Source organism: Metabacillus litoralis (assembly GCF_020524045.1).
Taxonomy (GTDB): domain Bacteria; phylum Bacillota; class Bacilli; order Bacillales; family Bacillaceae; genus Metabacillus; species Metabacillus litoralis_C.
The window spans coordinates 1-57,671 of sequence record NZ_JAIVKL010000014.1 but is presented as its reverse complement, the minus strand read 5'-3'; the positions used below and the strand labels follow the sequence as shown (position 1 = coordinate 57,671).

At 34.6% G+C, this 57,671-nt stretch carries 50 protein-coding genes (1 of these 50 running past the window's edge); 28 read left to right on the top strand and 22 right to left on the bottom strand.

Annotated elements, in window-relative coordinates; genetic code table 11:
• The 4 genes in view from pseC to pseI are tightly spaced (at most 16 nt apart) and all read left to right on the top strand, a layout consistent with a single transcriptional unit that may run on beyond the window.
• A protein-coding gene (pseC, locus tag LC076_RS17975; protein WP_226670469.1) for a UDP-4-amino-4,6-dideoxy-N-acetyl-beta-L-altrosamine transaminase crosses the window boundary here: on the top strand, positions 1-900 show its 3' portion. 273 nt of this gene lie to the left of the window's left edge; only the last 900 of its 1,173 coding nucleotides appear in the window; its start codon lies beyond the left edge, outside the window; the stop codon is at positions 898-900.
• 9 nt (positions 901-909) lie between these two features.
• Positions 910-1,644: a glycosyltransferase family protein gene (locus LC076_RS17970; protein ID WP_226670468.1), complete on the top strand. Its 735-nt coding sequence runs from the start codon at positions 910-912 to the stop codon at positions 1,642-1,644.
• Between the two features lie 16 nt (positions 1,645-1,660).
• Positions 1,661-3,112, top strand: a complete 1,452-nt coding sequence (gene pseG / locus LC076_RS17965; RefSeq protein ID WP_226670467.1) for a UDP-2,4-diacetamido-2,4,6-trideoxy-beta-L-altropyranose hydrolase — start codon at positions 1,661-1,663, stop codon at positions 3,110-3,112.
• Positions 3,113-3,128: 16 nt separating this feature from the next.
• Complete coding sequence (pseI, locus tag LC076_RS17960; protein WP_226670466.1) at positions 3,129-4,163, top strand: pseudaminic acid synthase; 1,035 nt, start codon at positions 3,129-3,131, stop codon at positions 4,161-4,163.
• 339 nt (positions 4,164-4,502) lie between these two features.
• Here pseI and LC076_RS17955 read toward each other — a convergent pair whose 3' ends face one another.
• The 3 genes from LC076_RS17955 to LC076_RS17945 form a co-directional block, all read right to left on the bottom strand.
• A complete protein-coding gene (locus LC076_RS17955) occupies positions 4,503-6,323 on the bottom strand; it encodes a diguanylate cyclase (RefSeq protein ID WP_226670465.1) in 1,821 nt (606 codons plus the stop codon).
• 150 nt (positions 6,324-6,473) lie between these two features.
• The gene (locus tag LC076_RS17950) at positions 6,474-7,052 is read right to left on the bottom strand and encodes a DUF5317 domain-containing protein (RefSeq protein ID WP_226670464.1); all 579 of its coding nucleotides are present in this window, start codon (positions 7,050-7,052) and stop codon (positions 6,474-6,476) included.
• A 332-nt stretch (positions 7,053-7,384) separates the two neighbouring features.
• A complete protein-coding gene (locus LC076_RS17945; protein ID WP_226670463.1) occupies positions 7,385-7,897 on the bottom strand; it encodes a sigma-70 family RNA polymerase sigma factor in 513 nt (170 codons plus the stop codon).
• A 408-nt stretch (positions 7,898-8,305) separates the two neighbouring features.
• Between LC076_RS17945 and LC076_RS17940 the strand changes: the two genes are divergently transcribed.
• From LC076_RS17940 to LC076_RS17900, 9 genes are all read left to right on the top strand, one after another.
• Positions 8,306-8,608: a WXG100 family type VII secretion target gene (locus LC076_RS17940; protein WP_264191597.1), complete on the top strand. Its 303-nt coding sequence runs from the start codon at positions 8,306-8,308 to the stop codon at positions 8,606-8,608.
• A gap of 59 nt (positions 8,609-8,667) precedes the next feature.
• Positions 8,668-8,811 (top strand): hypothetical protein, encoded by a 144-nt coding sequence (locus tag LC076_RS17935; RefSeq protein ID WP_226670461.1) that lies wholly within the window; start codon positions 8,668-8,670, stop codon positions 8,809-8,811.
• A 53-nt stretch (positions 8,812-8,864) separates the two neighbouring features.
• Positions 8,865-10,112: a glycine zipper domain-containing protein gene (locus LC076_RS17930; RefSeq protein ID WP_226670460.1), complete on the top strand. Its 1,248-nt coding sequence runs from the start codon at positions 8,865-8,867 to the stop codon at positions 10,110-10,112.
• A gap of 9 nt (positions 10,113-10,121) precedes the next feature.
• A complete protein-coding gene (locus LC076_RS17925) occupies positions 10,122-10,928 on the top strand; it encodes a hypothetical protein (protein WP_226670459.1) in 807 nt (268 codons plus the stop codon).
• A gap of 13 nt (positions 10,929-10,941) precedes the next feature.
• Positions 10,942-11,499, top strand: coding sequence for a DUF5381 family protein (locus LC076_RS17920; protein WP_226670458.1), 558 nt, complete (start codon positions 10,942-10,944; stop codon positions 11,497-11,499).
• 252 nt (positions 11,500-11,751) lie between these two features.
• Positions 11,752-12,306 carry a DUF5381 family protein gene (locus LC076_RS17915; RefSeq protein ID WP_226670457.1) on the top strand — a complete coding sequence of 185 codons (555 nt, stop codon included), beginning with the start codon at positions 11,752-11,754 and terminating at the stop codon, positions 12,304-12,306.
• Positions 12,307-12,559: 253 nt separating this feature from the next.
• Positions 12,560-13,117 (top strand): DUF5381 family protein, encoded by a 558-nt coding sequence (locus LC076_RS17910; RefSeq protein WP_226670456.1) that lies wholly within the window; start codon positions 12,560-12,562, stop codon positions 13,115-13,117.
• Positions 13,118-13,288: 171 nt separating this feature from the next.
• Positions 13,289-13,846: a DUF5381 family protein gene (locus tag LC076_RS17905; RefSeq protein WP_226670455.1), complete on the top strand. Its 558-nt coding sequence runs from the start codon at positions 13,289-13,291 to the stop codon at positions 13,844-13,846.
• 190 nt (positions 13,847-14,036) lie between these two features.
• Positions 14,037-14,186 (top strand): hypothetical protein, encoded by a 150-nt coding sequence (locus LC076_RS17900; protein ID WP_226670454.1) that lies wholly within the window; start codon positions 14,037-14,039, stop codon positions 14,184-14,186.
• A 392-nt stretch (positions 14,187-14,578) separates the two neighbouring features.
• Here the strand turns inward: LC076_RS17900 and LC076_RS24220 are convergent, their stop codons facing one another.
• The gene (locus LC076_RS24220; RefSeq protein ID WP_264191596.1) at positions 14,579-14,707 is read right to left on the bottom strand and encodes a hypothetical protein; all 129 of its coding nucleotides are present in this window, start codon (positions 14,705-14,707) and stop codon (positions 14,579-14,581) included.
• Between the two features lie 238 nt (positions 14,708-14,945).
• Between LC076_RS24220 and LC076_RS17895 the strand changes: the two genes are divergently transcribed.
• From LC076_RS17895 to LC076_RS17885, 3 genes are all read left to right on the top strand, one after another.
• Positions 14,946-16,052: a plasmid pRiA4b ORF-3 family protein gene (locus LC076_RS17895; protein ID WP_226670453.1), complete on the top strand. Its 1,107-nt coding sequence runs from the start codon at positions 14,946-14,948 to the stop codon at positions 16,050-16,052.
• Between the two features lie 274 nt (positions 16,053-16,326).
• Positions 16,327-16,620 (top strand): hypothetical protein, encoded by a 294-nt coding sequence (locus tag LC076_RS17890; RefSeq protein WP_226670452.1) that lies wholly within the window; start codon positions 16,327-16,329, stop codon positions 16,618-16,620.
• A gap of 154 nt (positions 16,621-16,774) precedes the next feature.
• Entirely contained in the window at positions 16,775-17,584 is an 810-nt protein-coding gene (locus tag LC076_RS17885) for a helix-turn-helix domain-containing protein (protein WP_226670451.1), read from the top strand.
• 158 nt (positions 17,585-17,742) lie between these two features.
• Here LC076_RS17885 and LC076_RS17880 read toward each other — a convergent pair whose 3' ends face one another.
• Together LC076_RS17880 and LC076_RS17875 are read right to left on the bottom strand one after the other, a co-directional pair.
• Positions 17,743-18,900 (bottom strand): YecA family protein, encoded by a 1,158-nt coding sequence (locus LC076_RS17880; RefSeq protein WP_226670450.1) that lies wholly within the window; start codon positions 18,898-18,900, stop codon positions 17,743-17,745.
• 274 nt (positions 18,901-19,174) lie between these two features.
• Positions 19,175-20,185: a D-cysteine desulfhydrase gene (locus LC076_RS17875; RefSeq protein ID WP_226670449.1), complete on the bottom strand. Its 1,011-nt coding sequence runs from the start codon at positions 20,183-20,185 to the stop codon at positions 19,175-19,177.
• A 151-nt stretch (positions 20,186-20,336) separates the two neighbouring features.
• Between LC076_RS17875 and LC076_RS17870 the strand changes: the two genes are divergently transcribed.
• The 5 genes from LC076_RS17870 (at position 20,337) to LC076_RS17850 (ending at position 30,968) form a co-directional block, all read left to right on the top strand.
• Positions 20,337-21,143, top strand: a complete 807-nt coding sequence (locus tag LC076_RS17870; protein ID WP_226670448.1) for an MORN repeat-containing protein — start codon at positions 20,337-20,339, stop codon at positions 21,141-21,143.
• Between the two features lie 326 nt (positions 21,144-21,469).
• The gene (locus LC076_RS17865) at positions 21,470-22,315 is read left to right on the top strand and encodes an SGNH/GDSL hydrolase family protein (RefSeq protein WP_226670447.1); all 846 of its coding nucleotides are present in this window, start codon (positions 21,470-21,472) and stop codon (positions 22,313-22,315) included.
• Positions 22,316-22,934: 619 nt separating this feature from the next.
• The gene (locus LC076_RS17860) at positions 22,935-28,472 is read left to right on the top strand and encodes a tandem-95 repeat protein (RefSeq protein ID WP_226670446.1); all 5,538 of its coding nucleotides are present in this window, start codon (positions 22,935-22,937) and stop codon (positions 28,470-28,472) included.
• A 43-nt stretch (positions 28,473-28,515) separates the two neighbouring features.
• Positions 28,516-30,333, top strand: coding sequence for a cohesin domain-containing protein (locus tag LC076_RS17855; protein ID WP_226670445.1), 1,818 nt, complete (start codon positions 28,516-28,518; stop codon positions 30,331-30,333).
• An 83-nt stretch (positions 30,334-30,416) separates the two neighbouring features.
• Positions 30,417-30,968, top strand: a complete 552-nt coding sequence (locus LC076_RS17850; protein WP_226670444.1) for a sortase — start codon at positions 30,417-30,419, stop codon at positions 30,966-30,968.
• Between the two features lie 97 nt (positions 30,969-31,065).
• Here LC076_RS17850 and LC076_RS17845 read toward each other — a convergent pair whose 3' ends face one another.
• The 3 genes from LC076_RS17845 to LC076_RS17835 form a co-directional block, all read right to left on the bottom strand.
• On the bottom strand, positions 31,066-31,206 hold the full coding sequence (locus tag LC076_RS17845) for a YvrJ family protein (RefSeq protein WP_226670443.1): 141 nt from the start codon (positions 31,204-31,206) through the stop codon (positions 31,066-31,068).
• Between the two features lie 88 nt (positions 31,207-31,294).
• On the bottom strand, positions 31,295-31,513 hold the full coding sequence (locus LC076_RS17840) for a DUF2922 domain-containing protein (RefSeq protein ID WP_226670442.1): 219 nt from the start codon (positions 31,511-31,513) through the stop codon (positions 31,295-31,297).
• Between the two features lie 48 nt (positions 31,514-31,561).
• Positions 31,562-31,780 carry a DUF1659 domain-containing protein gene (locus LC076_RS17835; RefSeq protein ID WP_226670441.1) on the bottom strand — a complete coding sequence of 73 codons (219 nt, stop codon included), beginning with the start codon at positions 31,778-31,780 and terminating at the stop codon, positions 31,562-31,564.
• Between the two features lie 230 nt (positions 31,781-32,010).
• Here LC076_RS17835 and LC076_RS17830 point away from each other — a divergent pair, with 230 nt between their 5' ends.
• Both LC076_RS17830 and LC076_RS17825 read left to right on the top strand, forming a co-directional pair.
• The gene (locus LC076_RS17830; protein ID WP_226670440.1) at positions 32,011-32,775 is read left to right on the top strand and encodes a tyrosine-protein phosphatase; all 765 of its coding nucleotides are present in this window, start codon (positions 32,011-32,013) and stop codon (positions 32,773-32,775) included.
• A 364-nt stretch (positions 32,776-33,139) separates the two neighbouring features.
• Positions 33,140-38,830 carry a 5'-nucleotidase C-terminal domain-containing protein gene (locus LC076_RS17825; RefSeq protein ID WP_226670439.1) on the top strand — a complete coding sequence of 1,897 codons (5,691 nt, stop codon included), beginning with the start codon at positions 33,140-33,142 and terminating at the stop codon, positions 38,828-38,830.
• Between the two features lie 131 nt (positions 38,831-38,961).
• Here LC076_RS17825 and LC076_RS17820 read toward each other — a convergent pair whose 3' ends face one another.
• Positions 38,962-39,666 carry a TIM barrel protein gene (locus tag LC076_RS17820; RefSeq protein ID WP_413466005.1) on the bottom strand — a complete coding sequence of 235 codons (705 nt, stop codon included), beginning with the start codon at positions 39,664-39,666 and terminating at the stop codon, positions 38,962-38,964.
• Positions 39,667-39,971: 305 nt separating this feature from the next.
• Positions 39,972-41,615 (bottom strand): M4 family metallopeptidase, encoded by a 1,644-nt coding sequence (locus LC076_RS17815; protein ID WP_226670438.1) that lies wholly within the window; start codon positions 41,613-41,615, stop codon positions 39,972-39,974.
• A gap of 302 nt (positions 41,616-41,917) precedes the next feature.
• On the opposite strand from LC076_RS17815, the gene LC076_RS17810 reads away from it, so the two are divergent.
• Together LC076_RS17810 and LC076_RS24215 are read left to right on the top strand one after the other, a co-directional pair.
• On the top strand, positions 41,918-42,811 hold the full coding sequence (locus tag LC076_RS17810) for a helix-turn-helix domain-containing protein (protein WP_226670437.1): 894 nt from the start codon (positions 41,918-41,920) through the stop codon (positions 42,809-42,811).
• A 167-nt stretch (positions 42,812-42,978) separates the two neighbouring features.
• Entirely contained in the window at positions 42,979-43,104 is a 126-nt protein-coding gene (locus LC076_RS24215; RefSeq protein WP_264191595.1) for a hypothetical protein, read from the top strand.
• A 295-nt stretch (positions 43,105-43,399) separates the two neighbouring features.
• Here LC076_RS24215 and LC076_RS17805 read toward each other — a convergent pair whose 3' ends face one another.
• The 6 genes from LC076_RS17805 to asnB all read right to left on the bottom strand — a co-directional run bounded on the left by LC076_RS17805 (position 43,400) and on the right by asnB (position 49,642).
• Entirely contained in the window at positions 43,400-44,953 is a 1,554-nt protein-coding gene (locus LC076_RS17805; protein WP_226670436.1) for a polyamine aminopropyltransferase, read from the bottom strand.
• A gap of 234 nt (positions 44,954-45,187) precedes the next feature.
• Positions 45,188-45,583: a DUF350 domain-containing protein gene (locus tag LC076_RS17800; protein ID WP_226670435.1), complete on the bottom strand. Its 396-nt coding sequence runs from the start codon at positions 45,581-45,583 to the stop codon at positions 45,188-45,190.
• A 19-nt stretch (positions 45,584-45,602) separates the two neighbouring features.
• Positions 45,603-46,214, bottom strand: coding sequence for a DUF4247 domain-containing protein (locus LC076_RS17795; RefSeq protein ID WP_226670434.1), 612 nt, complete (start codon positions 46,212-46,214; stop codon positions 45,603-45,605).
• Between the two features lie 142 nt (positions 46,215-46,356).
• The gene (locus LC076_RS17790; protein WP_226670433.1) at positions 46,357-47,025 is read right to left on the bottom strand and encodes a PspA/IM30 family protein; all 669 of its coding nucleotides are present in this window, start codon (positions 47,023-47,025) and stop codon (positions 46,357-46,359) included.
• Positions 47,026-47,040: 15 nt separating this feature from the next.
• Positions 47,041-47,550 (bottom strand): DUF4178 domain-containing protein, encoded by a 510-nt coding sequence (locus LC076_RS17785; protein ID WP_226670432.1) that lies wholly within the window; start codon positions 47,548-47,550, stop codon positions 47,041-47,043.
• A 208-nt stretch (positions 47,551-47,758) separates the two neighbouring features.
• Positions 47,759-49,642 (bottom strand): asparagine synthase (glutamine-hydrolyzing), encoded by a 1,884-nt coding sequence (gene asnB, locus LC076_RS17780; protein WP_226670431.1) that lies wholly within the window; start codon positions 49,640-49,642, stop codon positions 47,759-47,761.
• 491 nt (positions 49,643-50,133) lie between these two features.
• On the opposite strand from asnB, the gene LC076_RS17775 reads away from it, so the two are divergent.
• Positions 50,134-50,712 carry a competence protein ComK gene (locus tag LC076_RS17775; protein WP_226670430.1) on the top strand — a complete coding sequence of 193 codons (579 nt, stop codon included), beginning with the start codon at positions 50,134-50,136 and terminating at the stop codon, positions 50,710-50,712.
• A 145-nt stretch (positions 50,713-50,857) separates the two neighbouring features.
• Positions 50,858-51,361, top strand: coding sequence for a ferritin (locus tag LC076_RS17770; protein ID WP_226670429.1), 504 nt, complete (start codon positions 50,858-50,860; stop codon positions 51,359-51,361).
• A gap of 281 nt (positions 51,362-51,642) precedes the next feature.
• On the opposite strand, the gene LC076_RS17765 is transcribed toward LC076_RS17770, so the two are convergent.
• The 5 genes from LC076_RS17765 to LC076_RS17745 form a co-directional block, all read right to left on the bottom strand.
• Positions 51,643-52,377 carry an ABC transporter permease gene (locus tag LC076_RS17765; protein WP_226670428.1) on the bottom strand — a complete coding sequence of 245 codons (735 nt, stop codon included), beginning with the start codon at positions 52,375-52,377 and terminating at the stop codon, positions 51,643-51,645.
• Complete coding sequence (locus LC076_RS17760) at positions 52,378-53,082, bottom strand: ABC transporter permease (RefSeq protein WP_226670427.1); 705 nt, start codon at positions 53,080-53,082, stop codon at positions 52,378-52,380.
• A complete protein-coding gene (locus LC076_RS17755) occupies positions 53,060-53,992 on the bottom strand; it encodes an ABC transporter ATP-binding protein (protein ID WP_226670426.1) in 933 nt (310 codons plus the stop codon). Before LC076_RS17755 ends, LC076_RS17760 begins: the two co-directional genes overlap by 23 nt.
• A gap of 274 nt (positions 53,993-54,266) precedes the next feature.
• Complete coding sequence (locus LC076_RS17750) at positions 54,267-55,649, bottom strand: sensor histidine kinase (protein ID WP_226670425.1); 1,383 nt, start codon at positions 55,647-55,649, stop codon at positions 54,267-54,269.
• Complete coding sequence (locus tag LC076_RS17745) at positions 55,646-56,317, bottom strand: response regulator transcription factor (protein ID WP_226670424.1); 672 nt, start codon at positions 56,315-56,317, stop codon at positions 55,646-55,648. Before LC076_RS17745 ends, LC076_RS17750 begins: the two co-directional genes overlap by 4 nt.
• Positions 56,318-56,688: 371 nt before the next feature.
• Here LC076_RS17745 and LC076_RS17740 point away from each other — a divergent pair, with 371 nt between their 5' ends.
• The gene (locus tag LC076_RS17740; RefSeq protein WP_226670532.1) at positions 56,689-57,279 is read left to right on the top strand and encodes a transposase; all 591 of its coding nucleotides are present in this window, start codon (positions 56,689-56,691) and stop codon (positions 57,277-57,279) included.
• Positions 57,280-57,671 lie beyond the last annotated feature (392 nt).

The window sequence follows — 57,671 nt, the reverse complement described above, 5'->3', positions numbered from 1 at the left end:
AGTTCTAATTGTGTACTTTATCAAGGTGGAAAGCCAGTTTTTGCCGATATAGATCCAAAAACTTATAATATAGATCCAAAAAACGTAGAGGCGTTAATTAACGAGAATACAAAAGCTATCATACCTGTACATTTCACTGGACAACCTGTTGATATAGATGAACTTCATCAACTTGCTAAAAAGCATAATTTGGTTGTCATTGAGGATGCTGCACATGCTATGGGTGCGACCTATAAAGATAATAAAATAGGCTCATTGAGTGATATGACAATGTTTAGTTTTCATCCTGTTAAGCATATTACTTCAGGAGAAGGCGGAATTATAACTACTAATAATGAAGAATACTATCAAAAATTATTACAATTTAGATCCCATGGAATAACAAGAGAATCTGATAAATTGGTTGAAAATCATGGTCCTTGGTATTATGAAATGCAGTTCTTAGGTTTTAATTATCGAATGACTGATATTCAAGCGGCTCTTGGTACTAGCCAATTAAAGAAGCTTGATACGTTTGTTGATCTAAGAAAGAAGTATGTCTCATTATACAATAAGGCTTTTAAAGAGATAGTTGAAATCCAAACTCCATATCAAGACCAAAATGGAGTATCAAGCTGGCATTTATATATTATACGTTTAGATTTAGATAAGCTTTCAGTGAGTAGAAAAGAAGTGTTTGAAGCTTTAGCTAATGAAAACATAGGGGTTAACGTACATTATATTCCAGTTCATCTTCTACCATACTACTCAAAATTAGGCTATCAACGTGGTATTTGTCCTATCGCGGAAAAGCTATATGAGGAAATGATTACATTACCACTTTTTCCAGCTATGACAGAAGAAGATATAATGGATGTAATAGCAGCTGTAAATAAAGTAATTAATAATTATCGAAAGTAGGGTAATTGCATGAAGATTGCAGCTATTATACAAGCAAGAATGGGTTCAACAAGACTTTCAGGTAAAGTAATGAAAGAAATAAAGGGAAGTACAATTCTATCCCATGTAATAGAAAGAGTTAAACAATCAAGTTTAATAGAAGAAATTATTATTGCAACCACAGAACATGAGAGAGATGATGTTATAGAAAAAGAGGCAATTGCTTGTGGTGTGAAGGTATTCAGAGGTAGTGAAGAAGACGTTCTTAGTCGTTATTATTTAGCTGCAAAAGAAAATAATATTGATATTATTGTAAGGATTACTTCTGACTGCCCCGTAATTGATCCGAACGTAATAGATAAAATGGTTAAATATTATTTGCAAGAAAATTATGCACTTTTAACAAATGCTGGATCAGAACTAAGTCAAAGAACATTTCCTCGAGGATTAGATACTGAAATATTTTCTTTTGACGAATTAGAAGATGCATTTAATAATGGACAGGAAAAGTACCATAGAGAACATGTTACTCCATACATTTATGAACATAGTAATAAAATATATTATTATAAAAATGATATTGACTATTCGAATCATCGTTGGACTTTAGATACAGAAGAGGACTTTGAGCTAATAAATGAAATATATAACAGACTTTATAACGGGAAACATGATTTTTATCTTCAAGATATTTTAGAAATATTTAATCAAGAACCGAAACTTTCTACTATCAATGCACATATTGAACAAAAAAAAATTAAATAGAATAAGGATGAAAAATATGAGGGCGTTGATCTTTACAGAAGGTGGTAGTCAAATAGGCTTAGGACATATATCAAGGTGTAGCTCTTTATATGATGAATTGATGGACACGGGAATTGAAGTTGAGTTCATTATTAATAGTAATACAACGCAACTTGAATTAATCCAAAATAAGCATTACAAGATAGTTAACTGGTTATCAAAAGAGTTTTTAGCAGACTATATTAAGCCAGATGACTATTGTATTGTAGACTCTTACTTGGCTAGTGAAGATTTATGTCAAGTTTTTTCAATTCTTGCAAAGAAGACTCTTTTTATTGATGATAATGGAAGGATTGAATATCCAAAAAGTATAGTGGTAAACCCATCCCTTAGTACCGAAGCAGTTAAGTATCCTATAAATGATGCTAACTGCTATTTACTTGGACCCAAATATATCATTTTGAGAAGACCCTTTACGGGAGTTAAAAGAAAGGAAATTAATCAGCAAGTTAAAGAAGTGCTGATAACATTAGGTGGGTCCGATATACACAATCTAACTCCGAGCATCTTAAAACAAGTAGCTTTAAACAACTCAGAGGTTACCTTAAATGTAGTAATAGGAAATGCATTTGAAAATATTGAAGAAATAAAGAGTTTTTCCTCAAAGAATATTAATCTTTATGAGAATGCCACGGCTGAAGAAATGAAAGCCATAATGTTAAAATCTGATTTTGCTATAACGGCTGCAGGGCAAACTATCTATGAATTGTTAGCTACTCAAACACCCTTTATTCCAATAAAGGTAATTGATAATCAGGAGCATAATATTTGTGCTTTAAAAGAACTTTATTTGATTGAGAGAGCTCTTGATTATAGCGATATTTCCTTAAGCGAAAAGTTAATTTTTGAATTTGAGAACTTAATGAAATATAGTACCCGTATAGGGCTGGTAGAAAGTTATAAAGAAGTAATAGATGGGTTAGGAAGTAAACGAATTATTGAAATGCTATTATCAGGAGAGGTAATGGAAAAAGAATACTTCTTAAGAAAAGTGAAAGATGAAGATATCTTTGATGTGTTTCAATTATCTAATGAGGATTATGTGAGAAAGTACTCAATCAATCAAAAAAAAATTAATTGGGAAGATCATAAGGTTTGGTTTCAAAGTATAAAAACTTCTCAAAATAATGTATTTTATGTTGTGACTGATTATTCAGAAAAATTCTTAGGGCAATTGAGATATAAAATAGAGGATGAATCAGGAATCGTTAGTATTAGCTTGGGTAAATCAATAGCAGGAAAAGGATTAAGTAAGAAATTATTAAAAGAGAGCCTTGAGTTAATTCATAAGGAAAGAAATGAATTGAAAAATATTATAGCCTATGTATCAAATGATAATATTGCCTCCAAAAAACTGTTTGAAAAGGTAGGCTTTAGATTACATGAAAACAATAAAGGGTTACTAAAGTATATTTACTCATTTAAATAGAGGTGGAATATAATAAATGCTTATCGATCATTTTGACATAACCAAAAAAGTATTTATAATTGCAGAAATGTCAGCTAACCATGGGCATGATATAAATATTGCGAAAGAAACAATAAAAGCTGCAAAAGATGCAGGAGCAGATGCGATTAAATTGCAGACATATACAGCAGATACGATAACGATTGATTGTAATAATGAGTACTTTCAAGTTAAGCAAGGTACGATTTGGGATGGAAGAACCTTATATGATTTATATAAAGAGGCTTATACTCCATGGGAATGGCATGAGGAGTTAATGGATTATGCGAAAGAACTAGGGTTAATTTGCTTTTCAAGTCCTTTTGATAAAACGGCTGTTGATTTGTTAGAATCTCTAAATGTACCTGCTTACAAGATAGCATCTTTCGAAATAACAGATATTCCTTTAATAGAATATGTTGCTTCAAAGAAGAAACCAATCATTATTTCAACTGGCATCGCAACTATAGGGGAAATAGAAGATGCTGTACAAGCTTGTAGAAATGCAGGTAATGATCAGATCATTCTATTAAAATGTACATCTGCCTATCCTGCAAAAATTGAAGATGCAAACCTACGAACAATGCAAAACCTTAAAGAGACCTTTAATGTGGAAGTGGGCTTATCAGATCATACATTAGGTGCAACAGTACCAGTTGTTTCTGTAGCACTAGGTGCAAAAGTAATTGAGAAACACTTTATTTTAGATAAAAGCATTGGTGGTCCAGATGCTAGCTTTTCACTTGATAAACAGGAATTTAAATTACTTGTTGATTCAGTAAGAGATGCAGAAAAAGCCCTGGGAAAAATAGATTATGAAATGACAGAAAAAAAAGAGAAGAGCAGAGAGTTTTCTCGATCATTATTTGTCGCAAAGGATATTAAAGAAGGAGAAGCCTTTAATAAGGAAAATGTCCGTTCTATCCGTCCTGGTTATGGATTAGCTCCAAAATATAGTAATAATATATATGGTTCGATAGCAAGTCAAGACATTAATAGAGGCACTCCACTGAAGTGGAAGCATATAAAATAGATGTTAGTAATACCGATTGGAAGTAGTGATATTTGTTAAATCCAAAATCAAGAAATCTCCCAGGTCCTTCAAATATCTTTCGAGTCGTGACGAACTATAATTTCGTCAGGGTTGTCTTTTGTTATAGGAGTTGTATCTAGAAATCTATTAGGACCAGATAGTACATGCTTTTATTCCATATCTATGTATAATAGGGAAAAGAAAGTTTATTCATTTAACAATAAAGGACCGTTATATTTCTTAACCGTCCTTTATTGTTTATTTCGTTAACAATGAGTATTTTTTTGTTAAGATCCCAAATTGAGGAGGACTAACAGTCTATCTATATATAACCACATCCTAACTCCGAACCCTATCACCATATTTACATTCCACCATCTTAATAAAAGGCTCAACATAGTTCGAATCAAACTGCTGACCAGAGCATTGGCGTAACTCGCGAATAGCTTCTTTGAAATTTTTCGTTTTTTGATAAGGTCGTTCAGTTGTCATCGCATCAAAAGAGTCAATAATGCATAAAATTCGAGCTAGCTTAGGAATGTGATCTCCTTTTAATCCATAAGGATAGCCTTTTCCGTTGTAATGTTCATGATGAAGTTCAACTAGTGGAAGCAGGTCATCATATTTTTTTGTGGATGCTAGAATTTCTTTGCCATAGATCACGTGTTTTTTCATCATTTCCCATTCATGGGTCTCAAGCTTGGTTTTTTTGTTAATGATGTCACGGGGAATTTCTAGTTTTCCAATGTCATGAATAAGTGCACCTAAAATTAACCGACGCTTTTCTTCCTCAGTCAGTTGTAGAATTTCGCTCATGTCTACAGCATAGTGAAAAACTCGTTTACTATGTTGGTATGTATAAATATCTTTTGAAAGAAAGATTTCTAACTGTTTTTCTAATGAATCTACTTCTTGTTTGTATTGTAAGCTTTCTTGATCAACGAGGCCCTCTTTAAAGATTTGGCAATTGTTTTTTCCTTCTGCTTTTGCGTAATAAAGTGCTCGATCTGCCTTTGCTAAGAGCTCAGAAGAACCATAAGTCCCTGCTTCATATTGGACGATACCCGCTGAAAAAGAGAGACATCCTAATGGTAGGCATTCAGTTCCGTTAAAGGGTGAATCATTATATTCCTTGCGAATTTTGTTAACAAACGACAATGCTTTAGCCTGTGTGGTGTTCGGCATGATTAGCCCAAACTCTTCTCCACCGTACCTAGCAGCTGTATAAGGTAGACCTTTTACTTTTTGTAATAAAAAATCTCCGAAAAATGTAAGTAGTTCATCACCTTTGATATGTCCATTACTATCATTGAATCTTTTAAAATCGTCAAGATCGAGAAGGGCAACACAAAAGGGTTCATCATCATTATTGTTTTTAATGATATCATCTAGCTCCAGCTTAAAATATCCGTGATTATATAAACCGGTCAAAAAGTCTTTTCTTGCTTTAATTTCTTCATGTTTATATAAAGAAATGAGTTTACTAAAAGCAAAGGAAACGGTGATTGACAATGAAATAAATAAAAACATACCGAATATTGGTTCACTTTGCAGAAGAATCAAGAGTACGAGAGATAAGACCAAGGTACATAAGTATCCAGTAAAAGCTTCTTTTAGGCCATCTTCACTAAGCAAGCTTTTTAGGACAGTATTCATAGAAAGTTTTGCTGATAAAAAATAAAAAATCCACATGATCAAAACATTTAGAACGAAATAGACTGTTAAAGAGATAAAATAAGCCCATAATTTTGTGATATCAATATTTCCTATTTCTCCTCCTGTTAAAAGAAAAACATAATAGGCACTGATAATCATAATTGAATAGTTGGCTGTATTAAATAAATGCTTCCACCAAGCAAGATCATAACGAATAAAAAAGTAGGCTAAGCTGCTAAGTAGCAAAACCATTAAAGAAACATTCAAACCGAATAGGAAGATACAGGCTAAAAAAATAGCTGAATCCATTGACAATGAATTTCCTGTAAGAGGGAGGATAATTTTAAAGTGATTTAAGAGAAGAATCGCTCCGATAACAGTATAGATTAGTACCCAATTTGACAGTTCATCTATCTGAAGAGGAACATGGAGAGCAAAGAGTAGTGCACTTACTCCTGCTATAAATGACACATATATATTTTTACTATTGATCAATATAATCACACTCACAACCTATGTATTTCTGGGGAGGAAAGAAATCCCCCCCAATTATTCGATCAATCAAATTTCCAACCTGATGTTAAAGCGATAATAGCTGAACCAAGGATGATAAGATTAAAAATGATATTTTTTGTTTTAGGCTTCATGACATTTTCACCTCCTTAAAGTGGCAGTTTGCGGATACATACTTTCCTCTTTACGTAGCATAATTGATTGAATGGATAAAAACGCACCAATATTCATAATGATGTCACCAATACTAATCACTTGCTCTATTGGATAAGGTGCTCTTAAAGGGATAATATCTCCTAAAAAAGAGAACATGGTGTTGTCTGTCATAAACGCGTGTTTTGCATATAAACCTTCTTTTGCTGTATCAAAATAAGAAGGATCAAGAAGCAAAATCGCTTCATGTGAAACAGGCATTCTTCCCCCGTTTAATAAGATAACAATAAAGTTAAGAAGGACGCCCCAAAAAATCAACCTAAAATGTGCGTGATGACGATTTAACCATAAAAAGACTAAACCAATGATATAGACAGCTACAAATGAGAAGGTACTAATTTCTCCGATCCAAGCAATCTTATTTTGGAAAGAAAAAATGAAAAACTGAAACAAAAGCAGTGCCGGAAAAACCCAGCCCATCTTAAACTGAATATCTCCAAAACCTTTCAAACTACCACCACGAAGAAATCCTATGACTAAAGCTAATAAAATACCGTCATAAACCATTATGTGATCTTCCTCCAACCATCATGCAACAAATATTTACAAAATATCACAATTTTCTGTTTTTATTATAATCTATCAGAGTTTACTAATTCTAGTTAAATTTTACAATTGAGACTTTTGGCATCTCTTGGGTTTTAGGGTAGGTCCTTTGGCACGGTTGTTGTGTCTGTCACTACCCGAAATTTCTTGTTACACAAAATGTTTCATAAATTCCTTATGACGAGTGTATTCTCACTTAATCTGATTACAGGTGCTTAGGAAGGTATATGGGGAAAGGGGAAAGCGCCTTGTCCCATTATTTATAAAGAAATTAATTTACTCATTTTTTTACCTTAAAGCTCTCTTAAATTCTCCCTAAAATCAAGCATTCTTAGCTTGATTAATGCATCTCTACGCCAACTTTTTACAGCCGAAATTGACACTCCTTCATCTTTTGCTATTTCACTAGGTGTATATCCATAAAGGCAATACGCCTTTAACCATTTGCTTTGATTTAAAGTTAATGTAGAGGAAATCTCTTCAAACACAGATTCTGATAGAATAGCTGTAAAATCATCACTGCTTATTTCGCCCTGAGTAAAAAAATCCTCTAACAATTCTTCTTTTTCCTGCTTTATCCGATCACCAGTAAGAGCAGATTTCATCCGGCCTATGATAAAAGAATAAGCATAAGACTTAAATTCTCCTTTTTCTTCATCAAATCGTTCTGAAGCCTCCCATAATGCAATACATCCAATTTGATAAAATTCCTGTTTATTTTTGTAAATAGATAATCTCTTAATAATATGGTAAATCATTGGTTCAAATTGTTGATGCAGTTCTACAAATCTCACATCTTGATACATGTAAGAGTCCTTCTAAGAATGCATTCTTGTGTATTCCGCGGTAAGTTGAGAATAGCAACATATGAATATAGATAAAAATTGCGATATGAAGCAGATGGAATGGAATGGAGACCTTATAACGGGCATATTTCTAAGAATTATTGATCATATTTGAGATGAATTGATGGAGATGTTGATGTTATGATGCTTTTTTAAAAACACTGGTGAAGGGCAGAGCCTTTTAAAAAAGAGTCATTTTACCTATATTCATTTCTCATTTCATTACTGGAGACTTATGGAAGTGAAATGGTAATTATAGTAATATTTACATAGCTGTAAGCCGGTATTGTATTAAATCTTAGCGACAACATCTTGAATGAAATGAAAATGAAGATAAAGAGATAAGTAACTCCCAAATGAGGTGAAATGATGAATTCAGATCAAGTAAGAGCATTGGCCAGAGTGTTTCAGGAATCTTCTGAAACAGTTAAATTTGATGAATTGAAATTAAAGCAAAGCACACATACAAACACGGAGAAATGGACAGGAGAAGCACGGAATAAATTTGATTCCCTTCTTGATGAGGCAGCCGTTTTATTTCAAAGGCATTCAGACAATCTGTACAACATCAGCAAAGAGTTAGAAAGTGCAGCATATGAAGTGGACAGAGTGAGAGAAGAGATTGAAAGACAAAGAGAATTAGAGCGCCTTGCTTGTATGAGGGATGATTAATGAATGAAGTGGTATGCACCTTTATGTCAAGGTTTGCTCTCATTTAAAAGGAGAAAAAAATGAATAGTGATAAATCTAATAACAATAATGTGAACGACAAAAAGCCTGTCAATGAAGGGTGTATCACACCAGGTTGTGTAGATTTTTTTGTACTACCATTACAGATCATTATTTTAGGTCATTACTTTCTAAATAGTATTTAGTAGGTATAAAAGTATTTATAACGTTTTAATTAAATGAAAAAGAGAGTGATAGAATGGGAAATAAAATTTCAGTTGATCCAAACAGGTTAGAGGATTTAGCTAATGAGTTTGTCGTTCATTTAACAAACATTGAAGAGGAATACAAAAGTCTTCATATGGAACTGGTAAATCTAATCAGCAGTGCTCCAGCAGAATATCGTCATTGTTTTTATCAAGTTGGTGATCCATGGGGAACAGGTAATAGATTAACAGACCTTCTAAGTGAAATGGAAATCGACCTCCGAATGACAGCAAATAAATTTGCCGAAGCGGATAACTTAGTCGGCAAACTTTATAAACTGTATGAGAAATATGGAGCTTTAACATCGATGAGTGCTTTAGTAACAAAGCAGTTAACTTTTTATGGACTGGGTTTTACGCAATTTGCAAAAAATGCAGACGGTGCATTTACATATAAACATATGGGCGCTCTTCATCAATTATCAGACACAATTGATAATTCCAAATTTAGGAATATATCGCGAGCCTATTTAAACCCTACTTTTCTTATGAAAAAGTATAGAGATGTTCCATTTGCTGATTTGGTTAACAGAAAAGTGGCTAATTATTTACCGGATGATGTTGTTAAGTTTACTGATAGTTCAAGAAGCTTATTTAGAGGAATGACAAATAACTCAATAGATTCAGCGAAATTTAAATCATTTGTTCAAACTGGAACGAAATTTGCAAAAACAAATGCTGTTAGTGCTGTATTAGTGACTGGGGCAATGGAAGTAGGTGGAATGGGACTTAAAATTTCCGAAAACTATGCTAAATATGGAAATAATCCAGAGGTCTTAAAACGGGAGAATGCAAAAGCTGTGGGGAATGCAGTAAATAAAACAATAGCCGTTTCTGGAGGATCCATTGCTGGTGCAGTAGTAGGCGGTGCTTTAGGCAGTTTAGTAGGTCCAGTTGGTACTGTTGTAGGTGCTGCTGCAGGCTCGTTTGTAGGTGGACTCGTTGGAGAACAAGCGGCAAAACTTACAGCAGGTTTAGCAGAGAAAGCGGCTTTAGCTTTTAAAGAACCTATCCACGATGGACTTGAAATGATTAGAGGTGGTTTGGAAAAAGTAGGAACTGTTGTTGAAGGAGTCAATAAAGGAGTTGATTTTGTAAATAATCAAATTAAGGATACTATTGCTGATCCAATAGGGAAGATAAAAGAACTAGGTAAAGGAGTATCAAAAGCAAAGGAAACTGCTAATTCTCTTTTCGATGGAGCAAAGAATTATCTTGAAGATAAATTATCATTTTTTTAAGGAGGACATATGGATACCATTCAATTTAGTATAGAAGAATTAATTTTTTCATTTTATAGTGAAGGGCTATTTGAACAGGGAATATCTATCAAAGAGGCATATTTCCCCGAACTACAAGATTCAGAGCTAAAACTGATGCTTGAATTTGCTTCACGTTCGCTATTAGCGAAAGATATGATTAAGGAAGTTGAAAATCAGTATAAACTAAAAGATGAATTCGCTGCCTATATTCATACATTAAATTATGCTGAATATACTGTGAAGGCTTCTAAACATCACTTTGATTTAAGTGGTGAAGAAAGTATCTCATTTCATTTTAAAAGTGGAGAGGTTTATTTACATAAAGTATTGTTTGAAAATCAAGTTCATTCGATTTCTAAAATTTCAGAAGAAGAAATCTTATCAGTTATAAATAAGTTTTATAACTTTCAGAATTTACAAATATCAGAAAGTGAAAGTGACGTACTTGTACAGTTGAAAAGTGAAGAATTTGAAGAACTCCTGGAAGATGTAAGTAGAACAGATTCTTTATTAGAATCAATTGTTGAAAAATGGATCACCGAAAAGGGACATTCTAGTAGTATATTTGAGTTTTTAAATGACCTTTCTAACAGAAATGGGAAAATGGATAGCTTGATAAGTTTTAAGTATGATTCTGAAAATAAACCTAACCTAATGGACCTATATTTTATCATTCCCGGAAAGAAGGAATGCTGGATAGCTACAAGGAACAATGACCTTGACCTGAATATCAAAAGAGTAAATGAGTCATCTATTCGAACTCTATTATTTAAAAGCGGTATTCATTCAGCATAAGGAGGTATATCATTTGCTAAAAGTTAAAAGAGAAAATGAATTTATCCATATAAAAGGATCTAGGTTCATGTATGTTTGGATGTTCCTAGCTACTGTTGGTTTCTTGATCGCTTGCTCTGCCTTAATCATAAATGGTTTGAAATTTGATTCAAAGTATTCCTTATTTTATCTAGCTGGAGGTTTGATTTTTACTCCTTTCTATCTCTATCTAACTCTGTGGTCACTTCCAGGTCTCATCCCAGGTAAGACACTGTTAACGATTGTACAGAGTGATAATGGTTCAATAAAATCAAAAAAAGGTACAGTATCTATTACCAATATCCGTAATATCGATTTAGTGAGAAATCCACTGAATTTGATCAACGATATTATCATTGAAACCTTTGATAATAGGAGGGTCAAAATTCGAACATATAATATATTAGATGACTTAGATTATCAGGTAATGGTAGACCAATATATTTATCCTTATATGACTGAAAATACAAGGGAAGTTTGGGATCGTAAGGTGAATTTAGAGTTATTGTTAAAGGAAGTCAGGTATGAACGGCAGGAGCAGAAGATTAATTGACCTTCATTTTGCTTTCGCTAAGTATTGAGGTGAAACTAGATTTTCCTTATGGTTTTTCAAGAGAGATCTGTACGTAAGACACTAATAGTATCCATTCTTTTTGTGCTAATAATTTAAGCATGCTTAATAAGATATTGTTGTTAGAACGCAAAATGCTACTTTCTTGGTGGATTTTTATTAGAGAAATTAATGTTTAATGATCTAAAGAACAATTTATAAACATATTTCTATCGATCTAAGGAGGTTCACCATTTGTTAAATCCAAAGATAGAAAATGATGTTATCAATATAAAAGGTTCTAAATTTATGTATGTGTGGATGCTCCTTGCTACTGTAGGTTTTTTAATTGGTTGTTTGATTTTGATTATAAATGGATTGAAGTTTGACTCTTATTACTCTTTATTTTACCTAGGTGGTGGATTAATCTTCACTCCTTTCTACCTTTACATAACTCTCTGGTCACTACCAGGTTTTATTCCAGGAAAAGTCCTCTTAACAATAATGAGAGGTGAGAATGGGATGATTAGATGGAAGAAAGGTACAGTTTACATTAAGAATATACGTAATATAGCTCTAGTGAGAAACCCATTTAATTTAATTAATGATATTGTTATCGAAACCTTCGATAACAGAGTGATAAAAATTCGTACATACAATCTAATAAATGACCTTGCATACCAAATGATGGTAGATCAATATATTTACCCGTATATGACAGAAAACTCAAGAATGGTATGGGATCGTAAGGTGGATCTGATTAAATTGAAGGAAGTAGCTAGATATGAAAGAGCCGAACAGAAAATGTAAATTTGTGTTACTAAAGAAGACATCTGTCATACAGTTAATTCGCGTGCCTATCATTACGACTCGGTTAATGTCTAATATAGCTTATATTTAAGAAGGCTTCCATTTACTAGATAGAAGATTTAGCTGTGAAAATGGAAGTCTTAACAATGGTTATCCTCTAGGAAAAAACTCAGTATACAATGAGCAACAAATTAAGCTGTATACACTATTACTAACTAACAAATTCTTTCTTCATAAGGAGGAGATATGTCATTTGTTAAACGTAAAAGAAATAGGAGAAACAATTAAAATAAAAGGTTCAAAGTTTATGTACGGATGGATGATCTTATTTTATTTAGGTGGATTGTTAGGCTGTTTATTTTTAATAGTTGAAGGATTTTCATTCGAATCAAACTACTCGTTGATTTATCTTTCTGGAGGAATCATTTTCTTTCCTATTTTTTTATATTTAACTCTTTGGTCTCTTCCGGGTTTTATCCCCGGAAAAACCCTGTTAACAATTGATCAAGGCAAGAAGGGTACGATAAAGTCGAAGAAAGGCAAAGTGTATTTTAAGAATATCCGTAATATTGACTTAGTGAGAAACCCGTTCAATTTGATTAACGATATTATCATTGAAACCTTTGATAATAGAAGGGTCAAAATCCGAACGTATAATCTTATTGATGAACTAGATTATCAGGTAATGGTTGATCAATATATTTATCCTTATATGACAGAAAATTCAAGAAAAGTTTGGGATCGTAAGGTGAATTTAGAGTTATTGTTGAAGGAAGTCAAGTATGAACGGCAGGAGCAGAAACTTAATTAAAGTTCATGTGTTTTTCTTGCTCTTGAGTTTTGTCATAATACAACAGGATTTAGCTTTCCTCCATTAATGATGTCTTTTCTATTCTTGATGTTTAGATTATATTACTACATCTCCAGATCATAATTTTAGGTAATGATACTAGGTTACCATAGCGTTATCAGGAGGTCCTTTATGTTAAATGTTTTTAGCGAGAATGAGAATGTAATCAATATAAAAGGGTCAAAGTTCATGTACGGTTGGATACTGCTAGCTTTGTTTGCAGGAGTGTTTTCTTGTTTGTTTTTGATTTATCATGGTTTAAAATTTGATTCAAGCTATTCATTATTTTATCTTGGGGGAGGTATTATGTGTCTGCCCTTTTTTCTTTATGTATCACTTTGGACTCTACCCGGCCTAATCCCTGGGAAAATTCTACTAACCATATCGCAAGGAAAGAACGGAACGATAAAATCAAAAAAAGGTACAGTTTTTATTACAAATATCCGTAATATTGATCTAGTGAGAAATCCTCTGAACTTGATTAATGAAATTATTATAGAAACCTTCGATAACAGAGTGATAAAAATTCGTACATACAACCTTATTGATGACCTTGCATACCAAATGATGGTCGATCAATATATTTACCCTTATATGACAGAAAATTCAAGGAAGGTATGGGATCGTAAGGTTGATCTGGAACAATTGAAGAGAATAGCTAAATATGAAAGAACTGAGAAGGAAGTTTAGAGGAACTAGGGGCCTGGTTCATCATTAAACTTTTGATAATATTTAAGTAGCTACTGCCAAAGCTCAGTTTTTGTCGATGATTGTTAGGCTGGTAGAATGAGAGGTAATGATAAGATAGAGTTGCAACTTAATATTGTGAGGGTGGTTGGTTGTCAGTCTTCTTTCCGTTCAAGGAAAGGAGGTGATAATCATGGAAATATTTCTTGAGTTACTAAGAGAAGTTCTAAAAGGGATGGTGCGTGAAATAGGTGCTTACTTCTTTCGGAAGAATGTATTAGAACAAAAGAAAACCACCCCGCGCCGTAGGAAGCAAAAGGGTGGTTCTAGGAATACTAAGTAAGATTCTGACAACCACTACCCTGACGGTAAAAGTTGCAAGGAGAAGTGTTAGTCGCACTTCTCTTTTTTCATTATATGTCAATTATAACTGAAAATATTCATTTGGCAAAGGGAAAAGGTAATGGGAAGTCTATCCCTAAACCGCTTAAGGAAATGGCTATAAATGAAAGTTTGAGCAATTTATATATACAGCACTGTCATAATTGGAGTTTATCGAAAAGAGAAATGTATTTTCAACTACAAATAACTCTTTTCCTCTTATGGTAACTAAACAAGAATGTATTGATTGCTACTAAATTAAAACATTTCAAGATGTTTCGTGCTGTCTTAAAATCCCACACTCGCCATTTTAACGATTAGCTATAGCACAATCATGATGCTTTCTTACTTTCGTTATAACATCCCACCAGCCAACTTTTTACGGAGAAACTCTGACTCTGATAAGATAGATGAAAAATCATCATTACTTGTTTTCTCTCTAGTAGAAAATTCTTCTAAAAGCTCCTCTTTTTCTTGCTTCACTCGATTTCCGTAAGAGCAGATTTCATTCAAACAATTATATAAGAATAAGTATAAGACTTAAATTCTCCTTTTTCTTTATCAAATCGTCGTGAGCCTATAATGCAGTACAATCAATTTGATAGAATTCCTGTTGGTGAAAAGTTGATGATGATCATGGCTATATGATATGTTTTGAGAATTAAACGTGAAAAAACATTATGGAAAAGATCGTTGTTCTGTTTCCAAGGAGTGAAAATAAATGCTGATACAATGCACAAAAAAGCTTTTAACCGAATTAAAGGTCAAACCAGCACTAACTTCAGAAGAAAATGCTCTATTTTCTTGGCATGCCAATTTTTTAACGATAAACAGGAGAAAAACACTTGTGCTTATGAATGATAGCAATCGTTATATAATTGTTCTTCATGGACTAAAGGCTGCTCATATAAAAAAAATAGATCAGTTTATTTTACAATCGATTGAAGAAACTTTTCGTGATGAGGGAGTAAAGGACGATGTGATTGAGCAATATATTTCTCAGGCTAAAGAAGTGGCATTCACAACGACAAAAGATCGAACACATGTGGCTAGATTAAATAAAGCATGTGAAGCTGTGGCTGCTTTTGAAAGCGAATTAAATCTAGACAAAATCAATCAGTCTGCTCTTAATAAGTGGGTAAGTCGTTTGATTGTTGGTAACGGGAAGAATGATTATTCTAGTCCAAATGAAGACCTATATGCTGATCTTTCAAATCTGGTAGGTAATCGGATTTTTTCACCAGAAGCACTTATTCTTCATGTGAAATTGATTTTAGAAAATAGACATATTTGGCGTAGAATTGTTGTTCCGAAAAATATTACATTTACAGATCTACATAAAACATTGCAAATTGTTTTTGGTTGGCAAGATTGTCATCTTCATGAGTTCACCATTTATAAAGCTAAGCCAAAAGATATTGATAAAATGAAGCACAATGATGACAATTTGATGCCAGTGACTAAGATAGTGAGTCATGAAGAGGCTTTTGAACTTGAAAGTAGTGTCCCCGTGAAATTTGAAACAGGGGAAAAGCTTGTTGATTATCTTCCAGCTGAAATAGAATACACATATGACTTTGGAGACGTTTGGCAGCATTCAATTGTTGTTGAACAGATGATTGATAACTATGATGTAAATCATCCAACTTGTCTTGCTGGTGAAGGAAATGCACCACCAGAAGATGTTGGTGGGGAACCTGGATATGAAGAATTCCTTAAGATTATTGCTGATCCAACCCATCCTGAATTTAGGTATATAAAACAGTGGGGGATAAGCCAAGGGTATGAGGATTTTGATATGGAGATGATAAATTTCAAACTTAGTTAAGGTGCCTGTCACGCCCCGAGTTTTGTCGAAAAACAAGAAGAACACTCCGCTCGACTAGAAGCAAAAAGTTGTTTCTCAAGAAATTAATTTACTTTCCTATTGGTAAGTTCCAGGGAGAAGTATAAAGCGCACTTCTCTTTTATATTTTCGTATTCTTAACAAATAAAACTAAAAACAAATCTAAGATTGGATACAGTCCCAGTTCTCAAATTAAAAAGTAAAATCTCTTCCTACGTAACCGATATATTATAAGAAGTGGTAACGAGGAAGAAAGATGCTATGGTTATTAAACCCTATAGGAATAGGGATTGTGTTACTAAGTTGGTTTGTTAGTTTTATTCTGTTTCGAAAGCTAACATCTAAAAAAGAAAAAATACTAGCAATGGGAACAATGACACAAAATATGTGCTTTTTAGTAGCATTTGTTTCAGCTTTTTATTTTGTAGGAAACTTAAATGACTTAGAAAAGTTCGGTCATGGACTTGCATTAAGTTTATTTTTAGTTGTCATTGGAACGGTTGTTAAAATAATATGTGAACTTATTGGAAGATTAAAAGTAACAAACTAAATAGGTGCAATGAAAGTCAGTGTACTTTTGCTGGCTTTTTTTTGTTCTATTACAATGTATTTTTAAAAATTAATAAAAAAATACAAAACCAACGCTACCCTTGATCTCATATTTCCCTATATAACCTATGAACAAATATAGGGAGGTACTCGACATGAAAAAAGCCATTACAACAATAGCATCAATTGATACATATAAAACGCTATCAACATTCTCAAGCCTTGAAGATTTAAACCAATCCATTTACAGCCACATCACCCATCATAAAAACAATCTAACAAAAACAATGATCATCATTTTAAAACTATTAGGAAGATACAGTGTAAAATATTTAGGAGTTTCATATTTAACCAAAAATAAAATTGCTGAAATGGTCGGCAAAACTCGTCGAACGATTATACGTGTTTGTGCTGCACTTGAAGATTTAGGGATTATTAAGCAACATGAAATGAAGAGAAACAGTGATCAACAACAAACATCTAACGCGATTGTAATCCAGCCATTTGTAGAAGAAGCAGATGTAGAAACTACATATGTCACACAAGATCAGCCTAAAAATGTCACACCAAAAAACAATTTTTCTTCCTTAAACAATTTAAAAGATCTAAAAACGTATAACAGTCCCGTTCTGATACCATACGAACATTTTCGTGATATGTGTTCTTGCTTTACTACAGAGAAAAAAGAAATTAACCGCCTTTATGGAGTTTATCTTTATCAAATAAAAGATATTAAGGATTATTATAGTGAAAAACAGCTTCTTGACTTAGGCACTGTAGCAATTAAGCTAGCTTACCAAGCGACAAAGAGAAAGAAAATTAATAATCTGTTTGGCTATTACAAAGGTGTATTGGATCAGCTACTAACAAGACTTTCTGTTGAGGAAGGTAGAGAACAATATTGGTCTCTGGAAAGTGATTCTACTATGGTTGAAAACCTAAGGAGTAGGGGATATGCGTTGTGAGGTGCCTGTCACGCCCCGGATTTTCTTGTTTCACAGAATATATATAAGTCCAAATTTGAGTGAATATCAGAAAAAGAGAGAGGCTAATGAACATAAGTATTCATTACCTCCCTTTGTCTATCGTGTGAATGGAAGTTTATAGGGTTAAACTTAACGTCTTAACCACAACACTTCTTAAATTTCCTCCCACTACCACAAGGACATGGGTCATTACGTCCAACTTTCGTAGAATTTGCTATTTTTTGATTGAGTTCTTTCGCTCTTTGTTCCTGGTCTTTTTCTGCATTTACTAATTTTTGTTTCCACTGATTTAACATTGGATGATCAACCTCGTTTATCACACAACAAGCATACAATGACTCTTCGAGATTCAGTAATCCGTCGTTATAACCTTCTTCGATGAAATCTATAATCATCGGAATGGCTCTTGTTGAAAGCTGTGTTAACAAAGCATCAGCTATCATTGTTTTGATTGTCTTATCTTTTACTATTTGAAACTGACGCAATAGTATTTCTTCTGCAAGAGGTAGTTTAATATTTGCTATAATATCTACTGCAGAATAGGATGTATCAACTTGTTGAAGATTCTTTTCTACTTCTTTTAGTACTTCCTCATTACCGATTTTAATTAATGCTGTTGCAACTTCTTCTAGTAAAAAGTCTTCCTCTGTTCTTTCTAATAGGGTTGATAGGGTAGGCACTAGTGATTCTACTTTTTGTTCACCTGCCAGAAACACATTGTAAATTCCGTTAAAGGAAAAATAGTCGTTTTCTATTTCTGCTTCAATTCCAGCTGCAATGTCCCAAAAGTTTTCGGGTTCATACACACCATGTTTTATCAGTTCTTTGAATACTCTCTTTCCAAAACGATATAATTGATTGTTAAATTCGCCTTCGAGTTGGTTCATTATAGTGCCGGCTTCCATAAATAACTGTTCACTATTCATGGATAAAAGAGAAAAATAATGATCTAAAGCACCTTTGTTAATGTATGGTGTTAACTGATCTTTAAATTTAAACAGTAGATCTGTATCACAGCGATCTAACATACTTACGTACCAAATTTTATTTCCATCTTCTTTTTCTAAACGTAGAAGAACCTCTTTTAACATTTTTTCTGTAAAAGGAATTTTACTTGTATAAGGAATAATTTTGTTTACCATAGGAGTTATCGGTAGTTTATCCATAGCTTCAAAAGCAAGAAAAAAGGTATGCTCTGTACCTAAATAACTTTTATCTATGGTTGTTAATGCAAACGAACGTAATACCTTATCATCACTTAAGATATAGGGCTGTACTTTTTCTAAGAATGTCATAGTGGGGAGATTTCCTCTCTCGGTTTATTTGATTTTATTTCGGGCGGTGCCTGTCACCACCCGAATTTTCTTGTTTCACACAATGTTCCACAGCTTGAACCACCAATAGGAAAAGGATAGTTGAGGCAAATAAACAGCTTTAACCCCTTTTCTATAATTCTTTATTTTTTAAAGAGTAGAGTAAATTAAAGGTATATTACTTTAATTAAGTACTTCTTAAAAACATCTCTTTAAATAACATAACTCACCATTCACATAGAAATTTACTTGTACACTAAGCTTCAAAATCTCTAAAAATCTCAGTATTAGCATACAACCCAGGAGCTCCACCAGAGTGGACAAACAAAACGTTTTCTTCCTTTTTAAAATATCCTTTACGTATAAGATCAATAAGTCCTGCTGCAGCTTTACCAGTGTATACCGGATCAAGTAAAAGTCCTTCCGTTTTTGCAAACAATTTGACTGCTTCCACCATTTCAGGCGTAGGGATTGCATAGCCTTCTCCAACATATTCATCAAAACAGGTAACGGCATCAGATGGTATCGGATGTTGAATCCTTATGTGTGCTGAAGTTTCTTTAACTAATTGAAAGACTTTTTCTTCCTGCATGGCCTTTCCTCTGCTTACATTTATTCCTACAACAGGAATATTACTTTGAGTGCTAGCGAATCCAGTAATCAAGCCTGCGTGCATTCCACCACTTCCACTTACACAAACAACGGAATGAATGTTGATTCCTTGTTCAAAGGTTTGTGCTAATACTTCGTTTGCACAAGCAGCATATCCTGTTGCCCCGATAGCTGTTGATCCACCAACAGGAATGATGTAGGGTTTGCGACCATTAGCTTCTACTTCTTGTGCTATTTGTTGCATTTCTTTCATTAAATCTGTTCCATTTGACACAACCTTAATGTTTTCTGCACCTAATATATGATAGAGAAAATAATTTCCGTTACGTTCTGGTTTATCAGAATTTTTGACTAGGTTTTCTTCTAACACAAGAATGCACTTCATTTTCTCTTTAATGGCAGCTGCTAGGGTTAGGCGACAATGGTTTGATTGAATGCCTCCACAAGTAATTAATGTATCTGCACCTTTTGCGAGTGCATCGGCTACAATAAATTCTAATTTTCTTGTTTTATTTCCACCAGCTGCAAGACCAAGTAAATCATCTCGTTTTACATAAATAGATGGTCCACCAAGATACTCAGAAAGATGTTCTAATTTTTCGATAGGTGTAGGTGCTGAAGTATAACGTCGTCTAGGGAATTTTGCTAGATTCAAAGTAAAAACCTCCTTTGTGGTGCCTGTCACGCCCCGGTTTTTGTCGAATTCAAATACTTTTACATATAATTTCCTTTTCCTAGTAGTTATTTTTTATCATTATATGTAAAATTATGTTTATGATAAAAATGGTAATAGGTTAGGAGATAACATGAAGTGTAGTGCTTGCAAACAAACTGATCGTTTAGCTCATACTATTTATTTGGATAAAAACAATAAACTTATGGATGAAAGTGAATTAACTGCTTTTCAAATTCTTCATCCAGAGGATAAAGGTAACACATTTAAAAAGGTCATATTATGTGGCATCTGTTATGAAAAGATCAAGAAAAGTAACAGTAAAGTAAAACTAATTAAGAAACGAACAAATATAATACATACACCTAAAGTAAAAAAATTCAATAATCCCAAAAATTATTATGTTTGTGCTTTTTGTCATACACCGAATGAACCTTTGCGTAATACATGTAAAAACTGTGAACGAGTACTATTTAGCACAGAATATGATACGAAAAGAATCAGTAAATATCAACTTAGTGACAAGAAGACTAGTCGAAGAATCTTAGACTTGTTAGTGGTTCTAAGCGTGATTGCTATAACTGGATTTCTTGTATATAAAGGTGTCCAAGGTCATGTATCAAAGTATACTACTAATGCTTCTTTAGAAGAAGTAGTAAGTAATCAAAGTACACTTGCTTGGAGAGATGGTTCTACTTATACCGGAGACACAAAAAAAGGAAAACCACATGGTAAAGGAACCATGCGTTGGACGGATGGCACAACCTATAAAGGAGATTTCTTAGAGGGAAATATAACCGGTTCAGGAGAGTACACTTGGCAAAATGGAGAAAAATATATTGGCGAATTGAAAGCTGGGAAACCAGATGGTCAAGGAACCATGTACTATCAAGACGGCTCAACCTATACAGGGCAGTGGATCGGTGGGGAGCCGAAGTAGATTTGGTGCCTGTCACCACCCGGATTTTCTTGTTTCACAACAATGTTCCACACAAATCCCAAAACAATTCCATTAATTATCATCAAATATGACCACTTTCAAGTTCATTCGACTTCTTCTTATTAACATTAGGTAAAAGTATGGTGAATGCTAGTATTAGTTATAGTAATTTGTCTAACGATTATGTTAGAAAAGGGTCTTGAAGCACTTTATACTAATTAGTAGACTTCCAACTTTATATCAATAGGAATGAAATATTGATATAGTCGTTAAATTATAGTGGAATCGATTTCAAATAGTGATAGTAAACAGCTGGAGGGGATTTTGTGAAGAGATTGATTTATACGATCGTATTATTGCTGTGTGTTGGCTCAATCATTGCAGGAAATATTCATTGGAATAATAAACTATCAGCTCAAGCTGAAATGTTAAGAGAGCCAGTTAAGGTGGATAACGTGGAAGAAGATAAACATACTGAAGGTAATTTACCAAAAGAGGAGATTGAGAAAGCGGCAGAACCAGAACCAGATAAACAGTCGCATAAGGATCTTTCCACATACATAAAACATCTACCGAAAACGCTACAAGATAAAATAATCGCTTCATCTAAGACAGGTCAACCTTTGCAATTTGTCATTTATGGCTCAGAAAGTTCTCCTGAAGAAAATGGAGCATGGCCAGAGCTTTTCAAAAAGCAACTAGTAGAAACATATGGTGAAGGTATTTTTAACATTACAGTTATATCAGAAGGTGAAAAAACGTCAATTGATGTTAATAGAACAAAATCCTACGAAAAGGTTAGTGAATTAAAACCTGATATCGTTTTATTTGAACCGTTCACAATTAGTGATAATACAGAGAAAATTGCGATGAAAAATCGTTTTGATAGCATAGGGAAAGTGATCGAGAGTTGGAAAGCAGTAAATGAAGAAGTGACAATCTTTTTGCAACCAGGAAACCCGATTTATGGTGCAACGTATTATCCAAAGCAAATTGACGAATTAAGAGTATTTGCTGAGGAACAGAATATTGCATACTTAAATCATTGGGAGAAGTGGCCTGATGCAAAGGATGAAAAACTTAAAAATTATCTTACAGCAGAAAGCTTGCCAAATGATAGTGGTCACAAGGTGTGGATGGAGTATTTGAGTCAATATTTTGTAGGGAAGTAGATCTGGTGCCTGTCACCACCCGAATTTTCTTGTTTCACATAAATGCTTCACAAATCAAAAGGACCTTTAAATAAGGTCCTTTTGATTTTTGACTTTTTTGTATTTTTGAGAATTTTATAAGTTTAGAAGAATGAGTCTTGTTACAGGAGTCTTACTCCAATTGATCAAAGAGTCGACTTTAGTTTTTGGGAATGGGGGAGAATCACTAAGTTATTTGAACCTAAGATTAAGAATGAAGGTAAAAGGTAGGCATGGTGTGTTATATGGGACTTGGACGCTTGACTTGTAAGAAAAGTTAGCAATTAAAAAGAACTTATATTATCTTATTGTCTTTTTACCAAAATAATTAACTTCCTAAATAGATTGTTTCGTTTATCTAATTTTAGTACCTTATTCTATATTAGACAGTTAAATTCTTCCGTTTTATTGTTATTATCATTGTAAAAAATTCATGTAGTATCCTGGTGAAAAATACTTATCTTGTAGACATTATTCCCATGAATTTTCCTTTGAGAAATATATTTTTCTTGACAATGAAAATTGTGACTTTTCCCCTAATTTTTATGCTATATTATCAGAGTTATAGTATATATTTCGTGATTCTTAAGGAGGATTTTCATTGAGTAGTCAAAACAGTCACCACTTTTTATCTTCAAGTAAAAAGAGGTTTTTATTAACAGTAAGTGCTGTTGCTATATTTTCTACAACACTACCTAATGTTAGTTTTGTAAAAGCAGAAGAAATTAATAATCAAAAGGTTATGTTTAGCGAAGATTTAGAATGGATGAAATCAAAAGTAGCTCTTAATAATGATGATATTTCAATAGATTTTACGCAACGTTTTACAACTTCGGTAGATCCTAGCACAATTAAAGTAGAAGTCCTTAATGATCAGAATGTCGTATCTGTTTCGGTTAGTGAACTAAATGTTATTTTAACAGTTAAAGGATTTGGAAATTCACTAATAAAAGTAACTGCTAAGGATGATCAAGGTAATCTTATAACAGATCAATTTGAATTGATTATTAGTAAGATTGGCGATATCAATGGAGATGGCTTGATAACACCTGCAGATGCTCTTTACATCTATCAAGTTACTAGTGGTAAGATAAAATTGAGTACGGAAGAACTCAAACAATTAGACATTAATGGTGATGGAAAAGTAACAAACACCGATGCGAGTTTACTAATGGCTAAGTACGTAGGAAAACCTACAGATTCTACTCCTACAAGTACTAATTATTTTGTAGAATTATCGGAGGTTAACGATGCCCCGATAGCAATAAGTGATAGCTATTCTACTAAGGAAGATCAACCATTAATTGTTGATAGTGCCGAAAATGTATTTAGAAATGATCTTGATATAGAAGACAATACACTTATAGGCATCCAAGTAAGCGAACCTAAAAATGGAAAATTAACCTTCAATAATGATGGAACATTTACATATGTACCTCATGCAGATTTTGTCGGAAAAGATCAATTTTCATACAAAGCAAATGATGGGAAAGTTGATTCAAATGATCAAATTGTAACTATAGATGTATTACCAGTCAATGATATACCTGTTTCTAATGCTGGAACACTTGAAGTAACTGAAGATGAACCAGCAACAGGCACTCTATCAGCAAAAGACATAGATGGTGACGAACTTATTTACAGTATCGTAGCTGATGGAAAAAAAGGAAAAGTAACAATAACAAACACTAAGACTGGTGCTTATAAATATGAGCCAAATCCTAACGCAACAGGCAAAGACAGCTTTACGTTCAAGGTTAATGATGGGAAAGTGGATTCAGGAGTAGCCACAGTAGAAGTTGATATTAAAGCAGTAAACGATGCACCAATAGCGAAGGCAGATCAGTATGAAGTACAGGAAGATACAATTTTAAATGTAGTTGGTCCGACAAGTATTCTAACAAATGATCAAGACTTAGAAAATGACTCTTTAACAGCTGTTAAATTAAGCGAACCTAAAAATGGTAAACTAACCTTCAATAATGATGGCACATTTACATATGTACCTCATGCAGATTTTGTCGGAAAAGATCAATTTTCTTACAAAGCAAATGATGGGAAAGTTGATTCAAATGATCAAATTGTCACTATAAATGTACTTCCAGTCAATGATCTACCTGTTTCTAATGCTGGAACTCTCGAAGTAACTGAAGATGAACCAGCAACAGGCACTCTATCAGCAAAAGATATAGATGGAGACGACCTAACTTACAGTATCGTAGCTGATGCCACAAAAGGAAAATTAACAATATCAAACACTAAAACTGGTGCTTACACATATGAGCCAAATCCTAATGCAACAGGCAAAGACAGCTTTACGTTCAAGGTTAATGATGGAAAAGTGGATTCAGAAGTAGCGACAGTGGAAGTTAATATAAAAGCAGTAAACGATGCACCAACAGCGAAGGCAGATCAGTATGAAGTACAAGAAGATACAGTCTTAAATGTAGTTGCTCCAGCAAGTATTCTAGTAAACGATGAAGATCTAGAAAATGATGCATTACAAGCAATCAAAGTAAGTGATCCAACACACGGCACATTAACGCTAAACGAAGATGGCACATTCATATACACACCAAAAGCAAACTTCCATGGAATCGATCAGTTTACTTATAAAGTAACCGATGGAAAACTAGAATCCAAGGAACAAACGGTCACAATCGACGTAAAACCCGTAAATGATATGCCAACCTCTACAGATGGAACTCTCGAAGTAACTGAAGATGAATCAGCAGCAGGCACTCTATCAGCAAAAGACCTAGATGGAGACGAGCTAACTTACAGTATCGTAGCTGATGCGAAAAAAGGAAAAGTAACAATAACAAACACTAAGACTGGTGCTTACAAATATGAACCGAATGCAAACGCAACAGGCAAAGACAGCTTTACGTTCAAGGTTAATGATGGAAAAGTGGATTCAGAAGTAGCGACAGTGGAAGTTAATATAAAAGCAGTAAACGATGCACCAACAGCGAAGGCAGATCAGTTTGAAGTACAAGAAGATACAGTCTTAAATGTAGTTGGTCCGTCAAGTATTCTAGTAAACGATGAAGATCTAGAAAATGATGCATTAAAAGCAATCAAAGTAAGTGATCCAACTCATGGGACATTAACGTTAAACGAAGATGGCACATTCACTTACACACCAAAAGCAAACTTCCATGGAATCGATCAATTTACTTATAAAGTAACCGATGGAAACCTAGAATCAAAGGAACAAACGGTCACAATTGACGTAAAACCTGTTAATGATAACCCAACTTCTGCAGATGGAACTCTCGAAGTAACTGAAGATGAACCAGCAACAGGCACTCTATCAGCAAAAGATATAGATGGAGACGACCTAACTTACAGTATCGTAGCTGATGCCACAAAAGGAAAATTAACAATATCAAACACTAAAACTGGTGCTTACACATATGAGCCAAATCCTAATGCAACTGGCAAAGACAGCTTTACGTTCAAGGTTAATGATGGAAAAGTGGATTCAGAAGTAGCGACAGTGGAAGTTAATATAAAAGCAGTAAACGATGCACCAACAGCGAAGGCAGATCAGTTTGAAGTACAAGAAGATACAGTCTTAAATGTAGTTGGTCCGGAAAGTATTCTAGTAAACGATGAAGATCTAGAAAATGATGCATTAAAAGCAATCAAAGTAAGTGATCCAACTCATGGGACATTAACGTTAAACGAAGATGGCACATTCACTTACACACCAAAAGCAAACTTCCATGGAATCGATCAATTTACTTATAAAGTAACCGATGGAAACCTAGAATCAAAGGAACAAACGGTCACAATTGAAGTGAAAGCAGTTAATGATAACCCAACTTCTTCAGATGGAACTCTCGAAGTAACTGAAGATGAACCAGCAACTGGCACTCTATCAGCAAAGGATATAGATGGAGATGACTTAACTTACAGTATCGTAGCTGACGCCCAAAAAGGAAAAGTAACAATAACGAACACTAAGACTGGTGCTTACAAATATGAACCGAATGCAAACGCAACAGGCAAAGACAGCTTTACATACAAGGTTAATGATGGAAAAGTGGATTCAGCAATTGCGACAGTGGAAGTTGATATAAAAGCAGTAAACGATGCACCAACAGCGAAGGCAGATCAATATGAAGTACAGGAAGATACAATTTTAAATGTAGTTGGTCCGGAAAGTATTCTAGTAAACGATGAAGATCAGGAAAATGATGCATTAAAAGCAATCAAAGTAAGTGATCCAACTCATGGCACATTAACGCTAAACGAAGATGGCACATTCATATACACACCAAAAGCAAACTTCTATGGAACCGATCAATTTACTTATAAAGTAACCGATGGAAAACTCGAATCCAAGGAACAAACAGTCACAATCGAAGTAAAACCTGTAAATGATATTCCAACTTCTGCAGATGGAACTCTCGAAGTAACTGAAGATGAACCAGCAACAGGCACTCTATCAGCAAAAGACCTAGATGGAGACGAGCTAACTTATATTATTGTAGAAAATGGTCAAAAGGGAAGCGTAACGATTACAGATTCTAAAACGGGTGCTTTTTCATATCAACCTTCTGCAAACCAGACAGGAAAAGACGTTTTCACATATAAAGTAACTGATGGAAACGCGGAGTCAGAGGTTGCTAGAGTGGAATTAACGATTCAAGAAGTTAATGATGTACCTTTAATCTCAACTATATCCGTAAATGGTGAGAAAAAAATTGGTGAGACTCTTACTGGTAGCTATCACTATGAAGATGTAGAAAATGACCTTGAAGGAAGTTCTTTGTATAAGTGGTACAGAGGTTCTAATCAAGATGGTAGTGATAAGGAAGAAATTCAAGGAGCAAATTCTTTAGTATATGTTATTCAAGATGATGATGAAGATAAATATTTATTCTTTGAAGTGACTCCTGTTGCTTTAACTGGAAATCAAACGAATCAAACTTATTCAGTTAGCACTTCAGAGAAAATAGCAGTAAAAGATCGAGTAGCTCCAGTGATAGAAAAAAGTCTTCCAACAAATGGAGCTGTTGATGTATCACCAACAGGAGATTTGATCCTTACATTTAGTGAAAATGTAAAAGCATCTACAGGAAACGTGATAATCCGAAGACTTGATGATGATAGTATTGTTAAGTCCTATCAAACAACAGATAGTAATCAGATTACAATAAACGGAGTGAATGTAACAATTAAACAACCACAGCTTGATAATGGAACAAGCTATTATATTGAGGTAGAACAGAATGCAATAGTAGATGAAGCAGATAATAAGTTTCCTGGATTATATGGTCCAACGGAATGGTCATTTACAACAGAATCTAAAGCTGAATTATTAGCTTTTACACCTATGCCATTTAATGATGAAATGCATCTTTTAGAGGAAGGTGGAGGGTTCATTGAACTCATGTTGTCAGGGGATTCTTTCAAGGAAACTGTGAGTGAGCAAGATTTTATCTTAAATAACGCACCACCAGGTTTCCGAATTGCAGTGGCATATGCTTATGGCGAAATGGGAGGCATACTATTTGAGTACGATGGTACTGATTTTGATATAGATTTCAACCAGCTATCAATAACAGCTAAAGAATCGGCTACTGTAAAAGGAAAATCTGTTACTTCAAATCCGATGACGATTAGATCTCAAATAGAACAACCATCAGGTTTTATCTCAGAATATTTACAAGGACCTGGAAATAATACGGCTGTTGAAATTTTTCCTCCTGTCAATGGAGATTTAACAGGTTATGAGCTAGAGGTTCATAAATGGAATAGTAATCTTGGAAAAAAGGATATCTTAAACGTGCAGCTTTTTAGTATGGGACTTGCAAATGCACCGTTTATTATTGTTGATCGAGCTTTTTATGAATATATGGATGTAACTAGTGCTTGGTACTATAATGATGAAGCTACATTAGTCAGTCCTAATACAGTTATCAATGCCCTTGTCCTAAAACATAATGGAAGAATTGTTGATGTATTAGGTGATCCGAGGATAAGTGGTTCAAATCCAATTTTACCAAATGGAGGAACACTTGTTAGAAACCCAGGACTAACACATGGTTCATATGGTTATGTGAAAAATCAGTGGCAACAGTATCCTGTTGGAACATATCAATACATGGGTAAACATACAAACTAGGTTTTTTAAATAGAAGCTGAATGATAAAAAGGGAGATAACTAGATGAAAACAAAGCTAAAGTTGATAGGGCAAAGCATTCTTGCCCTTCTTATCATCTTAAATATGTTACCGATTCAACCTATTGCTGCTAGTGAACAAACAGATGCAGTTCTTTCAATTGGAAATATAAGTGGCGAGGTTGGACAAGTTGTAGAGGTTCCAGTACATCTGAATACGTCAAAGAAAGATATTGCGGCATATGGGATGGAATTAAATTATGACAAGGAATCCTTAGAGGTTATTGGAGTTAAAGATATATACGGCAGTCTTGCTGACAATTGTTCTAAAAATGATACAGGGTGTTTTTGGTTTGATTTTAGCAATAATAAAGGGCATTTGAGAACAGCATGGGCTGATACATCAGCTGGAGATTACCCTTTAGACCAAAATAAAAAGCTTTTTACGATTCAATTTAAGATAAAAGAAGTGAAAGAATTCGGGGAAAAAGCAATAACTATCCCAACAGAAAATAAAGAAGCTTTATCCTTTACTGATTCATCTAATAGACAGTTAACTGTTAATGTTGAACAAGGAAAGCTTACCATCAATAAATCTAGTAATGCACAGTTAAAAAGTTTATTAATAAGTGATGGATCATTAAAGCCTTCCTTTACAAGTGACGTAACAAAATATTCAACAACAGTTGACCAAACTGTAAAAAATATTTCATTTGTTCCAACAACAGAGTCTGCTAAAGCAACAGTTTCTATTAATGGGAAAACTGTTAAGAATGGAACACTTTCTTCTGCTTATCCTTTATCAGTTGGAGCAAATGAGTTCGAGATATCAATTACAGCAGAAGATGGCTCTACAAAAAAATATAAAAGTATTGTCACAAGAAATAAAGCTAAAAATCCTGAAGATTCAAAGACTGACGTTATTACAGTAGATATTGAATCAAAAGGAAATTCGGTTGTTTCCAAAACACCTATCGAACGGACAACTTATTCAAATGGTGTGATTAAGGATTACATCACTTTTTCAGAAGATGCTGTGAAAGAAACAATTGATAATCTTAAAAAGCAGGATTCTGATACTGCTAAAATTATTGTTCCTGACAATGACGACAATGTTACAGAAATATTCTTTTCTATACCTGTTGAAGGAACGAAACTTTTAGCTAATTCTAATATTAATTTAGAAATTATCGCGAAAAACTTTCAAATAACAGTGCCTACTAGCTCTTTAGAAGATTTAAATGAAGACTTATATTTCCGATTTGTCCCAGTGAAATCCAATGAAGAAAAACAACAGATTCAATCAAGAGCAGAAAATGAAGAAATAATAAGTACATTAATCGATAATAAATCTATGACCATTCTTGGTAGGCCATTAGAGATTCATACAAATATGAAGAGTAAACAAGTTACTATTACTCTACCTTTTGAAAATAGCTTAATAAATTCGCTATTAGAAGAAGATCAATCATTAGACAACCTGTATATCTTTATTGAGCATGATGATGGTACGAAAGAGATTATTAAAGGGAAAAAGACTGCATTTAATGAAAAAGGCTTCACTGGTTATGAATTTCAAATTAATAAATTTAGTACCTTCACACCTATTTATGTTAGTGAAAAAGGAGAAACTACTAATAATGAAGAAGTGGGAGTTGTTGAATCTGATCAACCAGTAAAAGATTCCGAAAATAATAATGAGAAAGTAATTGAAGAATCGGCGTCACCAGTTGAAAAATCAAGTCTAACAAAACTTCCAAAAACAGGTGATGATTCTTACATTGATCTTTATTTGAATATTGCCATTGCAGGAGTAGTGGCCATTTTAGTATTTGTTTGGAGACGTAAACGAAGAGCTGAATAAAAAGTAAGAGCTGTAAATTAGCAGAAAGTAGTCTTTATAAACAAAAGATAGACAAAAGTTACGGTTTTAGGGGAAATAAGCTTATGAAAATTAAAAAGGTTTTCACTCTAATTTTGATCATTATATTGATTATATTAGTCAGTGTAAAAGGTCAACGCTTTTACGAAGAAAGAATGCTAAAAGAAGCTAGAAAACAATTAATGAATGATTATTCTGATGCGTTAGAGGGAAAAGCAATTTCGAACGATTCTCATGCAGCTATGGTGATCGGGGTAATCAAGATTCCTTCAGTTGATCTATCATATACAATTCTTAATAAGGTTAGTGAAGAAAACCTAGATTTATCAATAAGTAAGGTCACAGGACCTGAACTAAACAAGGTGGGTAACTTAGTATTGGCAGGTCATAATAAACGGAATGGCACCTTTTTCGGCAAGCTAAAGAAAGTCAACATTAATGACAATATCATCCTAACCGATAACGATGGAAAAGAAAAAAGCTACACAATAAGAAAAATGTACCGAGTCAAAGATACAGACTTATCACCACTAAATCAAAAAAATGACGCAACAACACTTACACTAATTACATGCACAGAAAAAGAAGATGAAAGATTAATCGTATTTGCAGAGTAGATCTGGTGCCTGTCACCACCCGAATTTTCTTGTTTCACAACAATGTTTCACAAATCAAAAGGACCTTCACAAAAGGTCCTTTTAATCATCATCTACTTCATTTCTTCTCCAATTGAATAGGTAGCATTTGAATCGAATGATTTAACGTATCTAGCTTGCTTTCAATCCTATTAAGTAAAAACAACGTGACGACAATAGGAAATCCCACTTCGCTAATAACTGATAACCATTGCTCCATTTTCTTACACCTCACTTTTCATTAACATTAATCTAATGAAAAGGACTAACATGTTTAAAAATTACATGTTAGTCCTTTTTGTCATATTTTACGCAAGTTCGATATCAGATACATTACGTTCAATCATTCTTGCGCCCTTTTTAGCAACAAATTCTCCACCAGTTGTGATGAAAACATTAGCAGCAAGAATTGCATCCATTGCAGATGTTAGTGTTGCTGAATCAACAGGATCGATAGGTGAATCGATGTTGATTTTCACTGTTTTACCTTCAGCGTTCAAAAATTGAAGTTCTAGAGTTTTAGCCATCCATGACACCTCCTTTCTATTGTTAGTAATAAGTCAATCCAAGAGACGTTACGCCATAATTTGATTTGAGTTGTTACGCTCTACAGCTGATAATGTTTCAGTTTGTAAGCTAACGATCGCTTGAGCTACACTCAATAATTCATCAGCCGTTGCAGCTGTTTTGATGTTGTTGTAGTTTTTGTTTTTTAAAATGATCTTTCCTTTCTCATCAACACCCATATCAAAGACTAATCGTAACTGTGAATCTAGTAATACTTGATTTGCCATGCTTCCTCACCTCCTTTCACACTTTATATACAAAGAAGGTAGTGATAGAGTAGCGTATGTATGAAATTTTTTTGACAGGCACCTGTTTCGACAGGTGCCTGTCACGCCCCGGGTTTTGTCGAATGGGTTAATTTGAATGTAGACTTATAGTGCGGGATATATAATAATAGTAATATTGATGTTTTGTGTGCGAATAACCATGTTTGGTAGAAAGGTAGGGGTTACTTAATATGATTGATATTCATTGCCACATTCTTGATGGAATTGATGATGGTGCGAAAGATATGAATGCTTCTTTAGATATGGTGAAACATGCGGCAAATGAGGGTATTACAAAAATCATTGCCACTCCACACCATAAAAATGGAAAGTATGAAAATACGGCTGCAACTATTAAAGATAAAGTGAATCAGTTGAATCAACTGATTAGTGAACATAATATTCCACTTGAAATTCTACCGGGACAAGAACCACGGATTTATGGTGATCTTTTGGAGGATTATGATAAAGGGGAGATATTAACTCTTAATCAATCAAAATATGTATTTATTGAATTACCTTCAAATCATGTGCCAAGATATACAAAGAAGCTATTATTTGATATTCAATTAGCTGGTCTTTCACCAATTATTGTTCATCCTGAGCGTAATTCTGAGATTATTGAAAATCCTAATATATTATTTAAATTTGTTGAACAAGGTGCAGCAACACAGGTGACGGCTTCAAGTGTCACAGGAGATTTTGGGAAAAAGATTAAAAAGTTTTCACTACAATTAATTGAGTCAAGTCAGGCTCATTTTATAGCATCTGATGCACATAACCTTTCTGGACGAACATTTCGTTTAAGAGAAGCTTATGATGTGATTGGCAAAGAATTCGGCAATGATCTCGTTTATATGTTTCAAGAAAACGCAGAGCTTGTAGTTGAAGGTAGTACGATTTATCGACAACCTCCTCAAGAGATTCAGCGTAAGAAGTTTTTGGGTATTTTTTAACGGGTGTCTGTCACGCCCCGGGTTTTGTCGGATATTGACAGTTTTATAATCTTTACCATAAACAGATAACCAACATTACAACGGTTATCTGTTTTTTTATGTTCTTTTCATTGTCTATGCCTTTGATGGTTGATGAATCTACTTAGATAGTAATGGGAATTTCTAATTCATAGACTTATCTTGAAATCTATAATTAATCAACATATATAAATATTGATCTACCTTACCTCTCAGAATAATTAATAATTCGCTATTTATTTACCAAATTTTACAAAGGTTTACATAGTTTTAATAGTTGATTAACAATCATGAGATATTGTTGTATTTGTATGGAATTTATTAAACATTATCTAGGAGGAGAGTTATGCAGAGAATAGCAATAAGGAAGTATTTTGCTTTTGTTCTAATTTTATCGTTAGTTTTACCGTCATTTTTAACAAGCTTTGCTCCATTAGCGAAAGCAGCTGATAGTTTGTCGGTTGCTGAAGCGTTAGCAGAGCCACAAGGTACGGTTGTAACAATGGAAGGCTATATTGTCGGTGAATCCAATGGACAATATGCTGTGAAGGTAGCAGATAGCGTTGAAGAAACGAACACAACTATTGTCGTTAAACTAGAAACAAGTCAACGTAACGAATTTAGTCCAGTGAATAACCCTGAAGCGCTGCATAAGAAAATTAAAGTAACTGGGAAACGTGATGTGTATTCTAATCAAGAATCCATCGAATATGTTTCTGCAATCTCTTTTGTGAATTCAACACCTCCTACAGATGGCGATCAAGAGCCACAACCTGCAGAAGGAACAATTGCCGATGCTCGCTCAAAAGTGGGGCAAACTGTCACAATAGAAGGAATTGTCACAGCTGATAACTCTAGCATTGGCGGTGGAAAACTATCTACATATATTCAAGATGAAACAGCAGGAATCAATGTTTATGCTTATGATGGATCAGGTTTTCCGACTTTAAAAGAAGGTCAACTCATTAAGATAACAGGTAAAATCGAGGCTTATAAAGGACTTACTGAAATTGTTCCGGCAGCGGATGGTATTGAAGTTCTTTCTGAAGGAAACGAATTACCTCAACCAAAGAAAACTAGTTTATTAGACTTAAATAATAATGAAAAAGCTGAGGCATTAGAAGGTCAGCTTGTTAATGTTGAAGGTTATGTGAAAAGTGTGCCAACTAGCCCAGCTGGTGGCGGCTATAATGTAAGTATTTTAGATAAAGAATTTAATAGTACCACAGTACGTACTATGGAAGGTACAAATGCAATTGAAGCAGTAAAAGAAGGTAAATGGTACAGCTTTACTGCAATTGTTAGCCAATATGATTCATATCAAGTATTACCACGTCGTGCAACTGACATCGAACTACTTAAAGAGCAGCCTGAAGCTCCTAGTGTTGCGGGTGAATATACTTCAACAGTTGCGAGTGTTGTTGATGGAGATACGATTCATCTTTCAACACCTGTATTAGGTACAACAAAGGTTCGATACGTTAATATTGATACACCAGAAACGTACCATGCTCCGAAAAATGCAGAAGATGAAAGTCAGAAATATCATGGTGAAAAAGCAAAGGAATATTTAAATCAGCTTCTTAAAGCTGGTGATGAAGTCATTGTGAAGGTAGGCGAGGAAGCTACAGATACTTACGGTCGATTGCTTGCACAAATTATTGTTAAAGATACTGGTGTTAACACAAACCTTAAAATGGTCGAAGAAGGCTATGCCTCTACCTATTTTATTTGGCCTGTAGGTGATCAAAGTGATTATGAACAGTTCCAAGCAGCTGTAAAAAAAGCGAAACAACAGGAAAAAGGAATTTGGAATCCTGAGAATCCACTTGCTGAACTGCCTTTTGAATTCCGTGCAAGAGAGCAAGGTAAAGGATTATTAAGATATGTTGGTAACTCTGAGACAATGAAATATGTTTCTCCAGAGAACTTTGAAGATGTACCTGTTGAAGCACGTGTTTTCTTTAGTAGTGAAAAAGAAGCTGAAGATAATGGGTATACGGCAGTTACTACTGAAGAGCCAAAGGATCATTTATTGCTGCAATTATTAAGCATTAATGATTTACATGGCAAAATCGATCAAACGTACAGCTTAGATGAAGGTACTTTAGGACGCATGGATTATGTTTCAGCGTACTTAAAGGATCGTGAAAGCGATAACCCGAACACATTAAAAGTTCATGCAGGAGATATTATTGGTGGAAGCTCACCAGTATCAGCCCTTTTACAAGATGAGCCTACAGTAGAAATTATGGAAGAGATCGGTTTTGATGTAGGTGTTGTTGGTAATCATGAATTTGATGAAGGTGTAACAGAATTAAAGCGTATTTTAGAAGGTGGAAATCATCCTAATGGTACAGAAAATTATGATGGTCAAAACTTCCCTCTACTATGTGCAAACTGTGAATACAAAGAAACAGGTGAGCCTTTACTAGATTCATATTTTATTAAAGAGGTAGATGGAGTGAAGGTTGGATTTGTTGGAGCGATTACTCCTACAACTGCTGGAAAGGTTATCCCAGACGGAATTAAAGATATTCGTTTTACAGATTATACAGAAGGTGTAAATAAAGCGGTCGCTGAGCTAAAAGAACAAGGTGTAAAATCAATCGTTGTTCTTGGTCACTTAACAGCAACACAAGATGGTGACACAATTACGGGTGAAGCGGCAACTTTAGCAAATGGTGTTGATGATGAAGTTGATATTATTTTAGCTGGTGATAATCACAAAATCGTCAATGGTTATGTTGATTCAAAATTAATCGTACAAGCTTGGGAATATGGAAAAGCTTTTGCAGATATTGATGTAGAAATTGATCGTACTACAGGAGATATTGTGAAAGAAACAGCTGAAGTGGTTTATGTTGATCAAAGTAAAATTGAGCCAGATCCAGTTGTAGCTGGTATTCTAGCAAAATATGAAAATCGAGTATCAGATATTTTAAATGAAGTGGTTGGACAAGCAGCAACTGAAATGAGTGGTGGATACTCTGCATTTGGTGCAATTGGTGATAATGAGCTTGGAAACTTAATTGCTGATGGTATGCGACATTCAATGGATTCAGATTTTGCACTAATGAATGGTGGCGGAATTCGTGACGGATTGAACGCAGGTCCAATCACATGGAATGAATTATTCAATATTCAGCCATTCAACAATGTATTAACAAAGCTTGAAATTAAAGGTGCAGATTTATATAAGATCATGAAGGCACAGCTTTCAGCTTCTTATGGTCCAGATTATAGTATTTCAGGCTTTAAATACAAATGGACAAAGTCTCCATTAGAAGTAACTGAAATTACAATGCCAGATGGTACAGTAATTAATGAAGAAGAAACGTACACAATTACTGTAAATAATTTTATGGCAACAGCAACTGGAGCGAAGTATCGTCCAATTGGTGAATTAGGGAAAAATCCTATTGTTGGATCAGAAGACTTAGAAGCAACAGTTGATTTTGTTAAGGATTTTGAAGGTCATATTTCATATAATGTAGGACGTATTTTCCAAGAAGATGCTGAAAAAAAAGCAGAACTAATCGATGCACAAATTTTAAGTGTAAATGATTTACACGGTAAAATTGACGTCACATCTAAAGCTGAAATAAATGGCGTGAAAGATACAAAAATTGGTCGTATGGATTATTTAGCTACGTATCTTCGTCAGCATGAAGCAGAAAATCCAGATAACACACTAATCGTTCACCCAGGTGATATGGTTGGAGGAAGCTCTCCTGTTTCTAGCTTGCTACAAGACGAACCAACAGTGGAGATGATGGAATCAATTGGTTTTGATGTAGGGACAGTTGGAAACCACGAATTTGATGAAGGTGTGGCAGAAATGCTTCGCTTAATTCAAGGCGGAGAACATCCTAATGGCACGGAGAACTATGATGGAATTAATTTTCCAATGGTTGCAGCAAATGTTGAATACAAGGACTCAGGTAAACTTGTTCTAGATCCGTATACAATTAAAGAAATTGCTGGAACAAAGGTTGGATTTATTGGTATTGCAACAACTGAAACTCCGAATATGATCATTGCAAAAGGGAATGAAAATGTGCGCTTCACTGATGAATCTGAAGCAATCAATAAGTATGTTCCAGAGCTACAAAAACAAGGAATTGAAGCAATTGTTGTATTAGCACATGTTCCTGGTAATCAAGAAGGAGATACAATTACTGGAGAAATTGCGGATATCGCTACTAAAGCAAATGATGCGGTAGATATGATTTTTGCTGCACATAATCATGTGAAACTGAATGCAGAAGTTGATAACAAACTAATTATTCAAGCATGGGATTATGGTAAAGCATTTGGTGATGTTGATTTTAAAATTGATCCTTTAACAGGAGACATTGTTGAAAAATCAGCTCAAATTGTCGATGTTGTGCAAGATGGTGTAACACCAGATCCTGAGGTAAATAGCATTTTAACGAAATATCTTGATGCTGTTGGACCAAAATTAAATGAAGTCATTGGTGTGGCTGCAACAGAAATAAATGGTGGTTATGCAAAGAAAGGCGAAATTGGTGACAATGCGCTAGGAAACCTAATTGCAGATGGTATGATTCAAGCAATGGATAGTGATTTTGCTCTAATGAATGGTGGAGGAATCCGTGCAGGAGTAGATGCCGGGGAAATCACATGGAGTGAGTTATTCAATGTGCAACCATTTGGTAATACATTAGTGAAGGTAGAAATTACAGGTGCAGAGCTTAAGGAAATTCTAAATGCACAGTTTAGTAAATATGGTCCTGATGTTAGTGTTGGTGGATTTAAATACACTTGGAACAGCTCTCTAGGAGAGTTTGGACAAGTTGTTGATCTCTTCCACTTGGATGGAACAAAAATTGATCACAATGAAACCTTTACTGTAACTGTAAACAATTATATGTATCCACACAGTAGTGATCAATATCGTTTAAATGAATTTGGGGAAAATCCTGTTCAAGGTCCAGATGACCTACAAGCAACAATTGATTATATCAGTAGCTTGGAAAGTCCAATTTCATATAACGCAGAAGGTCGTATTAGTGAAGTGACTGATGGTGGAGAAGATCCAGGCAATGGAGAAGATCCAGGCAATGGAGAAGATCCAGGCAATGGAGAAGACCCAGGTAACGGAGAAGATCCAGGCAACGGAGAAGACCCAGGTAATGGAGAAGATCCAGGCAATGGAGAAGATCCGGGCAATGGAGAAGATCCAGGTAACGGTGAAGATCCAGGTAATGGGGAAGATCCAGGCAACGGAGAAGATCCAGGTAATGGAGAAGACCCAGCAGATGAAAAAGACAAAACAAAAACAACAAAAGCAGTTAAAAAAGGAAACACATTTAGTATTTCGACTGATGTGATAGAAAGTATTGAAAAAGATGGTTCACTTACTATTGAAGTGAATACAAAAGGAATGGCTAAGGTTCAGCTTACTAAAGAGCAAGTGAACATGCTAAAAGCGCAAAATATTTCAGTAACAGTCTCAAAAGTAGATGTACAATTAGTGATTCCAGTGAGAAATCTACCAGATGGTCAAAAAGTTGAGGTCTTGATCACACCGATGAAAGCAAAAGGATCATTAGCAGTTTACGACTTTACTATTTTTGCTGATGGTAAAGAGTATCACCAATTTGAAGAAAATATGATGTTAGTTTTTCATGTGGATTCGAAAAAGGTGAAAAATCCTGACAATGTGAAGGTTTTCTATTATAACGAAGTAAAGAAAACGTGGGAATTAATCGGTGGAACATATAAAGATGGCAAGATAACGGCTAAAACAAAGCACTTTAGCACATATGGAGTGTTTGAGGTAGAAGCTGAAACGAATAAAGATGAGACACGCACAGATACAGACAAAGACTCAGATACAAATACAAATAATCTTCCAACTCCTACTCCTAAGAGTGGAAATAATTTACCAAACACGGCTACAAATGCTTATAATACACTGATTTTAGGTGCATTCTTATTATTTGTTGGCTTTGGTGTTTATGGAGTAAGAAGAAGTAGGAAAATTGGTGCCTGGAAAATTGGTGCCTGACACGACCCGGATTTTGTCGAATAAATTTTGATAAGAACTGTTTACGTAAAACTTCAGAAAAGAGTATTGATAAAAGGAGAAGTGCTAGCAAATAGCACTTCTCCTTTTTCTAATTATGATTACTAGCTACTTTAAATCTCATTATAATATCTCGCGCTATTTATCATCAATTCACAATCTAAGTAATTTGATGCCTGTAAGTCAATTTCAAAGATAAAATCAGCGTCTCCGATAAATGGCTTCACCATGCTCCAATCAATCTTCCCCTTACCAAGTGGTAAGGAATCATGCTCGACTCCATAAGAATCAACAAGGTGAAAATAGTCGGCATAACTATGATATTGCTCCAAATGATTTTTTAAAGCGAGATTATCGCCATTTAGTGCGATAAATGAATGACTAATATCGATATTGAGTGATAAATGTAGAGGCTGGACAATTTCTGATAATAGGTAAGGGTTTTTTGCTGAGAATATTCCTTGTGTTGTATCTTCCCAAAGAAATGTTTTAGAACAAATCGTTAAAATTTCTTTTATTCTTTGTTTTGTTTCAAGTCTTTTATTTTTCTCCTTGATGGAACTGCTTTCTGATTGCATATAATGACAGTGAATGACACATTTAATTTCCTCTTTTTTGCAAATGTCTGCTAGCACCTCGCATGACCAATCATAAAATTTTCGCATGTTAGGATCTCCACTGATAATATCTAAGTATTTGCTCTTGTATTTCATTGGGTGATGAAGATAAACACGAGTTCCTCTTGATTTGATTAATTGGATATATGATGAAATGCGATGTGGCTGATAGAGGTCTTTTTCAACTAAGTGTAGTTCGATTATTTCAGGGTTGTATGATAATCGATCTTGAATTTGCTCACGATTTAAAGCAGCTTTTAGACGAATGTTTTGGATGATGTTTCACTCCTTACATAATTTATCTCCTCTTTTACCATATCATTCATTTTATGTATTCATGACTTGTTTTTCTTTTTCTGGGTTAAGGATGATTAGTTTGTTTTTACTTAAGCTATTTTTCAAAAGGATTTTACTTTGGAATTCATTATATTAAAATAGAAAAAATTCCTCAATATTATATATTAGTCACAAAAAAAGCACCCCTAAAGAGTGCTCTCTCACTATTTTTAATTTACCCCAACATTATCCCATGCGGAACTCACTGCTTTGTAGGCGCTACTTCCACTGCCGTATAAATCTGCAGCAGATTGGAGAAGGGCTGCTCGTGCATAGCTAAAATTACTTGTTGGAGTTAAATAAACAGTCAATGCACGATAGTAGATTTTTTCAGCTTGTGCTTTTCCGATGCTGCTAATTGTATAGTAAGCTGCTTTGTTTGGGATACCGCTGTTAATGTGAACGCCTCCGTTATCAGAGGTTGTGTTGTTATATTGGTTCATATGCTCAGGTTGTCCGAATAAGCTTGGGTTTGAAAGACTGCGCAGCGCATCACCAGATTTGTTAGGTGTATACACATCTTCACCCATTAAATAATCTTGCGGATCAAGGAAATATCCGAAAACATCTGAAAAGGATTCATTTAGTGCACCAGATTGATTTCTGTATTCTAGGCCTGCTGAACGCTCGGTTACAGCATGTGTTAGCTCGTGGGCCACAATATCAAGAGCACCTGATAATGGAGCAAACACACTTCCATCACCATCTCCATACACCATTTGCGAACCATTCCAGAAAGCATTATTATAGTTGCTTCCATAGTGTACAGTTGATCTTATTGTTGCACCATTATTATCAAAGCTGTTGCGATTATGAGTGTTTTTATAATAATCATAAACTTGTCCAGCATAATAATGGGCGTCAACTTCTGCTCCTTGAGATGATGATGTCCACGCATTATTGCTATCAACTGAACGTGAGCCAGGGTAGGTTGAACGATTTTGTGCTGTAAAGGTTTCAATCACTCCATTCATCGGCTTTGTTACATCATATAAATAATACGTACCACCTGATGAATAAGTATTTAATGTTTTACGATCACCTTTAACACCGTATCCTGATCCGGTTGTTGAGGCATCATTCACTGCATTGTAGGAATCAACAATTGAACCATCTTTGGCATCAACGAAGATTTGCCAGTTTGCTCCGTAGGGTTCAATGAATTGTAATTGCACTTTATAGGCTAACGTAAAATCGCCATCTTTTTGGTGAATTACTAAGTCATTTTTGACCTGGTTATGGTCGGATGCTGAGTTTGCTTTTGGAGAAAAATCCTTTGCAGCTTCATTGTGTATATTTGTTTCTTTTTCTGAAAGATTAATCAAGTTCCATGCAAGATCAATAGCTTTTTGCTCTGTAATGACTTGTTTTGTACTTTTTAGTTTAGCTGCTGCTTCTGGATATAACTGACCAGCTGTTGTGATGACTTCATTATTTTTATTCGTATGAACGGTGAAAACTGCTCCTTCTATAGGTACATTCTTTATCACCTGTGAAAAGGTATAATGTGTCATCCCTAATTCATCTGTTTGTTTATCTATTAGTTGAAGTTCTTTTGTGCTATCAATTTTAAATAATTCTTTATTAGCTTTTAAAAATGCTTTCACTTCTTTTTCCGTTTTTACTTTGTTTTTTGATAGTTTGCCAGATAAAAACTTAGGAACTTGTTTATCTTTTTCTAGTAGCTTTTGATCTAGTTGCATGCTTTCCATGAGTTTCTCAGAGGGTGTTAAGGCAAAGGAAGTTGAGGCAGGTAAGATGGTGCTAAGTGCTAATGACGTACCGAGTACAATTGTTACTAGTTTTTTTGACATGTTTCAATCCCCTTTTTACTAGATTTTAGAACTAGCTAATTCTATTAACCACGTGTTACAGCAAGTATAGTAAGATAATAGTTTTTATACAAAGCTGATATAGTAAGCTGTTTGTTGTTTTTAATCGAGTAGAGAGGTATAAAGATCAGTTAACTTGCTAGTTTAGAAAGTTATATAATTTTACGCATAATTTGCTGGTCTTATGACCTAGAGAGTTAGGACTATAGAATACCTAGTTAAGTTCGTGTTATGTTTTTTAAAAGAAGTTGACTTGAATTCTACTAAAAAAGGGGAGCTTGATCATGTATGAAACGATTAAAATAGGACACGTAATCAAGAGCTTGAGAAAGTCTATGGATTTAAGTCAGCAGCAATTAGCAGAAGGAATATGTACACAAGCCCAGATAAGCAAAATTGAAAATTCGAATGAAATTCCTTCTTCATTGATACTATATAAGTTATCTAGAAAGCTTGGCGTTGATATGAATTACTTTTTTGAAATAGCAGAAACACCGCGACTTGATTATGTTCGAGATGTGTATAAGATGATGAGATTTTTTATCAGAGAGCGTGATTATGAATCGGTGTCACATATAGTGAAGCAGGAAAAAAGCAATCCTTTGTTTCAGTCTGTTGAACATAAGCAGTTTTTACGATGGCATGAGGGAATATGTGATTTTTATTTAAGTGGAAATATTCATAGTAGTGTTGAGAAAGTAACAGAAGCGCTGTTCATGACCTATAAAAATGAACGATCGTTGATGAAGGAGCGGGAAATTGAAATAGCCAATAGCTTAGCGATTTTGTACAAGGAACAGGGGAAATATTCTCAAAGTTTAGAGCTTTATACAAAACTATTAAAAAGTATGACATCAATTGATGTGTTGAAAGACGATTCGATTAAACTTCGGATCTATTACGGAATTGGTAAGGCATATACAGATATAGGTGAATATCAAAAATCATTGCATTTTTGTCAAAAAGGTATTAAACATGCAATGAAAATGGAGACGATGTATTTATTAGGTGAGCTATATTTTCAATGTGGCTCAAATTATTATCGCATGGGTGATGAAGAAAATGGATCGTTAAATATTAGAAAATGCTTAACCGTTTTTAAGCTGCAAGGTAAAGATGAAATGATTTCTTTTGTCGAAAGTCTACATGATAAGCTAATACGAAAGCATATTTCTTAGGGTGCAGTATGTCGAAAATATTCCAATAGTTATATAAATTGCTGTGAATGCGAAAAGACAGGTTGTTTACTTTTGGAATTTCGGTTAAACCAGTGCTAAAGCTGAATTCAGAGAAATTGTTATTTTTATATAATAGAAGTACAGTTTAGCAATTGGGAGGGAATTACATGAAGAAAACATTACTTAATGGTTTGTTTGCAATTGTACTTATTGTTTCAACTGTGTCATTTTTACAGCATGCTCCAGTAGAGGTTTCAGCTCCATTTTATGAGGATTTACCTGATCAACATTGATTTGGTGCCTGTCACGCCCCGGGTTTTGTCGAATGACTAGATTATGACATGTTTCTTCTTTGTGCAGAAGTAGAAAACTTAAATTTCATAAAAAAATCACCCTCTCATTTAGAAAGGGTGATTTTTTAATAAGGCTGTTTTCGTAAACTTTGTTGCTTTAACAACTCCAAGTTGGCAGCACTATATAAAGCATAGTGGCATCTTTTCTTCATAGGATAGTACCTATTTTGCCATATCAACAATGTTTCCACTGCATAATTAGGTCAATTAGCAACAATCTTTCAGAAAAGAGCCTTTAATAACTTCTCCAAGCCTTTTCATATTTCTCAATGATCGTTGGACGCATCAATGTGTTTGTTTCAAGCTCAACTTTCTCACCATTTTCATCGATGATCTCAGAATCGATGTCTTTACCGAAGGAAGTTAAGCCGTCGATCAGCTCATTTGTTAAAAACTTCGTTTCTACAGAGATGTCGATTTGATTTAGATTAACATCTTCTCTTTTTGCTAAAATAAATCCCCAATCACCAAAGCTTGGGATATCAACATGAAGATTTTCCGTTTGAAGCTGTGCAGCTTTTACTGTTTGATCGATGGACCAATAGACTTCTGTTGCAAATGTCGGGCTTGTGGCTTGAATCATAATCGACCCACCAGGTGCCAAATGATTACGTAGCAGTTGATAAAACTCTAACGTATATAGTTTATTCAATGATTCATTATTAGGATCGGGTAAATCAACTAAAATGACATCATAAAAGGTTGTTTGCTGTTTTTGTAAAAATAAAAAGGCATCTTCATTTCGTACTTCGACTCGTTCATCTTCAAAGGCTTGTTCATTTAATGTAGTGAGTTCACGATTCGTTTTCGCCAAATCAATAACCGCTGGATCTAAATCTACTAAGGTCATTTTTTTTATGTCTTCATATTTTTGCAGTTCTCTTAATGCTAGTCCATCTCCACCACCAAGAATCAACACCTTTTGATGTGATTGAGCTGAAGCCATTGTAGGGTGTACAAGTGTTTCATGGTAGCGATATTCATCACTTGAGCTAAATTGAAGCTGACCATCAAGGAATAAGCGCAGATCTCCTTGCTCCTTCGTGAGGATAATTTGCTGATAATCTGTTTGATCTGTATAAATAATTGGATCACGATAAAGCTTTTGTTCGAAAGTAAAAGCTGTTTCTTCACCAAAAAGAACACCAGAAAGTAGTAGCAGTAGAATAAAAATTCCAGCAGAAAAATGTAGCTTAAAGCGTTTAAATTCACGTCTGAAATAAACAAGAATCCATAAAGCTATAGCCACATTGATGATCGCGACTAAAAAGGCGGTTTTCACAAGCCCGAATTCTGGTCGTAGTAAATAAACAAATAAAAGACCACCGATCAGTCCTCCAGCATAATCAGAAAAAAGGACTCTAGCTGTACTTTTCTTTAGTGTAACGCCAATATCATTCGCTTTTCTTATTAAAATAGGTAGCTCCACACCAGTGAGGGCACCAACAATCAATGTGACAGAATAGAGGAAAAAGGCATCCATTCCAGAAGAAAGGTAGGCAGTCACACCAAATAGTAAAAATGTTGAGAAACCAGCAATGATGCCAATTAAATATTCAATCCAAACAAATGAAAGAATTAAGTTTTTTGTTACTTTTTCACTGATTGTTGCGCCAATTCCCATTCCTGTAAGAAAAAGAGAAATGGTGAGGGTGTATTGCTTCACACCATCACCAAGTAAATAAGAACCAACCGCACCAAATAAGACTTCAAAGATAATTCCGCATACAGAAACAATTCCTGATGCCCAGTAAATGGCATTGCTTTGTTTACTATTTTGATCAATCACAAAATGATCTCCTTGCTTTGTATTATGCGTGTGTGTGACTTGGCTTAATAAAAGGTTGTTGTATGCCTTTGAAAATCAATAAGCAAACCGAGGGCTTTCTTATAAAAGGCGTGCCTGCGAATCTTCTTTAAAAAGGATTTCTTCAATCAAAATTAAAAATCAACACCCTGCTTAAATAAAAGCCAAATTCAATAGAAATTTCTATGTATCTATAGCTTGTAGGGTAACAATTTTTTACGTAATCGAAGCTCCAATAACAAAGGCTAAGCCGATTGACACACACATGCTGATGATTCCTACTGAGATGTTTCCTTTATGAAGTTGCTCTTCGACAGAAAATTTTCTTGTGAAAAGTTCGAATAAAAGGTAAGCAATCATTTGTAAAAGTACACCAAATGCTCCCCAAATTAATGTGTCTACTACACTAGCACTATGGTAAATTGAAAATGATAAGATAATACAAATTCCGATAATTTTTCCACCTATTGAAAGGGTAACAGCATGGTTTCCTTTTAAAACCTCATCCCAGTCTTTATATTTTTTTGTCAGTGATTCAAATATAGCTAAGCCGATTAAAACGATAACAATAGCGATAGCAAAGTAAACGGCTGTTAAAATAAATGGCTCCATTTTATTCATCCCTTCGTATTTATTTACCTGTACCTGGTCCGCCACCACGGACAGTTGATGTTCCCCCTCGAACGGTTGAAGACGATCCTGGTGTTTTAAATAAACCACCCGATGAACCATAACCTCCGTAGCAATTATCGTTGTTAGCAGAACATTTTTGACGTTGTTTTTTGCCCCAGTCATCCACATCTAAAATTTCATCTAATACCCAAAGAACCAATAAACCATCAAAAAAACTAGGATTATAATGATTGCGAACAAATTCATAGTCTGCGACTTCAACCATTGTATTTTCAGGATGATCTTCATCGTTTGTTAAAATGACAAATAAATTATCATACACTAGCACTTGTTTATTATCTTTTTTCTCACTAATTTCTTTAGGCTTTTCATAGGCTTGCAAATCATTTGCGACGTTATCAATTGATTGATTTTCTGCTATATAGATTTCGGAAATATCTCCGGAATTTTCTTGACTTGAAACAACATCGTGTAAAAGATACGTTGTCTCAATGTATTCGGCAATTCCATCTTTAAAAAGTGTCCCACCAGTCGAACCTTGGACACCACTTCCACAAGCTGACAAAATCAGGATAAAAGACAGCATAACAAAAAGAAGTGGTTTTCTCATGTACTCACCTTCTTTCACCACATTCTATGTAACAACAGACATCAAATTCATGCAAAATAGAAATCCTATTTTCAAACGTCACTTGAAAGTCCCAGCAACGGGTTTTGCTAGGACTTCAGTTAAAATAGGAGACTTTGTAGAATTATTCTTTTCCTAGCTTTTTCTTTAAAGCAGCTAATTCATCATCTACTTCATTTGTTTCAAGTGATTTAAATTCATCATCAAGACTTCTATTTGATGAGCGCATATCCTCGCTTGTTTCAGCTTCAGCTTCGAATTGTAAAACTTTTTCCTCCATGCGATCAAATCCACGTTTTGAATCATCACTGCCAATTCCAGAAAGTGTACGATTCATTTTAGTTCTTGTTTTAGCAGATTCTGCACGAGCTTTTAGAGAGTCTTTCTTTAACTTCATTTCATAGTATTCAGCTTTCATTTCATCTAATTTCTTTCGAACGGAATCAGAATCTAGCTTTGCTCGTTCATACGATTCTTTTAATGTATCAGCTGTTTGGCTATGGATTTTTTTATCTTCAAGAGCACGACGAGCAAGATCATCATTTCCAGCTTCAATCGCTTTGATTGCTTGCTCATCACGCTTTTCAACCATTTTTTGTGCATCTTCATATTTCTTTTGTAGCATTTTTTCATTGGCAATTTGCTTTGCAACAGCTGATTCAGCGTCACGAATATCATTTTCCATATCTCTCATAAACTGTTCAAGCATTTTTACAGGATCTTCTGCTTTATCTAATAAAGAATTTAATTCTGAATCGACAACCGTTTTTACTCGTTTGAATAGTTTAAACATAATGTGTTATTCCTCCTATTTACTTGCGATTATTTTTAATTCAAATTGTTCTATTTCATAGCCAACACTTACTTCAATTTCGCTGCCCCATTTTTCAATAGACAGAAATTTTTCTTCGTCATCATCACAATAGTCATAATATTGGCAGTTCATACCAGATATGTTCTGACTTCTCCCAATTCCAGTAACCTTTGCTGTTCCTGATTCATCAAGATAAAATTGAGTACCTTCATACTCCACTTTTTTCGGGAATGGTTGCTGTAGCTTTAGTTTAATCTTCTCATACATCCCAAGATAAAGCTCATCATCCATTTCAACACTTAACCAAATCGTTTTGTTGATTCCCTCTAGTTGATAAGCATGCCATTTAAAGCCATGATCATCATAACTAATTTTTCCAACTACCTTGTAGTCCTCTAAATCATAAGTGATGATATCATCCATTTGCAAATTAAACATATTCCGTTCCTCAACCGGTTGTGGCGAAGAAGGTTTCTTACCAAATAACTTATCAAAAAAACTCATGAATCCACCTCAGCCTTTTGTCCTTTTTTACTCCATAATAATACTACGAAGCGAAGAAAAGAAAGTTTCACTTTTTTTGGAAACATTTTTTTTTGGGCGGTGACTGTCACCACCCGGTTTTTGTCGAATGGGTAACTAAATAAAAAAACAGCCCCTTTAATAATAAAGAGGCTGTTTTGATTAAACAATTTCAAGTGTCATTTTCGCATTAAACGAGCTCGTGTTGCGCCACTTCTTGAAATTTATATTTATTTTCAATAAATACTTGATGCCAGATCATGAACACAAGGACAGTCCAGATTTTGCGGCTGTTATCCGCTTTTCCTTTACAGTGATCTTCTAACAAGTTGAGAATGACTTTTTTATTGATAAGATGATCTGTTTGACTTTCGTTAATAATATTTATAACCCAATCATGCATTTCGTTTTTTAACCAATGACGAATTGGTACAGGGAAGCCTAGCTTTTTACGAGTTAATACATGTTCAGGAACAACGCCTTCTGCCGCTTTTCGAAGAATGTATTTTGTCGTGTTATTGCTTGTTTTAAATTCTGTTCCAACTTTTGAAGCAACCTTAAATACTTCTTTATCCAAAAATGGTACACGAAGTTCAAGGGAATGAGCCATTGTCATTTTATCTGCTTTTAAGAGAATATCTCCTCGTAACCAAGTGTGAATATCAATATATTGCATACGATCGACTGGGTCGTATGTTTTTGTTTGATCATAAAAAGGTTTTGTAATGTCAAGATAATGTAAATCAGGATTATACCACTTATATAGTTTTTCTTTTTCTTTTTCATCAAACATTTTTGCGTTTCCAATATAGCGACTTTCCATCGGAGTACATCCACGTTCTATGAAACTTTTCCCAGTAACACCTTCTGGGACTATATCTGAAAGTCTTTTAAGTAGCATTTTCATGTTTTTTGGAACTTTGTTGAAAATAGCTAAATCTTGAGGCTCACGGTATATATTATACCCACCAAACAATTCGTCTGCTCCTTCTCCAGAAAGCACAACTTTGACATGCTTTCTTGCTTCTCGTGCAACGAAATACAACGGAACAGCTGCAGGATCAGCTAAAGGATCATCAAGATGCCAAACAATCTTTGGTAGTTCTTTCATGTATTCCTCTGGTGAAATAAGATAGCTTATGTTTTCAATATTTAACTTATCGGCTGTTTCTTTCGCCACATCGATTTCACTAAAGCCATTTTGTTCAAAGCCCACAGAAAAGGTTTTAATTGCAGGATTGTACTTTTGAGCGATTGACGCAATCAATGATGAATCGATTCCACCTGATAGAAAAGAGCCCACCGGTACATCACTTCTCATGTGAACATTAACTGAATCAAACATCACATCGCGAATTTCTTTTGCTAGCTTATCTTCTGTTGACGGAACTGGTGAAAAAGAAGCATTCCAATATTTATGGATTTCCATCTCACCATCTGTTTTCTTTGTGAAATAATGACCAGGCAATAGCTTATTAATGCCATCTGACATTGTTGCTGGCTCTGGTACATATTGATAAGTTAAGTAATGCTGCAGCGCTTCACTATTAATTATGTCATTTTTCATTGCTAAAAGGATGCTTTTCTTTTCTGATGCAAAATAAGTTCGATCGTTTTCTTTTTTGTAGAAAAAAGGCTTTATGCCGAAGTGATCTCTAGCTCCAAATAATACTTCATCTTGTTTGTCCCAAATAAGGAACGCAAACATGCCTCTTAGTTTTTCAGGAGTTTTTTCTTTATATTTGCTGTACATAGCAATTATTACTTCAGTATCTGAATGTGTCTCGAAATGAAAGCCTTCCTGCTCCAATTCATTTCTGAGTTCAACATGATTATAAACTTCCCCGTTAAAAATAATCCAGTAACGAGAATTTTCGTAAGAAAGGGGTTGATGACCACTTTCAAGATCTATAATACTTAATCGTCTAAACCCAAAGCTAATGTTATTGTCATAAAAATAACCAGAGTCATCTGGTCCTCTGTGTTCAATGATATTATTCATGTCTTCAAATAAGTTTTTAAATGATTGTTGATTCGTTCCTTTCTCATGCATACAACCAATAAATCCACACATGAAAAGTTCACCTTCTTTTCTATTATTATTACGTTTGACGTAGTGTTATTTTGTTTTGTTTCATTTTGAGTTGAAATTATTTTAGGACTTTTTATTATACCAATTCTTCTACCTTTTAATAGGATAAGAGAAAGATTTTTCTACATATAGTAACATCGGTCTCAATTTTAGCACATTTTTTGTCAATTTAACATTACATTCTATTACAAAATATTATTAAATTTAACAAAAATTTACATAGAGATAACAACCGTTAATGAATATTTTGAACTATAATAAAAATGATCATATATCCTTATTTTGTAAAGTTTGACTAGGGAAAATGACATGATGATTGGTGGGGATGTGATGAAGATAGGTGAAAATTCTTAAGCACTCTAATTTGACTAGGGAAGTGCTTAAGAACAGCTTTGAGTTCGGTAATTTACCTACTCTTAGGGTATTATATCGAACTCCACAATAAATAGAAAGATCTAAAAGGAGTGGAGCAGATGGAGCAGAAAAAGATGAACTTGGTGCAGGAGGATCAATATATTATTCATGAATACACAATGGCCGTTCTACCGTTTTATACGGAAAACGGTGTGCTACACAGTTTAGTTTATGAAAAGTACCGGATTATCGAGGTTTATAAAAGTCCTAAGATGATTATCCAAGATAGTTGTCACTTTTATGGAAGTAGTTTAATAGGTAGAGTTGATTCAGCATTAACGATCTTAAAGAAAAAAAGAATGATCCCAATTTTAATCAGTGAGTCACATAATATATGTATGATACCTTTAAGTGCTTTTAAGAAACAAGCTTGTGTGTGGATAGCATATAAGCATGTGGTAGATATTATGTCTATGAAAAATGGTGCAATCATTACATTTAGTAATCATGAAAAAGTGAAAGTAGAGTTAACGAAAATGACTCTTGAAAGAAAGCTAGACATTGCAGGCCGCCTTGTAAGTACATACGATCTACGTAATGAAAACATCAAGCAACTGCACAAACACCAATTCATCGCAGAAGACATAGACGCATACGTGGTAGTCAGTGAGTTTGATGGGGAAAGGTTTTTTCATTAAGGGGTGCCTTAAGGGGTGCCTGTCACGACCCGAAAAATCTTGTTACACGCAATGTTTCACAAAGGATTGCGTGCCTGTCACCACCCGAATTTTGTCGATTGAAATTACGAGATTGTGGTATAGTTTTAAGTAGGAGGGATGTATGATGATTAGTGAAAAACTTGTTAACGGTTTAGTGAAACAGATGAACTATGAGTTTTATTCTGCACATGCCTATTTAGGGATGGCTGCATATTGTTCAGCAGAGAGTTTAGATGGATTTGCTAATTTCTTTCTTGTTCAAGCAGAAGAGGAACGTTTTCACGCAATGAAATTTTATAATTTTATTAATGATATGGGAGAGCGTGCGACTTTAGAGGGCTTTCCAACACCAAATAATGACTTTGAGTCAGTTTTAGATGTGTTTGAGAAGGGACTATTACATGAGAAAGAAGTAACTCGTCGTATTTATGACTTAGCAGACATGGCATTGGATGAGCGTGAGCATGCAACAATGACATTCTTAAACTGGTTTATCGAAGAACAAGTTGAAGAAGAAGCTAGCTTTGACACACTAATTCAAAAATTAAAGCGCATTGATAAAGATAGCAATGCATTCTTTATGCTTGATAGTGAATTAGGGAAAAGAACGTTTGTAGCTGGGGAGTAAGTGGTGTGTGTGAATACGGTGTCTGTCACTACCCGACTTATGTCGAAATAAGTCAGGTTTCTGATACAGTAAAACTTTTACCCAGTTCAGAAGATAAACTAAATGAATTGTATGAAAACAGTCATCCCTTTTGTGGATGACTGTTTTTTTATCGGTGACTGTCACGCCCCGAGTTATGTCGAATCCAAATGTGAAAATTCATAGTAGGAAAGAAATGAATCGACAAATTCCGGGTGGTGACAGGCACCGAATTACAACAGGCACCGTTCTAAGGCACCGAATTATACCGCTTTCCTCCGAATATACATCAATCCACTGATAAAGAAGATGATAAAGCCGAGGGTGATGGCGTAGAGGATGGATTCGAATGAGACGAAGAATCCTCCCCAGGGGCCTTCTTCTTTTGGGATCATTGTTAGGAATGGTTGGACCCATGGATAGTAGGGTGCATAGGTTTCCGAATTTGCGACTAAGATATTTGGTAAGGTGAAGATGACGTTAAAAGCTAGTGGTGCTGCAAAGCTAGACCAAGCCATTGATACTAAGAGCATGATAGCAGCTAATGGTAGTGTAGAGATCCAGCCGCCAACTATACTTTTAGCTATAACCTGCATTGGTAATGGATCTGTAAAACCTTTTACAAGTCCGACTAGAAGCCAACCTCCCATGAAAACAAGTTGATTTAGAGCGATAAGTGTCATCACGAGGATGAACTTTGACATATATACATGAGTTCGTTTAACAGGAAGACTTAAAAGCTGTTTCCATCCTCCATTTTTATGTTCATACCGACAGATAAAGCCTGTAAAAACGCCGATTATTAAAGGGAGAAATAATATCGTATGCATGGGTGTCATGATGAGTAACAATAGTGACCATTCGTTGGCTGATTCTTCAATAGGTGGGTTAGCAGCTAAAGCAGCAACAGTTGCAAGAAATGGACTGACAAAAAGCAAAAGCCATACATAGGTTTTTCGCATTTTTAATACTTCTGATTGTAGTAAATGGTTAAACATTTATTTCACATCCCTTTTTTCAAAATCGATCATTCCTACGAATAAGATAATGATTCCAACAATAGTCCCAGCTGTTACATACCATATTGGCTCGTGACTTCCATATAATAAAGGCCACTTCCAGATCACCCAATCAGGTGCATAATATGCAAACACTGAGAAAACAGCCCCGAAGATTCCAACGGTTAATGAAATCGCTTGATTTTCTAACGAAACAGATAACCATACTTGAAGTGCTAAAATAGGTAGTCCTGCCAATAGCGGATAAAAACTATTTTTTAGAATATCAGCTAAAGGCATACCAGAATCAAATCCTAGGCCAAGTCCTAACAAAATTGTTCCGATAAATAATAGCAATGATGAAAGAAACAGCATCATTAATGTCACAAAAAATTTCGAAGAAAAAACAACTCGGCGTTTAATAGGTAAGCTTAATAGCTGCTTCCATGAGCTTTGTTGGTGTTCAATTGTTGCAATTTGTGATGCCAAAATGGTCATTCCAAGCAAAAGGGCTGGACAGACAAACATATTGACGTTTGCAATTAAATCCTGCCAAACATTGGTGCTGTTTTCTACTAAATAATCATAACGAACACCATAGTTCACCATTTGCATGGCGATCACACCAAATGGTCCTAAAAAAACGAGAAACCAAAACCATTTACGTTTAATTTTTAATAAATCAGCTTGAAAGACTGTTAACATGCTTTTGTCCTCCCTCGCTTGTGAGATCGAGGAAAATATCTTCCAATGATTTACGTTTCTCCTCTACACGGTAGATCGAATGACCATTAGTCACGAGTAAGTTTATCATTGCTGCAATTTTTTCATCAGACATATCTTGAGAAAGTAAACGATCTTCCTTGATTTCTGATAACATTCCTTTTGATAAAAGCAATGCCTTCGCCTTTTTTATGTCTTGAACTTTAACAGTGATTTCAGCTTGTGCCTTACTACGAAGGTTTTCAATTGAATCCTGAAAAATCATTTTCCCTTGTGAAATGATACCTACTTGTGAAGCCATTTGATCGATTTCACTTAGTAGATGGCTAGAAATCAAAATGGTAATTCCGAATTCTGTTGGCATTTTTTTGATTAAGTCGCGAATTTCATGAATACCTGAAGGGTCGAGCCCATTTGTTGGTTCATCTAAAATAAGGAGCTCAGGATTTCCTAATAAAGCAGAAGCAATTCCGAGACGCTGCTTCATACCAAGTGAAAATCCTTTGACAGCTCGGTTGGCATCTTTTGTTAATCGAACGATCGATAAAACTTCATCAATTCTACTATTCGGCACCTGTAGAATTTTGCGAAGTGCTTCTAAATTTTCTCTAGCTGTTAAATGGCCATAATAGGAAGGAGATTCTACTAAAGATCCAATCTTTTTAAGCGCTTGGATTTGATTAGATTTAGCATCTTCACCAAATAATTCAATCCTTCCACTTGTTGCCTTCATCAACCCGAGTAACATCCGAATCGTTGTTGTTTTTCCCGCACCATTTGGTCCAAGAAATCCATAAATTTCACCTTTGTTAATCGATAAATTGACCGAATCAACCACTGCTTTTCCTTTGAATTTTTTCGTCAGATTTGTTGTTTTTATAATTTCATTCACTATGATCACCTCATTTACAGCATAAACGGCTAGTTTTAAAACCTGGTATTTGTTTTGTTTAAATTTTGTTTAAAAAATAAATTCAACCTGAAAATAAGAAAAAGCACCCTGTGATGTGGGTGCTGACATACAATTTTATTTTAAGATCGTTCGAATGAATTAAAACGATTGAATTTAGAGCGCGAAGCCATATTGGGGGGGAAGTTAAGCATATCTCCTCGAAAAGGTGAGTAACGAAGAAACCGAGCGTTTATAAATAGGCTAAAAAAGCACCTTATGATGGAGGTGCTTTACGTGTTTTTTCATGCAAAATTGTAATGGTTGTGCCTAGCTCACCCGTATTAATTGTCCATGTTAAATCCATTTCCTTTATCATCATATCTACAATTGTTAAACCAATGCGGGCTCCTTGTTTCTCACTTTTTTCATTAAAGCCTTTACCTTTGTCTGTTAATACAAGCTGATCGTGGTTTTCATCACTACTAAGTGTAATCTCAATAAATTTTCCTTCAGCTGCATGGCGGATGACATTTTGTAGCAAGTTATCTAAAATACGCTCGAACCACTGTTGATCAATCGTCCAGAAAATTGGCTCGAAATGTGTGTTAAGCTGCACATCAAATTTTTTCTCCTCAAGAGCGGGATACCATTGAGCAATGATTTTCCTAATAAATCGATTTAGCTCCGTTTTTTCTGGATGAAAAGGATACTTTTTCGCTGATAAAAGGGTGTATGATAACAAATTATCAATAAGACTACCCAGATAATCGATTTTTTGATCTATTGAAGAAAGAGCTTCTGTTCCTTTTGTTGTTTTTACTTCATTTTTCACATTTTCTAGCTGTGCTCGGATGGTTGTCAGTGGTGTTCGTAGATCATGTGAAAGATTTGCAATGAGATTTTTCCGTAATTGTTCTTGCTCTTGTTCACGCTGGTTACTTTGTTCAAGCTCTTTGATCATACTATTAAAGCTTTCTTCGAGTTGGCTAATTTCATCCATTTTTGACACAATAACCGTTTGTGGAATTCCGTTAGCTCCTTTATTCTGCATGGCGTTTGACAGCCGAAGTAGTCTTTTGTGAATACTTTTGAAAAATAACCAAGAAAGAAAAATGAATAAAAGCAAAATCAGTAAAATGACAAACATGTAGATATATGTGTAATGATCACCTAATCGTTGAATTGGAGGTTCGAGTAAAATACGATCAACTTGAATCACCATAAATCCGTTGTTCGGATTATTTTCAAAAAAAGCAACAACTGTGAACGGATCTGCATCATAGGCAGACTTCATAAACTGAATGGTGTACGAAGAAGACCATGTTTCAGGAAGTGTTTGTTCAACAGAATAAGTGTCACGAGTTACTCCGTTAGAATCTACCCAAAATAGCTCTGCTTCAGGATGTTTTTTATGTATACTTTGTAACCGATCACGTATTTCAGCTTCGTTTTTTTCAGATAATGATTTTGCTTCTTTATGCCACATATCTTCTAGATCTAGAGATCCTGAAAAAGAGGAATTTTTTGCCGGGTCCTCTACAACAAGCGCAGGAATATAGACGAGTAACGAGATAAATGGGACGGTGATTGGGAGAATCGCCATGGCTAGAAAGATAATCATTAAGTATTTAAATTGTAATGATTTAATCCATTTCATGCTTTCACCCTGTATCCAATTCCGCGAATGGTTTCAATAATCTCTGGCTGTGATGAATTGATTTCTAGCTTTTCTCTTAAAAAACGAATATGGACCATGAGTGTTTTGTCTCCCTCAATATAGGGCTCTTTCCATACACCTTCATATAATTGTTCTTTTGTTAAAATTTGATTAAGGTGTCGCAAAAAAAACGTGAAAATATGGTGTTGCTTACCTGTTAAGATGATTTCATCTCCAGTTTTTGTATTCGTAATCACAGTATTGGTTAAATCAATTTCAAGATGTTTGATTTGCTTTTTCGGTGTTGTTTCTTTATTAAATCTACGTAATAGCACTTCGATTCTTTTCGTAAGCTCCTGTGGATGAAAGGGCTTTGTTAGGTAATCATCGGCAAACTCTAAACCCTCAAGTTTATCTTCTATCGAAGATCGTGCTGATAACATAATGATCGGAATATCCTCACTGTTTTTCTTGATCCTCTTTCCAATCGAAAAACCATCCAATCCAGGAAGCATCACATCTAGAATTACAATAGAAAATTTACTATAATCACTAGGCAAATCAATACCAGACGTTAACCAAGTCACATCATAACCGCTCGAAACCAACTCACGCTGAACCCACTGACCAATCTCGTGATCATCTTCAATATATAAAATGGAATTCAATTTACTTCACCGCCTTTTTTTTTCGGGCGGTGCCTGTCACCACCCGGAATTTGTCGAAAGAATTGCTCGATTATTATCTACTTATCTATTTAGATAGTACTTGGAAATGCGGTGCCTGTCACTACCCGGTTTTTGTCGAATGATAGCACCTTGACGAAACGATCATTATGAAATATCCTTGAAACGAAAAAACATATATTGGAAGGGTAAGGTGGTTAAGATTAGGTATGTTTTAAAAGAGGATATTTTTCGGTTGGGTTTGATTGTAGGACAGATAGGAAATCTATTCATCCCCAGAGACAACAGCTATTTCCCATCTATGAGTCATGTTACGAAAAAAACCTTTGTTCATTGTTGTAGTAAAAGATAGTATGGGAAGAAAACCTCGTATATTATCACCTCTTTATTTTTATCACATCGTTTGTCGTGGAAACCGTCGCGATCCGCTTTTTATGGATGAAAGAGATATTCAAGCCTTCATATTTATTCTCAGAAGAATTTATGAACGATTCCCCTTTGAAATTGCTTCATTTTGTATGATGACAAATCATTATCATCTTCAATTAAAATCTCAGGAACACTCCATCTCAAAAATTATGGCACTCATCAATAAGCAGTATGCAAATTATTATAATACTCGTTATAACCTTACAGGACATGTGTTTGAGAAAAGGTTTTATGATAGCGTTATTCTTGCTAGAGAAGGAATGCTGGAGGTTGCACGTTATATCCATCTAAATCCTGTTGAAGCAAATATCGTGATGAGGCCTGATGATTATCTATGGAGTAGCTACCATTTGTTTTTCCTAAATGAAGACGAGTTTGATTATTTGCCGTTTTTTCAACCAGGAATTTTATTAGACGAAATGGAAGGGGAAACGTTAGAAAAAAGGAGGGAGGAGTTTCGTATTTATCATGGTCCAAGGGATATTGAGGTTGGGATGGATGGAAATAGGTTATAAAGTGATAAAAGATTTTTTTAGTATCTTTTGTGAACTAAGCCGAAATTATAGTTAAAAGAAAAAGAAGAAGAAGCTGGCTTAATTAAAGATTACCTACAAAAAGACGAATAAATTTAAATTCAGTTAAGCTAAAAGAAACAAGTTCGTTCCATTGCGCTGCAGACACTCGCTTTCCACGGGGAGGAAGCTAAGCCTCCTCGACGCAAGCGCCTGCGGGGTCTCAGCCTTTCCTCTATTGAGGCCACTGAAAAAGTCTCCAATTATAATTTTGTGAAGGTATTCGATGAATTTCTCATTGAATACCTTTTTCTTGTTATATAATTAATGTATTAATTATAGGTGGTGTGGTATACATGCTTGATAAACAAGGAGAATTTATTCTTAGTCCTTAT

What these genes read in the sequence shown, in the direction of transcription:
- LC076_RS17945 (WP_226670463.1), bottom strand. Translation starts at nt 7,897, where the DNA reads ATGTATCAAGATGTGAGATTTGTAGAACTGCATCAACAATTTGAACCA.
- LC076_RS17890 (WP_226670452.1), top strand. Translation starts at nt 16,327, where the DNA reads ATGCTATGGTTATTAAACCCTATAGGAATAGGGATTGTGTTACTAAGT.
- LC076_RS17850 (WP_226670444.1), top strand. Translation starts at nt 30,417, where the DNA reads ATGAAAATTAAAAAGGTTTTCACTCTAATTTTGATCATTATATTGATT.
- LC076_RS17815 (WP_226670438.1), bottom strand. Translation starts at nt 41,615, where the DNA reads ATGTCAAAAAAACTAGTAACAATTGTACTCGGTACGTCATTAGCACTT.
- LC076_RS17900 (WP_226670454.1), top strand. Translation starts at nt 14,037, where the DNA reads ATGGAAATATTTCTTGAGTTACTAAGAGAAGTTCTAAAAGGGATGGTG.
- LC076_RS17775 (WP_226670430.1), top strand. Translation starts at nt 50,134, where the DNA reads ATGGAGCAGAAAAAGATGAACTTGGTGCAGGAGGATCAATATATTATT.
- LC076_RS17740 (WP_226670532.1), top strand. Translation starts at nt 56,689, where the DNA reads ATGGGAAGAAAACCTCGTATATTATCACCTCTTTATTTTTATCACATC.
- LC076_RS17765 (WP_226670428.1), bottom strand. Translation starts at nt 52,377, where the DNA reads ATGTTTAACCATTTACTACAATCAGAAGTATTAAAAATGCGAAAAACC.
- LC076_RS17830 (WP_226670440.1), top strand. Translation starts at nt 32,011, where the DNA reads ATGATTGATATTCATTGCCACATTCTTGATGGAATTGATGATGGTGCG.
- LC076_RS17930 (WP_226670460.1), top strand. Translation starts at nt 8,865, where the DNA reads ATGGGAAATAAAATTTCAGTTGATCCAAACAGGTTAGAGGATTTAGCT.
- asnB (WP_226670431.1), bottom strand. Translation starts at nt 49,642, where the DNA reads ATGTGTGGATTTATTGGTTGTATGCATGAGAAAGGAACGAATCAACAA.
- LC076_RS17885 (WP_226670451.1), top strand. Translation starts at nt 16,775, where the DNA reads ATGAAAAAAGCCATTACAACAATAGCATCAATTGATACATATAAAACG.
- LC076_RS17770 (WP_226670429.1), top strand. Translation starts at nt 50,858, where the DNA reads ATGATTAGTGAAAAACTTGTTAACGGTTTAGTGAAACAGATGAACTAT.
- LC076_RS17840 (WP_226670442.1), bottom strand. Translation starts at nt 31,513, where the DNA reads ATGGCTAAAACTCTAGAACTTCAATTTTTGAACGCTGAAGGTAAAACA.
- LC076_RS17845 (WP_226670443.1), bottom strand. Translation starts at nt 31,206, where the DNA reads ATGGAGCAATGGTTATCAGTTATTAGCGAAGTGGGATTTCCTATTGTC.
- LC076_RS17950 (WP_226670464.1), bottom strand. Translation starts at nt 7,052, where the DNA reads ATGGTTTATGACGGTATTTTATTAGCTTTAGTCATAGGATTTCTTCGT.
- LC076_RS17825 (WP_226670439.1), top strand. Translation starts at nt 33,140, where the DNA reads ATGCAGAGAATAGCAATAAGGAAGTATTTTGCTTTTGTTCTAATTTTA.
- LC076_RS17810 (WP_226670437.1), top strand. Translation starts at nt 41,918, where the DNA reads ATGTATGAAACGATTAAAATAGGACACGTAATCAAGAGCTTGAGAAAG.
- LC076_RS17790 (WP_226670433.1), bottom strand. Translation starts at nt 47,025, where the DNA reads ATGTTTAAACTATTCAAACGAGTAAAAACGGTTGTCGATTCAGAATTA.
- LC076_RS17895 (WP_226670453.1), top strand. Translation starts at nt 14,946, where the DNA reads ATGCTGATACAATGCACAAAAAAGCTTTTAACCGAATTAAAGGTCAAA.
- pseI (WP_226670466.1), top strand. Translation starts at nt 3,129, where the DNA reads ATGCTTATCGATCATTTTGACATAACCAAAAAAGTATTTATAATTGCA.
- LC076_RS17935 (WP_226670461.1), top strand. Translation starts at nt 8,668, where the DNA reads ATGAATAGTGATAAATCTAATAACAATAATGTGAACGACAAAAAGCCT.
- LC076_RS17795 (WP_226670434.1), bottom strand. Translation starts at nt 46,214, where the DNA reads ATGAGAAAACCACTTCTTTTTGTTATGCTGTCTTTTATCCTGATTTTG.
- LC076_RS17970 (WP_226670468.1), top strand. Translation starts at nt 910, where the DNA reads ATGAAGATTGCAGCTATTATACAAGCAAGAATGGGTTCAACAAGACTT.
- LC076_RS24215 (WP_264191595.1), top strand. Translation starts at nt 42,979, where the DNA reads ATGAAGAAAACATTACTTAATGGTTTGTTTGCAATTGTACTTATTGTT.
- LC076_RS17750 (WP_226670425.1), bottom strand. Translation starts at nt 55,649, where the DNA reads ATGAAATGGATTAAATCATTACAATTTAAATACTTAATGATTATCTTT.
- LC076_RS17785 (WP_226670432.1), bottom strand. Translation starts at nt 47,550, where the DNA reads ATGAGTTTTTTTGATAAGTTATTTGGTAAGAAACCTTCTTCGCCACAA.
- LC076_RS17835 (WP_226670441.1), bottom strand. Translation starts at nt 31,780, where the DNA reads ATGGCAAATCAAGTATTACTAGATTCACAGTTACGATTAGTCTTTGAT.
- LC076_RS17870 (WP_226670448.1), top strand. Translation starts at nt 20,337, where the DNA reads ATGAAGTGTAGTGCTTGCAAACAAACTGATCGTTTAGCTCATACTATT.
- LC076_RS17760 (WP_226670427.1), bottom strand. Translation starts at nt 53,082, where the DNA reads ATGTTAACAGTCTTTCAAGCTGATTTATTAAAAATTAAACGTAAATGG.
- LC076_RS17905 (WP_226670455.1), top strand. Translation starts at nt 13,289, where the DNA reads ATGTTAAATGTTTTTAGCGAGAATGAGAATGTAATCAATATAAAAGGG.
- LC076_RS17800 (WP_226670435.1), bottom strand. Translation starts at nt 45,583, where the DNA reads ATGGAGCCATTTATTTTAACAGCCGTTTACTTTGCTATCGCTATTGTT.
- LC076_RS17855 (WP_226670445.1), top strand. Translation starts at nt 28,516, where the DNA reads ATGAAAACAAAGCTAAAGTTGATAGGGCAAAGCATTCTTGCCCTTCTT.
- LC076_RS17880 (WP_226670450.1), bottom strand. Translation starts at nt 18,900, where the DNA reads ATGACATTCTTAGAAAAAGTACAGCCCTATATCTTAAGTGATGATAAG.
- LC076_RS17940 (WP_264191597.1), top strand. Translation starts at nt 8,306, where the DNA reads ATGAATTCAGATCAAGTAAGAGCATTGGCCAGAGTGTTTCAGGAATCT.
- pseG (WP_226670467.1), top strand. Translation starts at nt 1,661, where the DNA reads ATGAGGGCGTTGATCTTTACAGAAGGTGGTAGTCAAATAGGCTTAGGA.
- LC076_RS17925 (WP_226670459.1), top strand. Translation starts at nt 10,122, where the DNA reads ATGGATACCATTCAATTTAGTATAGAAGAATTAATTTTTTCATTTTAT.